This window comes from Ruegeria sp., assembly GCF_028066395.1.
GTDB lineage: Bacteria > Pseudomonadota > Alphaproteobacteria > Rhodobacterales > Rhodobacteraceae > Ruegeria.
In genome coordinates, this window is the sequence record NZ_JALCBM010000016.1 from 12,433 (window position 1) to 61,647 (window position 49,215).

The window sequence follows — 49,215 nt, forward strand, 5'->3', positions numbered from 1 at the left end:
TCGAACCGGTCCAGCGGCTCCCCACCCGAGAGGATCAGGGCCGGGACGCGAAACTGGCCCAGATCCTCAAGGGTTTCCATGGCTTGCTGATGGCTCAGCTCACCCGGGAACGCCACATCCGCCGAGACGGTATAGCAATGGCGGCATTTCAGGTTGCAGCGCCGCGTCAGGTTCCAGATCACCACCGGCTTCACTGGCCCGGGGCGGCGTTTGCGGACTGGGGTCGGGTTAACCAGCTGATGCATGTATTCGGTCAGGCGGAACATATCTCAGCCTTTCGCTTTCAGGCGCAGCCCGGTCTTTTTCAGGATGCGCGTGGAATAGAGGATGTCTCTGGCCCGGCAGGCATCGCCCAGAATGCCGGCGATCTGGGTGCGTTTCGCCTCGACCTCGTCCCGATCCGCGCCATGGACCATGGCAAACAGGTTATAGGGCCAGTCGGGCAGGGCGCGCGGGCGTTCATAGCTATGGGTGACAAAGGGCAAAGCGCCGATCTGTGCGCCCAGTTCGGTGATACGATCATCGATCACATCCCAGACGGTCATTCCGTTCGACGTCATGCCCAGCTTGTAGTGGTTCGGCGCGGCGGCGATGCGGCGGATCACACCGCGCGATTTCAGCTCGGCCAGACGGTACAATAACGCGTCCTGATCCATACCAAGGGTTTCGGCGACCCGAGCATAGGGCGCGGGCACCAGCGGCAGGCCGCCTTGCAGCGCCTCGATGATCTCTCTGTCTTTTGCGTCGATCATGCCGCCACCCGGAAGCCGATGAAAAATTCCTGCAATTTGGGGAAACGGAGAACCTTGATCCCCGTTTCCCGTTCGATCGCATCGGCGGTGGCCTTGATCCCCTCGGGCGTTTCAGTGGCCAGCACGAACCACATGTTCAGCCGGTGCGTGCGTTCATAATTATGGGCGACCTCCGGGTGCGCATTGACTTTGGTCAGGACGGTTTCGAAATCCTCGGGCTGCACAGACATGGCACACAGGCAAAAGGCCCCACCCATGGCGGCGGCGTCGAAGAAAGGGCCAAAACGGGTGATCACGCGGTCATCCTTCATGCGCGACAGGCGGGTCAGAAGATCATGTTCCGACAGGCGCAGTTCTTCGGCCACGGCGGCATAGGGCTGCGCGGTCAAAGGCAGATCGTCCTGCATCCGGTTCAGAATGGCGCGGTCGGTGGCGTCCAATGTCATGCGGCAACCTCCCTGGCGTGGATCAGCGCGCCGGTCTGTTTGAAACAGCGGGTCGAAAACAGCACCTTGTGCTGCGCGCCCGCCAGTTCGGGCAGGGCGCGGGCCCCGTCCAGAACCGCCAGCGCTTCGCTGCGCGAACGGGCGTGGATCATGGAATAGAGGCGATAGGGCCAAAGGTCCTCGACCGGGTTGCGCTCGTAACACAAGGTTACGCCAGGGTGGGCTGCTAGCGCCGGTCCGGCGCGGTTGACCTGTTCGGGGGGCATGTCCCAGACCACCATCGCATTGGCCGACCAGCCCAGCGCCCGGTGGCGCACAATGACCCCGAGGCGCGAGATGATGCCCGCAGCCTGCAGCGCCTCGATCCGCGCCGTCACTTCGTCCGGTGCGCGGTCGAGACCCCGCGCCAGCAGGGTATAGGGATCGGCCACCAGCGGCAGGCCGGAACTGAGCACCTGCAACAGCGCCCGGTCGCCGTCCTGCAGGGCGCTTGGATCGGGCAGGCGTGGTGCGGGGATGTTGTGGCCGCTGCCGGTCATGCGAAAACCCAGATCGACATTGAACGGGCGCAGCAGCCGCAGGTCCAGCACCCGCAACCCGGTGCGGCGGCTGATGCGGGCGAGGGTGGCGTTCACATGTGCGCGGTCGGGACCGGTGGCGACGAACCACAGGTTCCACATATCCTCGCGCTGGTAATTATGGTTCACGCCGGGTTCGGCATCGATCAGGGCGGCAACTTCTTCCAGACGCTCCTCGGGCGCGGCAACCGCCGCCAGCGTGCTGGCCGAGACCGCCCCCGGCGCAATCGTGGCCCCCACCCGGGTGATCCGCCCGGTTGCCCGCATGCGGGTCAGCCGATCAAGCACCTCGGCCTCGTCCAGACCCAGTGCGCGGGCCAGCACCTGAAAGGGCCGTTCGGTGATGGGAAAGTCGCGCTGAAATTCGTCCAGCAGGCGGCGGTCGATTGGGTCGGTGACATGTTGCATGGCTTACAACCCCGTTTTGTGCGCACGAGCGGTGAAGAAGATGCCCGAGGGGCTTTCGGCCTCGATCTCGCGCAGCTTTTCGAAGGTCTGCGTGTCGTAAACCATGACCTTGCCCGCGTCGCGGACGCTGATCCAGACCTCGTGCCCGCGCGGGGTAAACTCCATATGCAGCACCGCCGGGCCGGGTTTGAATTCGTGGATGATGTCCTTGGTCACTGAATCGATCACCTGAATCGTGTCGTTCAGCGGATGGGCGAAATTCACCCAGACCTGTCGCCCGTCTGGCCGCGCCATGGCAAAGACCGGCTGACCGTGGGTCTTGGTGCGCCCCGTTTCGGTCAGGGTGTCCGCGTCGATCCACAGCACCTCGTGATGACCGACGGCGGGCAGGACAAACTCGCGCCCTGTCAGCGCCCAACCTTCCAGATGGGGCATCTTGTAGACCGGCATTTCCTCTTGCCCGCGCCCATAGTCTGGGAGCACCCGGATCGGTTCCGGAGTGTCAGACCACAGGTCCAGCGCGGTCAACCCGTCCTCGCCAAACAGGCCGGTGATATAGGTGCGGCCATTGGCGGTGATCAGCGCGTCATAGGGGTTTTTGCCCATGTCGGGGATCTTGGTGATCTCGGGCGCATCCGCTGCGAAATCGGCGATCCAGGTCTCGCCCGTGTCCCACATGGTAAAGACGAACCGCCGCCCCGGCGCGTCGACAAGGCCAATGGTCTTGCTGCCGGTAGGGATGTCGGCGACCATCTCAAACGTGTCGGCATCAAACACCCGCACGCCGCCCGGTTCATAGTTCGAAACGGCGACCAGTTTCCCGTCATCCGAGATTGCGCCGCCAATGGCATTCCCGGCCTGCACGACACGGTTCGCGATGGTCCGCGTGACGATATCGACCTTTGTCAGTCCGCCGTCGCGGCCAAAGACATAGGCAAAGCGTTCATCGGGCGAATAGACCAGCGAGGCGTGGGACAGATCGCCCAAGCCCTCGATCCGCGCCAGCGCGGCCCGTTCGGACTGGTCGACCAGAAGGACCGAGCCGGTGGCCCGTTCAATCACCAGCCCCAGGTCTCCGGTCGCTGTGGGTTCGGCCTGCGCGGTGGTCATCAGCAGGGTGGCGGCAAGGGTGAGGGCAAGATGCTTCATGGGGCCTCCGGTTCCAGCAGGTAACGGGCGATCCATTCAGCCTCTTCCACGCTGATCAGGGGTCGCCACGGGGGCATGGCTGTGTCGGGGATGCCGTCGAGGATGACGCTGGTCAGAACCTCGGCCTCGTAGTGCTCCAACGTCTCGGACCGCAGATCGGGGCCGAGGCCGCCTTTGAGCGACAGACCGTGGCACGAGCCGCAATCCTGATGGACAAGGCGTTTCAGCGCGTTTGTGTCGAGCGTGTCGGCGGCGAAGGCGGTGGTGGTCACAAGTGCGGCCGTCAACAGGACAGCGCGGGCTGTCCAGCCGGATGGCCGGGCGGCAACGCCGGTCCGCGCGCCGGGGAGTGCTTCCCGGCCACCCAGGGTCGGGCGCGGCCCTGATTTCCTGCATCCAAGCTTAGCCATGTGCCTGCCCCAACAGCTCGGCGACGGGCCGTTCCGCATAGAGCGTGACGACCTTGCCAATGATGAACAGCGTCGGGGCCTCCAGCCCGGCCTCGCGCACATCCGCCGCCAGACGATCCAGCCGGGACACCATGCGGCGTTCCTCTTGCGTGGTGGCTTTGCCGACCGCCAGAACCGGGGTGGCGCCGGGCAGGTTTTCGGTCATCAGACCCATGGCGATCTGGCCGATATTGGCCACGCCCATATAAACCACCAGCGTCGAATCCGGGTCGGCCAGACGCTTCCAATCCAGATCCAGCACCTTGTCGGCCTGCCGGTGCCCGGTGACATACTGGACCGAGGTCGCCAGCCCGCGATGGGTCAGCGGCACGCCGGTTGAACTGGACGCGCCTTGGGCCGCGGTGATGCCCGGCGCGTATTCAACCTCGATCCCATGGGACATCAGAAAGGCGGCCTCTTCCGAGCCGCGGCCAAAGATCATCGGATCGCCGCCCTTCAGGCGCGCGACGATGTGCCCGGCGCGGGCCTCCTCCAGCAGAATCTCGTTGATGCGGTCCTGCGGCACGGTATGGCATTTCGGGGCCTTGCCGACCGGGATCAACCGCGCGCCGCCGGCGTGCAGGGCAAGTATCTCATCCGAGACCAGACGGTCATAGACCACCACATCGGCCTCTTGCAGCTTGCGCAGCGCCCGCAGGGTCATCAGTTCAGGATCACCCGGTCCGGCGCCGATCAGAAAAACCTTACCGCTCATGTGCAATCTCGCTTGATCTGAATGTCTTCGGAACCCGGAGATCCTGCGCGATCAGAGGACGTTGCTGGGTAAACCGGGCGTGTCATGGGCCAAGGGTGCCGTATTCCCGGCGCGGCTTCCTTGACTAAAGTTAAGGAGCCCGGGATTTGCGCCCGCGCCCCTTGATCCTGCCTGTATCTGCTGCCTCGGCTCAGGGTTCGACGGTGATCATCCCGATCATGTCCTGCGTTTCCCAATGGGGGCCGCACAGATAGTCCTGCGGGCCGGGGGTGAGGAAGGTCAGATCAACCGTTTCCTCGGGGAACAGCCGGTCGCTTTCCGGTGCGCTGCCATCTTTCAGCAGAACCGAATGGCTGGTGCGTTTGTCCACATTGACCCAACGCACCGTGGTGCCCGCCTTGACCGTCAGTTGGGCAGGGCAAAACCTGTATTTATACATCAGCACCACCTCGGCATCTTCGACCGTGGTCGAGGGCTGACCGAACAGTTCGACATAGCGCTCTTCGGCCTCGGCGCAGATGTCCGCGGCCTCATCCGCCCAGGCGGGTGCGGCCAGGATCAGCAATGCGGGAAGAAGGCGGTGGGGTTTCATGGTCCATGTCTCCTGTCCGAAAAGGGCAGGGGCCGGATTGCCCGGCCCCCATCCGTTAGTGTTTCACCACGTTGATATTGGCCGCATCGTCATCCAGCGCGAGGCTGGTGTTCAGCGTCACATGGTGGAACCGCGCGGCGGCGTAATCGTCATGAATGGCAAAGCCGACCGTGTAGGTCTTGCCAGCCTCCAGCGGTATGTCACCGGGCGCGCCCGAGTTCAGCGGACGGGTGAAGACCACGGTCCAGACCCCACCCGAGAGGGTGGCCGAGGCGGCGATTTCACCCTCGTTGACCACGCGCTGTTCCAGCAGATAGCCGTTGGTGGCGCTGCCATCGGCATAGACGCGCATCAGGTCCAGATAGGTGCCGTCGGCCAGATACTGCTGGATCTGCTCTTCGGCTTCCAGCTTGTCCCAGCCCCCCAGCGCCTTGCCGCGACGGCCTTTGACCTCGACCTCGGTGCGGCTTTCGCTGATGTATTTGGTCACCGTGTCCTGCGCGGTCATGCGGCTGGTGAAATCGCCATTGGCGGCAATCGCATCGCCTTCGGGCGCGAAGGGCATATAGGTGTTGTCGGCGTGGCACGAGGCCCAGCAGCCCACCTGTTCACCCAGCTCGATCCCGGTGCCGGTGATCATCATGGCAACCTTGATCTGGTTGTCCGGGTCCATCTTGCCGCCATCGACAAAAGGCGCAGGGTTGTGGCCCGCATCCGGCCATTGCATGCGGATATACAGGTTCTCATCATCATGGGCCGCCTGCACGGTCGCGTCGATGACGCCGCGCTTGCCGGGGATCGGGGTCGGTTCCAATTCACCGCCTGCCACGATCTTGTTGCCGATCGCATCCAGTTCCTTGGCGTGACAGGTCGAGCACTGATCGCCGCCCTTGGTCAGCGGACGGGCGCCGCCGTGGAATTTGCCGTTCTGCACCCATTCAAACGAAGCCTGACCGGGATAGAACAGTTTCAGATCGGCGCTGGCAACGGCGGTCCAGTCGATAGTGCCACCGACATCGCTGCCGCCACCTCCTGCCGCAGGGGCTTCGCCTGCGGCTTTGGCGCGTTCCTCGGCCACCGCCGCATCAACGGCGGCTGCGATCTGCGCCTGCACGGCCTCTTGCTGGGCGGCGCGGGCGGCTTTTTCAGCCTCGGCCTCGGCGGCCTCTTTGGCTTCGATCCGCTTTAGGCTGGCCAGATATTCCGCCGGGATCGGACGGATGAAGGCGGGGTTTGGCGCTTCCAGCTCTTCCAGATATTCCTCGGTCGCGCGGTCGCGGATGTTCGAATGCGCGATCCCCTTGTGACAGTCGATACAGGTCTGACCGATCTCCATCGCGTTCAGGTGCTGCTGACGGGCGCGGGGTTTCTGGAACTCGGGCATCATCGATTCGAAATCGTGGCAATTCCGGCATTCGACCGAGTCGGTGGCCTTCATCCGCTCCCACTCGTTCATCGCCAGATGGATGCGCTTGGCTTCGAATTTCTCGGGCGTGTTGATGCTGCCGACGATCTTGCCATACAGTTCCCTGGACGCCTTGATCTTGCGGATCATCTTGTGGGTCCAGTCCTTGGGCACGTGGCAGTCGGAACACACGGCGCCCACGCCGGAGCGGTTCACGTCATGGATCGTGCCCTTGTATTCCTCATAGACGAAATCGCGCATCTCGTGGCACGAGACGCAGAATTCCTTGGTGTTGGTTGCTTCCATGACGGTGTTGAAACCGCCCCAGAAAACGATACCGGCGGTAAAGGCCGCGGCGACCCCGGCCACGGGCATTCCCCACAGGAAATACCGGCGCCAGATCGGTTTTTTCTTATCCGGTTCGGACTGGGTCATATCCAGGCTCCGTTTGGCTGTCTTGTCTGGCCCTGGGTGTCAGGCCGGTGGAAATGGCTGGTCGGGTCCGGCGGCAAGGGGCCGCGGATCACAAGGAAAGGGCGGGCGAGGGGCCCGCCCTTTCGGTCATTGGCAGCGAACCCGTCAGGTGACGTGGTTCGAGCGGTTGTAGACGTTGAACTTGCCGGTTGGCGCATAGAGCCCGTCGATGCGGCCGATCTCTTCCAGCGTTTTGGCGTCGAAGATCACGATCTGGCCGTTCGGCTCTTTCGAATCCGACAGGTTCCATTTGGAAACCCAGACCTCGGTGCCGTCAGCGTTGAACTCGAAGTGGACGGCAGCGCTGCCTTCGTCTTCGGTGATCTGGATGGTTTTCACGATCTCGCCGGTCTCTTTCGAGATGACCTGAACGGACTGCTGCACTTCCGGTTCGGGGTGCTTGGTCTGGTCAGCCCAGATGTAGTCCGAGTTTGGGTGGGTGCGGACAAACAGGCCGGGGCCGTCGGTTTCCACCTCATAGCAGACCTTCCAGGCATCATCCGGACGGTTCTCGGGGTCATTGCCCCAGACCGTGACGGTGCCGACGCCAAGGTGGGTCGTGCCAGCGACCGGACCGCAATTCGGATCGACCCAGTTGGCGCCCGGGCCGGGGTGTGGCAGGGCGGCTGTGTCGATCATCGCTTCCAGCTTGTGGGTTTCGGTATCGACGACCACCATCTTGTTCGACGCGTTTGCGGCGATCTGGAAGTACCGGCCTGTCGGGTCGAAGAACCCGTCATGCAGGAACTTGGCGCTGTCGATCTTGTCGATCCGCAGATTGTCCAGATCGGTATAATCGACCTGCCACAACTGCCCCAGTTCCTTCACGGCAACGATCCAGGTGGGTTCGTTCGGGGTGGTGTAGATCGCGGCCACGCGGGCCTCTTCCACATAATCCCCGTCGACGTTCACGCCGCGCGTCGAAACCACCTTGACCGGTTCCATCGTCTGCGCGTCAACGATTGCGAAATGCGGTGGCCAATAGCCCCCGCCGATGACGTATTTACCATCACCAGAGACCGCAACGTCGCGCGCGTCATAGGCAATCTTGACCTCGGACACCAACATCTTGTCGGGGGTCTGCCACAGGTCGATCTTGGTCATCTTGCCGTCGCGGCCCATAGTGTACCAGAAACGGCCGGGCTGTTCGGGTTCCTCCAGAGCATGGTGTTCCGACGCCTTGAGAACGTGCACCGCATAGCCGGTGGGGATGTGGGTCAGCACCTCTTTGGTGTCGCCGTCGATCACCGCCACCTTGCCCACGTCACGTTCGATGACGACAAAGAAGTTTTCCCAGTTGCGGCCATGCAGCGGCTCGGTCGGGTAATCGGCTTCTTCGACATAGACCTTGCGGGTGGCCTTCATCTGTTCCAGCGACATTTCAGGCGGCTTGGGGGCGTCCATCATGATGTAGGTCGCCATGTCCTTGATTTCCTGCTCGGTCATGATGTCCGAGAAGTTGTTCATGCCGCCCTCGGTGCCCCAGGCAATGATCTTTTCCAGACGATCCTGCCCAAGTTGCAGCGTGCCGCCTTCGGTCACGGTGCCGTCGGCTGCGGTTTTCTTCCAGTGCGGTTCAAGGTTCTTACCAGTCGCCCCTTTGCGCAAAACGCCGTGACAGCCGGCGCATTGTTCAAAGTAAAGCTGTTTGGAGGCCTCGAACGCCTCGTCGCTCAGGGTTGGCTCTTGGGCAAGGGCTGGGGCGGCGACGCTGCCCAGCAACATTGCCAGACCGACCCCAAAGGCGCGGCCGGTTCTCGTGTAGCTGTGTGCAAGTGACATGATCACTCTCCGATTGCTGGTGAGGCAAGTCCAAGGATGAGACATCGTGCCGGGTTGCTCCTTGACCAAAGTCAACGGGGGGCCTGCAAAATGGGGGGCAGGGGGCGGTTTCGGGGGGAAAGCAGGTGCGGAAAAACCTGTGTTTCGGGGTCATATTTTCCGGTCGTCTTGATATTTGTTAAGGGCGGCGGCGCGCGGCGCGGCTACATCTTGGGTCAACAAATTCGCGACCAAGGAGAGCAGGCATGTCGGCAATGATCACGCGCGTCATGGGCGAAGGGTTCCGGGTGTTTTTCCTGTCGGCGGGCCTTTACGGCCTGTTTGCGGGCGGCGCCTGGGGGGTGTGGCTGCTGACCCAGACCGGGGCGGTGCCTCATGCCGCGCCAAGCTATGCCATGACGCCACCCATGTGGCATGCGCATGAGATGATCTTTGGCTATGCCACCGCCGCATTGGGCGGATTTTTCCTGACTGCGGTTCCGAACTGGACCGGTGCTGCCGAGGCGCGGGCGCGCTTTATTGCCCTGACCGCGTTCTTGTGGCTGGCGGGGCGGCTGGCGATGTGGTTTTCCGGCGCGATCCCGGCGGGGCTGGTGGCGGCCTTTGATCTGGCCTTTGTTCCGATACTGGCGGCCAAGATCGCAACACAGCTGATCCGCCGCCCCAAGCCGCAGAACATGATCTTTCTGCTGCTGCTCAGCTATATCTGGATCGCCAATCTAATGACGCATCTGCAATGGATGGGCGTGACAGTGAACACGCTGGACACCGGCCTGCGTGCCGGGCTGCTGTCGCTGTGCTGCATGATCGCCATCCTTGGCGGGCGTATCACCCCGGCCTTTACCCGCAACGCGATGAAGCGGGCCGGGGCGCCCGAGGGGACATGGCCGGTGTCGATCGCGGCACTGGACAAGGCGGGCATGGTGACGGCGCTGCTGGTGCCGCTGGTCATGCTGGCTCTGGGGGCGGGGCCTGTGGTGGCGGTGCTGGCATTGGTTCTGGGCGGGTTGCAGATTTTGCGCATGGCCCGTTGGCGGGCGTGCTGGGCACTGCGGCAACCGATCCTGATCGCGCTGCATCTGGGCCTTGGCATGCTGGCGCTGGGTCTGATCCTGTGGGGTCTTGCGGTGCTGGGCAATGGCAATGAGATCGCCGCCCTGCATGTTCTGGGCATCGGCTGCGTCGGGGGCATGACCCTGGCGGTGATGAGCCGCGCCGCACTGGGTCATTCGGGCCGCGATCTGGTGGCCCCGCCCGCGATGGCGCTGGCCTATGGGCTGATGGCGGTTGCAGCGATCCTGCGGTGGCTGGGCACGGGGCTGGATACGGGCTATCTGACCGCGATGCTGGTGGCTGACGGGCTGTGGATCGGTGCCATCGCGCTTTATCTGATTGCCATGTGGCCCGCCCTGACCGGGCCGCGTCTTCGCACCGCCTAGATATGCTCGATCAAAGAGCGGCTGTTCTTGATGTGACGCTGGATCATGCTGCGCACCTGATGGCCCTTGACCGGAATGGGTCGTGCCGAGGCCGGGACATGTCCGGGCGTTGCCAGAGACGGAAACATCTCGAATATCTCGGCCCGCGCTGCCGGGCTGATGCCTTTCAGCGCCTCGGGTCCGGTAAACAGGCTTTCCGAGGGCGCCTGTTCGGCAAAGATGATCTCATGCTGGTCGAACAGCATGTGGTAATAGGTGACCTGATCGCAGCTGTCATCGACCGAGACACCGGGCACGCCCACCAGTTTATGCGCGGGCACCAGAACCTCTTTGGTGTCGAACATGCGGATCGCAATGGCCGAGCGGACCAGCATCCGGTGCTGCGGCGACACGCGCAGATCGCGCCGGGGCAGGCCGCAGCCCAGGGCCCCGGCCTTGATCAGGATCGGACGCAGCCGGGTTTTGGCGGCCAGTTCCGCGCGGCCCAGCTGTCTGCAGCCGATCCAGCGAATGCGCTGGGGGCCATTGTCCAGCGTAAGGACCTCATCCCCGGCCGACAACATCTCAATCGCCTTGTCGCCCGATGGGGTTTGAACCATGGTGCCCTGCGCGAAACAGGGTACGTCCACGATGGTGGTGGGATCAGCAGTATCCGGCGCGTTTGTCGGCGTGACGTTCGAGGCCTGAAACGTATAGGTCGTACCCGGCACCAGAGGCTCTGACGTGACATAGCCGACAAGGGTGCCGTCCACCTCGACCCGGAAGACATCGATGGTGCCGCCGCTGGGGTTGGTCAGCGAATAGGATTCCTCAAGATAAATATTGCCGCTGGCAAATGTGGTCGTGCCGTCAAGATCGGTCACGACACCGGTCTGCGTCAGGTCATCGCCGGTTTCGTTGTTGAACCGGTCGCCGTTGAAAACGGTTCCGGTGTCGGGTAGTCCCGCCCCGCCGTCAAGGATCAGCCCGCCGGCATCATCAGTGACATCGAAAATGCGCCGATCCGTATTGGGATCAAAGTTCGCATCCAGCGTGATGAAATCCGGGCCGAAATTGAAATCGACCGTGATGACGCCAGGGGCGTAGCCGATAAAGGAATAATTCGCCATCTTAACCTACCACTCGTTCTGGTGTGCGCTGCGCGGTGCCTTGAGCGTTCAAGTAAACATTTGCGGGTTACTATTCCGCTTATCAAGGCCGTATAACGGCATTTTTGGGGGTTTGTGGTTAAATCACCGGCATATTTTCCGGTAACAGGTGTCACCCTCCCGCATCGCGACCCCCTCCTAAAAGCTTACTTCACAAAGTCTTGACTTTGGTTAAGGCGCACCTAAGCGCCCGCCGCCATTCTTGCCCCACTAGCAAAGCGGCGCAAAGGAGAGCGCAATGCGCGAAGTCATGACCAAGAGCATGGCCCGCAACATATTCTATGGCGGTTCCCTGTTCTTTATCCTCATCTTCCTGGCCCTGTCGGCCCATTCCCACCTGTATATCGTGAACTCCGAAAACTCGGCGAAACTGGATGACAGCGTGGTGCGGGGCAAGCATGTCTGGGAAAAACATGCCTGCATCAACTGTCATTCGATCCTTGGGGAAGGGGCCTACTTCGCCCCCGAAGTCGGCAACGTGATGACCCGCTGGGACGTTCTGGACGACCCGGATTCGGCCTTTGAGGCCCTCAAGGGCTGGATGGAGGCGCAGCCCACCGGCATTCCCGGTCGTCGGCAGATGCCCAATTTCAACCTCAGCGACGAAGAGATCCGCGACCTGACCAACTTTCTGATCTGGACGGACAATATCGACGCGCAGGGCTGGCCGCCCAACGACGCGGGCTGAGAAAGGGAACGGAGCAATGAAATACGAATCCCAAAAAATCGCCTACGCCTACTTTGCAGTAGCCATGGGCCTGTTCGCGATCCAGGTGCTGGGCGGTCTGCTGGCAGGCTGGATCTATGTATCCCCCAACTTTGTCAGCGAGCTTTTGCCGTTCAACATCGTGCGGATGCTGCACACCAACGCGCTGATTGTCTGGCTGATCCTGGGCTTCTTTGGTGCCGCCTATTTCCTGATCCCGGAAGAGGCCGAGCGTGAAATCCATTCACCCAAGCTGGCCTATCTGCAACTGCTGATCCTTGTGGTCGGCACGTTGGGTGTGGTGCTGACCTATGTCTTCAACCTGTTCGAAGGCAACTGGCTGCTGGGCAAAGAAGGGCGCGAGTTCCTTGAGCAGCCCAAATGGGTCAAGGCGGGTATCGTCGTGGCCGCGCTGATCTTCCTTTACAACGTGTCGATGACCGTTCTGAAGGGCAAGAAGACCGCCATTACCAACATCCTTCTGTTGGGCCTGTGGGGTCTGGCGCTGCTGTTCCTGTTTGCCTTCTACAACCCGGGCAACCTCTCCTTGGACAAGCAATACTGGTGGTATGTGGTCCACCTGTGGGTCGAAGGCGTGTGGGAGCTGATCATGGCCTCGATCCTGGCCTACCTGATGCTGAAGCTGACCGGTGTTGACCGTGAGGTGGTCGAGAAGTGGCTTTATGTCATCGTTGCTGCCGCGCTGTTCTCGGGTATCCTCGGCACCGGCCACCATTATTACTGGATCGGGACACCGGGGTATTGGCAGTGGATCGGGTCGATCTTTTCCAGCCTCGAAGTCATTCCGTTCTTCGCGATGATGGCCTTTGCCTTCGTCATGGTCTGGAAAGGCCGCCGGGACCACCCCAACAAGGCCGCGCTGCTGTGGTCGCTGGGCTGTGCCACGCTTGCCTTCTTCGGGGCCGGGGTCTGGGGCTTCCTGCACACGCTGCACGGGGTGAACTTCTATACCCACGGCACGCAGATCACCGCAGCGCACGGCCACCTGGCCTTCTACGGTGCCTATGTCTGCCTCAACCTGGCGATCTTCACCTATGCGATGCCGATCCTGAAAAACCGCGATCCGTATAATCAGGTGCTGAACATGGGCAGTTTCTGGCTTATGAGCAGTGGCATGGTCTTCATGACCTTCGTGCTGACCTTCGCCGGAACCGTGCAGACACACATGCAGCGGGTGGTCGGAGACTATTTCATGGACGTACAGGATCAGGTCGCGATCTTCTACTGGATGCGCTTTGGCTCTGGTCTGGTCGTGGTCATCGGTGCGCTGCTGTTCATCTACGCGATCTGGGTCCCCCGGAAAGAGATCATCGAACCCGGTGCAGCTGAAACCCCTGCGGAGTGATGGATATGGAAGGCTCCTTCAAACTTGGAACGGGGGCGGCTGACGCCCCCTTCTACCTGCCGCAGGGCGACGAATGCGATGTGTTTGCGGCCGCCTATACCAACAACCTGCCGGTGCTGCTGAAAGGCCCGACCGGCTGCGGCAAGACCCGGTTCGTGGCCCATATGGCAGCCAGCCTCGGACGCCCGCTTTATACCGTGGCCTGCCATGACGATCTGGCCGCCGCCGACCTGATCGGGCGCTATTTGCTGAAAGGAGGCGAAACCGTCTGGGTCGATGGTCCGCTGACCCGCGCGGTGCGCGAGGGCGCGATCTGTTACCTTGACGAGGTGGTCGAGGCCCGCAAGGACGTGACCGTTGTGCTGCACCCGTTGACCGATGACCGGCGCATCCTGCCCATCGACCGCACCGGTGAAGAGCTTGAGGCCGCCCCCGGCTTCATGCTGGTGGCATCCTACAACCCGGGCTACCAGAACATCCTGAAAACCCTGAAACCCTCGACCCGGCAACGGTTCATCTCGATGGAGTTCGACTTTCCGTCGCCGCAGATGGAGGCCGAAGTTGTCGCGCAGGAAAGCGGCCTGCCGCTGGAACGCTGCAAACCGCTGGTGCGCCTTGCGGGCAAACTGCGCGGGCTCAAGGGTCAGGACCTTGAGGAGGGCGTTTCCACCCGTCTGGTCGTCTATGCCGCGACGCTGATCGCACAGGGCATGTCCACCGACCGCGCCATCCTTGCCGCCATGATCGAACCTCTGACTGATGACGAGGACATCAAACGCGGGCTCCTCGATCTTGTCACGGCTGTCTTTGGGTGAGGCCGGCCGATGGTCAAGATCGATTTTGAGCCATGGGAACCCGAAGAAACGATCGGGAAACTGTGGCACACCCTGGCCAGCCGCCTCGATGCACCTTTGGTGCACGAAGGAGCCGCGGTCGACCTCTCGCAGGTCGCGGGGCGGCTGGCCGTCCTCTTTCGGGGGCTTGGGGGCAGCCCGGGCGTGGAATTGCGCCCGGTCTCGCCCGAGATTTCGCATCACCGGCTCAGTTGGCGCCGCCGTCTGGGCACCGAAGCTGAACTGATGCCGCGCGCCTCGTTCGATGGCGAGGTGCTGCGCCTGCCGGACCGGCTGTCCGTCTACCCCTCGCGCGAGGCCAATGGCGCGCTCTATGTCTGGCTGGCGGCCGCCGCCGCCCATGCCGGAACCCGGATCGACGAAGACGACCCCCTGCGCGCCGATCTGCGCGCGCTGAGCGCCGCGCAGACGATGGTCGCGGCCACGCTGGACAACGCCCCCGGTCTGCGCCCGCTTTACACCGAACTTTGCAAGGGGCTGCTGCAACAGCGCGACGTGCCCGACTTGCCGCCGGATGAGGCCGCGGTCGAGGAACTGGTTTGCCATATGCTGGGCCACCCGGCGGCATTATCTGCCAGGGCGGAACAGCTTCAATCGCTGGACGAGGCCCTTGCTGCCCCGCGTGGCTACCAGCCCTTCCGCCCGGTTCCGCTCTGGCCGGAAATGCGCGCCGTCGGGTTTTCGGAACATCATGAGGTTGAAAACCCCGATACCGATGGTCCGCTCGAAGAATCGAGCGAGAAAACCCACCGCGCCCGTCGCCGCAAATCCGATCAGGCCGAGCGCAACGACAGCTTCATCCTGCATAAGTTCGAAGCGATCCTCAGCTGGGCCGAGTTCCTGAACCTCAACCGTCGCGTCGATGATGACGATCCCGACAATGCCAAAAAGGCCGCCGACGATCAGGAGGAGATCGGGCTGGGCCAGATCTCCAAAGCCCCGCCGACGCGGCTGAAACTGCATCTGGACCTCGCGCCCGAGGATGTGGATCGCGAACGTCTGTCGGGCCGTGTCCTCTATCCGGAATGGGATGTGCGCACGGGCCAGTATCTGCCCGATCACGTCAACGTTCTGACCTCGGATGCTGATATCCGCGCCGACGCCGCTGAATTCGGCAAAGATCCCGCCACCGCCCGCCGCATCCGCGCCATCAAACGCCAGTTCGAGGCGCTGCGCCCGGGCCGTGTCATGACACGCGGCCATCTGGATGGCGACCAACTGGATATCGAGGCCGCCGTGCGCGCTGAAACCGACCGCCACGCCAGCGGCGAAGGCAATGAACGCATCTGGCTGCAGTCTCGGCCTGAGGCGCGTGATCTGGCAGTCTCGATTCTGCTGGATGTCAGCCGCTCAACCGAAAGCGCCGTCACGGGACGCGCGGTGATTGACATCGAACGCGAGGCGCTGGCCGCGCTGGCCTGGGGTCTGAACGCCTGCGGCGACGATTTCGCCATCCACGCCTTCAGTTCGCTGAAACGGCAGCGTGTCTATGTCCAGCGGTGCAAACGCTTTGATGAGCCGATGGGCACAGCGGTCGAACAGCGTATCGCCTCGCTGCGCCCGGGCCATTACACGCGGCTAGGGGCTGCCATTCGCCATTGCTCGGCTGATCTGGCCGGACAATCGCGCAAGCGCCGCTTACTGCTGGTGATCACCGACGGCAAACCCAACGATCTGGACCATTACGAGGGCCGCCACGGTATCGAAGATTCTGCCATGGCGGTGCGCGAGGCCCGCCGCGCAGGGCAATCCGTGTTCGGAGTCACCATCGACAAAACCGGCAAAAGCTGGTTCCCGCGCATGTTCGGGCAGGGCGGGTTCGCCGTCATCCCCGACCCGCACCGCCTGACCATGGCCCTGCCACAGATCTACCGCCAACTGGTCGGCGCATGAGCGACCGCAGCGCCCAGCCGGGCGGCCTGATCGACGAGTTGCCCGGAGAACTGCTGATGTGTGTGCTGATCATCAGCGAATTGCTGGTCTTCGGCGCGGGCCTGATTGCCTTCATGGGCGTCCGCCTGACCGACCCGGCAGGCTTTGCCGAGGCGCAATCGCATCTCTACCGCACCGGCGCTGTCTTCAACACGGGCGTACTGGTCACCTCGGGCTACCTTGCTGCACAGGCATTGTGGTGGCGCCACGCGCAACGAACTGCGGCACGGCTGGCGCTGATTGGCGCGGCGATGCTGGGCATCCTGTTCCTGATCATCAAGGGCGCGGAGTATGCAGGCAAGGCGGCACAAGGCATCACCTTTGAAACGCACCCGTTTTTCCTGTTCTACTACCTGCTCACCGGGTTCCACGCCGCCCATGTGTTGGCCGGTGTCGGCCTCCTGCTGCTGGTCGCCTGGCGGGACGCCCCACGCAATATAGAGGCCGGAGCCCAGTTCTGGCACATGGTCGATCTGGTCTGGATCATGCTCTTCCCCGTGATCTACCTGCTGGGATAAAAGCGATGTCCGCAACTTCATCTTTTCCCAAATACTCCCGCCGGAGGCTCCCGAACTCACCCACACGCGCCTGGCTCTGGCTTTTGGCACTCAGCCTCGGCTCAACTCTGCTGACCCTTCTGCCTATTCCCGGTGCCGTATTGGCAGGCGGTATCCTGATCCTCGCCCTGATCAAGGCGCGGCTGATTCTGGCGTGTTACCTCGACCTTGCGCAAAGCACGCCCTGGCTGCGGGGCTTCACCCTGGTGCTGACCGGCTTTGCGGCGCTGGTCTACGGTCTCTACCTGATCTGAGCCCAAAAAAGAGCCGCCCCGAAAAAGGGGCGGCAGGTGACAAAGCAAAGGGGGCTTTGAATTACTGTGCGGCCATCGGCATCCGCGCGATCTGACAGCGTTGCCACAGGGCCGAGAGCGCACCAATCAGGTGGTCGATATCCGCATCCGTATGCACCGGCGATGGCGTGATCCGCAGACGCTCGGTGCCTTTGGGCACGGTGGGATAGTTGATCGGCTGGATGTAGATGCCGAACTCTTCCAGCAGCGTGTCCGAGATGAATTTGCATTTCACCGGATCGCCCACCATCACCGGGATGATGTGGCTGGGATTGGGCAGATGTGGAATGCCCTCGGCATCCAGCCGGGCGCGCACCTGCGCCACGCGGGCTTTTTGCAGGTCACGTTCCGCACCCGACTGTTTCAGATGCCGGATCGAGGCGGCAGCGCCTGCGGCAATCGCCGGGGGCAGGGCGGTGGTAAAGATGAACCCGCTGGCGAAACTGCGCACGAAATCGCACAGCGCCGCCGAGGCCGCGATGTAACCGCCGACGACTCCGAACGCCTTGCCCAAAGTGCCCTCGATCACCGTCAGACGGTGCATCAGCCCTTCGCGCTCGGCAATGCCACCGCCGCGGGGCCCGTACAGGCCAACGGCGTGAACCTCGTCCAGATAGGTCATCGCGCCGTATTTGTCGGCCAGATCGCAAATCTCCTTGATGGGGGCGATGTCGCCATCCATGGAATAGACCGATTCAAAGGCAATCATCTTCGGCGCGTCCGGGTCGGCGGCGGCAAGACGGGCCTCAAGATCGGCCAGATCATTATGTTTCCAGATCACTTTCTGCACCCGCGAATGGCGGATGCCCTCGATCATCGACGCATGGTTCAGCGCATCGGAAAATACGATCAGACCGGGGATTTTCGCTGCCAGTGTTCCCAGCGCCGCCCAGTTTGACACATAGCCCGAGGTGAACAGCAACGCGGCCTCTTTCCCATGCAGATCGGCCAGTTCCGCCTCAAGCAGTACATGGTCATGGGTGGTGCCCGAGATGTTGCGCGTGCCACCCGCGCCCGCGCCGCAGCGGTCCAGCGCGTCATGCATGGCCGCGATCACCGAAGGGTGCTGCCCCATGCCCAGATAGTCGTTGGAACACCAGATGCGCACATCGCGCTGTACCTGCCCATCGGTCTGACGCGCGTTCGGGAACGCGCCGCAGCGGCGTTGCAGGTCGATGAAAACGCGATAGTTGCCCTCATCCCGCAAATTATCCAGACTCTGGGTGAAAAATCGCTCGTAGTCCATTTCGGTTGCTCCCCGGGATACTGGCTTTGGCCCAAGATTATGCCCGACGCGAGGGCCACGACATGACAATAGTCAAGTTCATGCAAGGAAAGACATGTTGTAGCTGGCTGGGGTTTGGCATAGCCCTTTGGGCAGGGGCATGAAGAAAAGGACCCGTCATGGCGCATGAAGCACAAAAGGCCATCGCGCGGCAGTCGCTGCTGCTCAAAAGCCTGCCCGAGCAACATGTCGACACCTTGCTGAGCCACGCGATCTGGCGGCGCTATGACCGGGGTGAGACGATCTTTCTGCAGGAAGAAGAGGCCAAGGCGGTGCATGTGGTGCTGGCCGGATGGGTCAAGCTGTTCCGCATGTCACCCACCGGGTCCGAGGCCGTGGTCAGCGTCTTTACCCGTGGCGAAAGCTTTGGCGAGGCCGTGGCCCTGCGCAACGTGCCCTATCCGGTCTCGGCCGAGGCGGTGTCCCCCTGCGAGGTGATGCACATCCCCAGCCCCCTGCTGCTGTCGCTGATGCGCGAGGATCCCGAGATCGGCGTGTCGATCCTGGCCGCGACCTTCAGCCATCTGCATGCTCTGGTGGCGCAGTTGGAGCAGTTGAAGGCGCAGACCGGGGCGCAGCGGGTGGCCGAATTCCTGCTGAACCTTTGCGTCAATGACAAAGGCGGATGCGAGGTGGAACTGCCCTATGACAAGATGCTGATCGCCGGGCGTCTGGGGATGAAACCCGAAAGCCTGAGCCGCGCCTTTTCGCGCCTGAAAACCGTGGGCGTGCGGATCAACCGCAATCATGCGGTGATTTCGGATGTGGTGGGGTTGCGTGATTATGCCGAAAGCGATCCGTCCGAGAAATAGGGGCGGCGCCGCATGGGCGAGACATAACAACGCTTAAAAGTTAACAAAACTGTCATTTTGATATATGCTCGCAGTGTTATCGCCAATAACACTTCGGTTTTTGTTGTGAGTCAGACCATTTACGAGAAATACGGCGGGTTCAAAACCATCAGCCGCATCGTGATGTCATTCTATGAGATGGCATTGGAATCCGAACAGATCGGCGATCATTTCGATGATATCGACATGCCGCGCCTGATCGATCATCAGACCAAATTCGTGTCTTCTCTGGTCGGTGGCCCGGCCTCGTTCAGCGATGACCGGATCGAGGCGGTGCATCGCCATCTGAACATCTCGCATGATGATTTCGATGAGATGAGCGCCCTGTTGCGCGAGGCGCTGGAGATGCACGGGATGGCTGATGGGGATATAGATATCGCGCTTGAAGCGATCGAATCCAAACGCGCCATCATCGTGGCCCGGACCGCCGCATGAGCATTCTTGCCATCAATGAGCATCTGCTGCGGGCGATCGGGGTGGGGGTCGCGGTGCTGCGGGCCTCGGACCTGACCTTTGTGTTCCACAACGGCCCCTTTGCCGAATGGTTCGGCACGCCCGAACCGGGCCAGACCCTGCTGGACATCCTGCCCGATCTTGATCTGAAAGAGCTGGAGGATGTGAAGCAGTCCGGTCTACGCTATTCGGTTGAGTTGCAGATCAAACCCAAGCGCCGCACGCTGATCTTTGCCACAGCCATCTCGCTGGCCAATGGGCTGGAAGAACAGGTGCTGGTGGTCGAATGCCAGAACATCACCCGCATCCGCGAGTTGGAGAGCATGATCGACAGCTATTCGACCATGGTGGAACGCAATACGCGTGAGTTGGAGCGCGAGAAGGAACGGGTCGAGCGCCTGCTGCTGAACCTGATGCCGCGCGCGGTCTATGAAGAATTCAAGACCTTCGGCGTGGTGACGCCGCAGCTTTATGATAAGGTGTCGGTGGTCATGCTGGATTTCGTGGGCTTCACCGATTTTGCCGCCAAGACCGACCCGACCGTAACGCTGAGCGAGTTGAACGACATTTTCACCGCCTTCGACCGGATCGTGGAACAATTCGGGTGTGAGCGGATCAAGACAATTGGTGACGCCTATCTGGCGGTCTCGGGCATGCCCGATGCCACGCCGGATCATGCCACGGCGGTGGCCCATTGCGCGGTGCGTTTCCTGCGTTATCTGGAGCGGCGCAATGAAAGCCATCCGCATAAATGGCAGGCCCGTATCGGGCTTGGCATGGGCGCGGCGGTTGGTTCGGTCGTTGGTATCCAGAAATATGTCTATGACGTGTTCGGCCCGGCGGTGAACATCGCCTCGCGCCTGCAGGTCTTTGCCAATCCGATGAATATCGTCGCCCCGGAAGAGATGAAGTATGCCCTGATCGACGAGTTTCAGATCACCGATCTGGGGCCGAGCGACATCAAGGGGATGGGGCGGATGGAACTGATCAACGTGACCTCGCGGCTGGGAACGCCGCAGAAAACCCGGATGTTCTAGGCCCTAGTCATCCTGCGGTAACAGGCCCAATCCGCGCAGATAGATGCCGATCCCGGATTCCAGCAATTCCTCGGGCGGGAAAGGGGATGTCGCGCCGGTGTTGCGGGCGAACAACTCGACCACACCGTGGCTCATGGCCCAGATATGGGCCGAGAACATTGAGGCGGGCGGGCGTTTTTCCGGCGGGATATGCTGCGATAGATCAGCGGCGGCCTTTTCCAGAACGGTTCGGGCGCGGTTGGCAGCAAGGGCCAGTTCCGGCGTGCGGTTGACCGAGATGCCGCTTTCAAACATCGCGATGTAATGGCCGGGATGCTTGCGGGCAAAGGCCAGATAGGCGCGGCCCGTGGCCTCGAACGCGGCCAGGGCCGAGGGCTGGCCCTTGTCATAGGCGAACTGCATCAGGTCGGCGAACATCTCGAACCCCTGACGGGCGGCTTCGGCGATCAGGTCCTCGCGGCCTTCGTAATGGCGATAGACGGCGGCGGGGGTGACGCCTGCGGTTTTGGCGGCCTCGGACAGGGTGAAACCGGTCGGGCCTTTGGCCTCGATCAGGGACAGCGCCGCCTCGATCAGCGCTTGTTTGAGGTTTCCGTGGTGATAACCGCGCTTTGTCATTCCGGCCCCGGCCGCTGTGGTTTGTTTTTCTGCTCTGGTTTCAACACATAGCCCAAGCGCCGGGGCGCGTCCAACCGATCCTAGGCGTCCCAGATGTCTGGCCCGCCGCAGATATCCGGGTCGGGCAGGCCCACCGCTTCGGCGTTTTTCTCGTCATACTCCAGCGCGCCCAAAACGGTCTGAATTGCGGCCAGCCGCGCGCGTTTCTTGTCGTCGGATCGGATGATGGTCCAGGGGCAATGTTCGGAATGCGACCGGGTCAGGGTTTCGGCAATCGACGCGGTGTATTCATCCCACTTGCCCAGCCCGGCAATATCGATAGGGCTGAGTTTCCATTGCTTTAGCGGGTCGGTTTCACGTGCCAGAAAGCGGTTCAACTGCTCGGCACGACCGACATTCAGCCAGAACTTGAACAGGTGGATGCCGTCATTGACGAAGCCATGTTCCAGCGGCATCACCTGACGAAAGAACCGTTCGCGCTGTTCGGGGGTGCAGAAGCCAAAGACGTTTTCCACCACGCCGCGATTGTACCAGCTGCGGTCGAAGAAAACGATTTCCCCAGCCGAGGGCAGATGTGGGATGTAGCGCTGGAAATACCACTGGCTGCGTTCCGCGTCCGAGGGTTTGCTGAGCGCCACGTTCCGCGCCCCGCGCGGGTTCAGGTTCTCGCGAAATCGCTTGATCGTGCCGCCTTTGCCTGCCGCATCACGGCCTTCGAACACGATAGCGACGCGTTGGCCGGTGGATTTGACCCAGGCCTGCAACTTGACCAGCTCGATCTGCAGCGCATCCATCTGACGGTTGTAATCCTTGCCCTTCATCCGTTCGGAATAGGGGTAGGTGGGGTTCAGGATGTCGCCCTTCTTGGCATCCTTGATGGCCTTGCGAATGTCATCCGGGGCGTTCTTGCGGAAATAGTCTTCAATCGAGCCTGTTTCAGAACCGGTCATGCGCGCCTCGTGATAAAATCCATACCTGACTATGGATTACGCCGAGGGTTAACGCAAACCCGCCCGCTGCGTGGCGCGGTCGATGGCGGCGGCAACCTCGGGCGCGGCGACGACTTGTGGCATGTGGCCGATACCTTCCAGTTCGATCAGTTCCGCACCGGGAATCTGTTCGATCAGGCGGGGAGCATGCCAGTCGAGAAAGACGGTCGTATCCGCCGTGCCATGCACGATCTCGGTGGGTACGGAAATCTCACTATATCGCGGCTGCAATTCGGTGACCTCGGCCAGCAGATTGGCGCGTTGTTTGGCATTTGCATGCATCGAGGACCGGCGCATGCTGAGGCCGGTGCCGAAATGGTCGGCATAGCCTTCGGGCGCCGTCTGGGGCGCGAACACCTTGTTCAGTGCCTCGTCCACATACCAGTCCGGCACATAGGCCGTGATCAGCGGCAGGACCAACGCGTTACCCGCCGAGGTCGCGCCAATCGTGTTGAACGCGTCCAGAGGCGTCTCCCACGGGATTGCGGCAGGGGCGATCAGCACCAGACCCGAGATATTCTCGGGCCGTGTTACCGCCCAGGCCAGCGCGACCGACCCACCATAGCTTTGTCCCGCTACGATGGGCTTGTTCGCGCCCAGTTGTGCGGCAGCCCGTTGCAGGATTTCCGCTTGTTCCACAATGGTTTCGCCATCGGGGTTAAAGCTGTCAGAATAGCCCAATCCGGGGCGATCAAATGCGATGACGCGATAGTTCTCGGCCAGAATGGGGGCCAGAGCAAAGGTCATGTCGCGGGTATTGCCGCTGGAGCCGTGGATCAGCACCACATCCGGCCCGTCACCCATGACCACGGCGTGAACGGCGATGCCATCAACCTCGACAATCTGACCTTCGACGGGGAAATTTGCCTCCGCCATACTCTCGCGCTGACTGACGCGCCATGCCGTTGCTGCGGTAAGGACCAACAGCAGAAGGCAAAGGGATATCAGAAGCTTAGTGGCCAATCTTACTCATGTCGAACGGGGTTGTCTGGTATATCTCGTTGATCCAGTTGCCATAAAGCAGATGCGCATGGCTGCGCCAACGGTTCTGCGGTGTCTGGCTGGGATCGTCGTCGGGATAGTAGTTGATCGGTACGTTGATCGGCGTGCCATTGGCCACGTCGCGATCATATTCCTGTTTCAGCGTGTCGCTGTCATATTCGAAATGATTGAAGATATAGAGCGCACGGTGATCCGGGTCCTCAACCAGACAGGGGCCCACATCATCACTGCCCAGCAGGGTTCTCAAGCCGGATGCAGCATCGATCTCGGCCTGTTTCATCTCGGTCCAGCGGCTGACGGGAATCACGCAATCGTCTGAAAACCCGCGCAAAAACGGCGAGGATTCATCAAGATTGCGATGCCGAAAACAGCCAAATGCCTTGGCGTCCAGCATGTGTTTACGCACGTCATGAAAGTGGTTGATCATCGCCATCCCGCCCCAGCAAACGCCAAAAGTGGAATGCACGTTGGTCTGCGTCCAATCAAACACCTCACTGATTTCATCCCAGTACGTGACATCGGTGAAATCGAGATGCTCGATGGGCGCGCCGGTGATGATCAACCCGTCGAACTTCTGGTCCTTAACCTCCTGAAAAGGATGGTAGAACTCAGCCATATGTTCGGCAGCAGTGTTCTTGGTCTGATGCTCGGTCATGCGGATCAGCGACAGCTCGATCTGCAGCGGCGTGGCCCCGATCAGACGCGCGAACTGGTTTTCGGTCTGGATCTTCTTGGGCATCAGATTCAACAACCCGATCCGCAGGGGGCGGATGTCCTGACGTGCGGCCTGATCGTCGGCCATGACCATCACGCCCTCATCGGTGAGGACGTCAAAGGCAGGCAGGTCGGATGGGATCTTGATCGGCATGGGTCACGTTGTTGAAGCTGTGAATGAAATCTGGAACTTAGGGCCGGTTGGGCCGGGTCTCAAGGGTGTGTTCGATCAACTCGTCGAAATCGCCGGCGTCACGCACTTTGGCGATGTCATCGGCGGTGACGGTGATGCCCCAATTGTTGGCCATAGCCTCGTATCTCGGCTGACGATGGGCCAGCGCGCGGGCATAGGTCCAGCGGATGAACGCGTCGGGATCGACCTCGTCCGCCGCGCAGCCCTGTTGAGCCAGATATTCGTCCCAGACCTGCGTCAGGAATTCGGCCTGATAGGACATTGGCTTGGGGGCTTTGTCGAAACGGCGGATCAACTCGTTGGTATGCGCCTCACCCCCCTTGATCCAGACCATCAGCGTATGGCGGGACAGTTCGGACAGGACCTGATCCTTGGGATCGTTCGGATCGACCCATTCGCAGATCGACCCACCCGTGTCGCAGATGAAGTGTGGGTAATGGTACAGTTTCCGCGCCCGGTCGATGAAGTATTTCGTATCCAGCAGGGCGTGGATTTCGGCCAGGCGGAACTGTTCCTGCCGGCGGCGGTATTCGGCGATCTCAAGCCCGCCCAGGGCCGGATTGCCCGGTTTGCCCAGATAGGCCGAGACGGGGGTCAGATTCTCGAACGAGATGTTCGAGCCGATATAGATCGAATCCGACAGCAAAAGCTCGCGCAGAAAGGGGACCTTCATCGCTTCGGCTTTGGCGTTGTCGGCGATGTATTCGCCCATATAACGCGTGCCGATGCGGTAATCGATCGAGTAGTGGAACCAGTCGCCCGCATCCCGCAAACGGTTCGAGACGAAGGATTTCCCAAGCCCCGACATGCCGAAAAACAGCACTTTTTTGCGCGCCGCGTCGCGCCATTCCCGAGCTGAGGCGTAGATCATGATCCGCTGTCCCTTGTTTCGCCCTAGCTAATTCGGGTGGATGGCAAGGTCAATCACGTCTGCCGGATCGGCTGAGGATTATCAGCCCTGCGGCCAGAACGGCAAAGCCCAGATAGGCGTTCGAAGGCAGGGATTCGTCGCGCACCAGCGCGCCCAGAACAATGGCGATGGGCGGGATGATCAGCGTCACCAGCATCAGATTGCCGCTGCCCGCCTGCGCCAGCACCCGGTAATAGAGCAGATAGGCCCCGGCGGTGGCGACGACCGAGTAATAGGCGATGGACACCCAAGTCTGCCACGGTTGGCTCAGCGATGGCATCCCATCCACGATCAGCATCAGGGGCAGCATCATCACCGTCGCGCCGGTCAGCATTCCGGCGGCGGCGATTTGCGGGGGCAGGTGACCCAGTCGGAACCGCGCCCAGACGGAGGCCAATGCGTAAGACAGCGTGCCGCCCAGAATGGCCAGTTGCGCCAGATTGCCCAGGCTGAACTGCAGGAGGTTCCCAAGCCCGATGGTGATCGACACGCCCAGAAAGCCCAATGTGACGCCGATCAGTTTCGGCCTGCTGAGTCTTTCGTCACGAAAGAACGCGGCAGCCAGCAGCACGCCGAAGATGGCGGTGGCGGCGTTCAGGATCGAGGTCAGGCCGGTTTCGACATAAAGCTGCCCCCAGGCCATCAGCGAAAAAGGCAACACGTTGTTGAGAAACCCCATGACCAGAAACGCGCCCCAGATGCGCGGGTCTTTTGGGATCGGCAGTTTTTGAACGGCGATCACGGCCCACAGGACCAGCGTGGCCCAGAACACCCGGTGAAACACGGTGGTGACAAAGGGAACCGTATCCAGCGCGATGCGGATGGACAGGAAGGAAACGCCCCAGATCACGCCGAGCAAAACAAGTTCGGCAAACGCGCGGGCAGAGAAGGATTTCTGAGGTGCCACGCCTTGTTCTGTCATCTATGACCCGGCGCGGCGACCCGTTTCCTGCGAAAAAACCCCGCCGGTTCGGGCGGGGCTTTGGAATGGTTATGATATGCGCATCAGTTCAGAGCGTATGTGATCTGGAACCCGACACTCCAGGCGCTGTTGCCGGTGAAGTTGGCCCTAACTCCCCCCGCGCCATCTGCCGTTGCATCTCCGATGTCAGTGTAGCGTACCCCACCCGAAATCTTAGCCTTCTCCAGAGAGTAAGTTCCACCTAGGCCAATGCTCCAGAAACCGTCCGTTGGCCCTAGATTCGATACGATATCACCTTGAGAGCTTTCATAGCCCAGTGTTACCGCACCCGAAAATTCTTCGGAAAACTGATACCCTAGACCAAGTGAGTAGGTGAAGGTAGCACTTTCGTAGTCAACCAGGTTAAGGCCACCGGTTGCTGCGGTGTAAACTGGCGGTGCGTATACCAATTGGGGCCAATCGACCCAGCGAACTGAACCAAACAGCAGAGTCTTCGGCGCAACGCCCGTCTGGAAATCCAAGTTAACCGATTGCGGTGTTACGACTTCGCTTGTGGTGGTGGTAGAACCACGACCAGCTGGGGTGGTGATGGTTTCAATTTGTGAGACGTCGTGGGTGATCTTCGAATTGTAGGTTAACGCTACCCGCGCGGCAATTTCGGGTTTTTCCCAGGCAACACCGATAACATATCCCAAGTCAGTTGTGTCATTCGTGTCAATTTCGTAACTGCCGACAATTGGGACGGAGACATTTGCCGACACGCGCTGAACCCTCAGACCGCCAATCGCGCTGAACCCGCCATTTAGTTTGTACCGCAGTAGGGCAGTGACGGCGTCGGTGTCGGCGGTGGCGCGCAATACGTCGGTGCCGCCCCCGGTATTGATCGACAGGGGGTAATTTGCAGCATATGCGATATCAGCACCGAATGGCTGGTCGTACATTATTGCAAAATCTAGCTTTTCGGTAAGTGCGGTTTTGTATCCGAAATGCGGAGTGAAGAAGCTGTTCGCGACATTACCTGAATCAACGGGCTGACCAGTTGTCAGGCTAGGCATTGTACCGCTGACGCTGGGATCGGTATATCCCAGGCGAAGTTGCACCACTGTGCCTTCTTCGAAAATCAGGTTTATGCCCTGACCACTGCGGTCCAGACCGCCTGCTTGTGCGGTCGTTGCGCCGACGCATAGTGCGCATGCTGATAGCAGCGTCTTGTTCATTATATCCTCCCTACACTGTCCATTTGTCTGCCTGATACGCTCCCTCAACGCATTCCGGCGGGTGTTACCGGTCTCTACATTCTTACACGTTAAGAAATCGTCAATCGGTGACCGAACGTTACTTGGCCGCAGACACACGCTGGGGTGTTGCGGAATTGTTACGATTCTCGGACCAGACGTTCAGGAAAATTCCGGTAAAGATCACAGCTGCGCCGAGCAGGGTCCAGAAATCCAGCGGCTCGTGATAGAGCAGCATTCCGACAACGGCGATGGTCGGAAGCCGGGCGAAGTCGAAGGGGACGACAACGGTGGCCGGGGCAATGGCCAGCGCGTTGGTGATGCAGAAATGCGCCAGCAGGCCGGCCAGCCCGATCAGCAACAGGAAAGGGGCGGTTTGCCATGAGGGCAAGACCATCTGCCCATCAATCCCCGCCGCTGCCAACCCCAGGACACCCTGCATCAAAGTCAGCCAGAACATGATGCAGCCGATGCTGGCGGTACGGGTGAGGGTTTTGGTGGAAATATTTGTCAACGCAAAGAAAATTGCCGATGCGGCGGCGCAGGCAACGCCGAGGTTCAGCGGGGCCGTGCCGGGCCGCGCCACGATCAGGATGCCCGCAAAACCGATCAGAGCGGCGATCAGGCGCAGGGCGGTCAGGCGTTCCCCAAGAAACAACGGCGACAGCAGGATGACCCAGATCGGGTTGGTGAACTCCAGCGCAAAGACCTGTGCCAGAGGGATGACACCCACCGCGTAGAACCACAGGTTCTGGCCGGTGAAATGCATGACATTGCGCACCCCGTGCAGGCCCAGCCTTTTGGTTGTGACCTGAGGCCATGCGCCGCTGAAGGTCAGGACGGCTGCAACCACACACAGGCCCACGACGCTGCGGTAGAACATGATCTCGAACGTGTCATGGGTGACGCTCAGCTCGCGCCCAGCCACGGCCATGGACGAGAACGCGGCAATCGCCCCGGTCATCCACAGGGCGGCCTTGCCGATCTGGGGTTTGCTGCTGTCCAAAATCACCCTGGCCCGTTTACAGGTTAAGCTTTGGGATCAATAACGTCTTGGCAGGGTTTGGGAAATGAAAAAGCCGGGACAGGGCCCGGCTTTCGTTCATTCCCACTCGATGGTGCCGGGAGGTTTTGAGGTGATGTCGTAGGTACAGCGGTTGATGCCCTTGACTTCATTGATGATCCGCGTGGCGGTTTCGCCCAGAAATTCGTGGGTGAAGGGGTAGTAATCCGCCGTCATCCCGTCGACCGAGGTCACCGCGCGCAGGGCGCAGGCGTAGTCATAGGTGCGCCCGTCACCCATCACGCCGACGGTGCGGACGGGCAGGATGGCCACGAAGGCCTGCCAGATTTCGTCATAGAGCCCATGCTTGCGGATCTGGTCGATATAGACCGCATCCGCCTCGCGCAGGATGTCCAGCTTTTCGCGGGTGATCTCGCCGGGGCAGCGGATGGCCAGACCGGGGCCGGGGAAGGGGTGGCGACCGATGAAGCTGTCGGGCAGGCCCAGCTCGCGGCCAAGTGCGCGGACCTCGTCCTTGAACAGCTCCCGCAGGGGTTCGACCAGTTTCAGGCCCATCTTTTCGGGCAGGCCGCCTACGTTGTGGTGCGATTTGATGGTGACCGACGGACCGCCCGAGAAGGAAACGGATTCGATTACATCCGGGTAGAGCGTGCCTTGGGCAAGGAACTCGGCCCCGTCGATGGTATCGGCATGTTTCTGGAACACATCAATGAACAGCTTGCCGATGATCTTGCGTTTGGTCTCGGGGTCGGACTGGCCTTCGAGTTCACCCAGAAACAGTTCACTTTCATCGGCATGGATCAGCTGAATATTATAATTGTCGCGGAACATGCCCACGACCTCTTGCGCCTCGTTCTTACGCAGCAGCCCGTGATCGACAAAGACGCAGGTCAGCTGATCACCGATGGCTTCATGAATCAGGATCGCTGCGACAGAGCTGTCGACACCGCCGGACAAGCCGCAAATTACCTTTTTATCCCCGACCTGTTCACGGATCTTTTCGATCATCTGTTCGCGATAGGCTCCCATGGTCCAGTCGCCCTTGAACCCGGCCAGTTTCACGAAATTCTCATAGAGTTTCGCGCCTTTGGGGGTGTGATGCACTTCGGGGTGGAACTGCACCGCATAGAAATGACGGCTTGCATCGGCAGTGATCGCATAAGGCGCGTTGGGTGAGGTGCCGTAGACCTCAAACCCAGGTGCGATCTGGCTGACATGGTCACCATGGCTCATCCAGACCTGCTCGTCACCTTCGGCGAACCAGCCATCAAGGATATCCAACCGGCTTTCCGGCGTGACAAAGGCACGGCCGAACTCGGCGGTGCCGTGGCCGCTTTCGACCTTGCCGCCCAGTTGGTGCATCATCACCTGCTGGCCGTAACAGATGCCCAGGATCGGCACGCCATAGTCGAAAATCTCTTGCGGGGCGCGGGGCGAGCCCTCGCGCGTGACGCTGTCCGGCCCGCCCGAGAAGATCACGGCACGCGGCGCCATCTGGCGCACGAAATCCATCGTGACATTCTGATAGGGGTGAATCTCGCAATAAACATTCAGTTCGCGCAGGCGGCGTGCGATCAGCTGCGTTACCTGGCTGCCGAAGTCGATGATCAGAAGGCGGTCATGGGTGTCTTGGGTCATGCTTGGCTATTAGGTCGCAAGCCTTGCATGTGCAAGCGCTATGACGTCAATTGAGCGCAGGGAGAGCGCGCGACATGGCACAAATGACAATGCGGGCCGCCACAGGGGCGGATGCAGAGGCAATCCGGGCCTGTATCGCGGCGGCTTATGACAGCGCCCGGCGCGAGATTCCCGATCTGCCGGATGTGACCGAAGGTATTGCCGCCGATATCGAAACTCGGTCGGTTTTTGTTGCCGAAGGTCGCGGACAGGTCATGGGTGTCATTATCTTCGCTGCGCAGGATGATGCCATCCTGATCAATAACCTTGCGGTCAGCCCGCAGGCGCAGGGGCAGGGCATCGCCCGCCATTTGCTGGAACAAGCCGAATCTGCGGCGCGCGCGGCGGGGCTGAGCCGCCTTCACCTGCGGACCCATCGGCTGATGCAGGGCACCCGGGCGATGTACCACCATCTGGGCTGGGCCGAGGTGGATGTTCAGGGCAACACCGTTCGGATGGAGAAGCCCGTCACCTGACACCTGATGCAACATGTCGCTTTTCCCCCGATAGCGCCGTAAAAAACCTGCGGCGATCCCGGCGGTTCCTGTAACAAACGGATCAAACGAAGCAGACAGACCGGATTTACGCATGTCAGAGGCTAACACCCGGCGCAGAACTCGGGGCGGTGGTGGTGCCGCCCGTCGGGCCGAGCGCACAGCGGTTGTCATCGAAACCGCGAAATACATCGAACGCAATATTCCGAATTTCGAGGTCCTCAACGAAGAGGCGCTGGAAATCATCGAATATAACGCGGATACCATTCTGGAAGAGGTTGGCGTCAACTTCGTCGACAACCCCGAGGCGCTGCAGCGCTGGCGTGATGCGGGTGCGGATGTCACCGGCGAACGGGTGCGCATTCCGCGCGGGCTGGCGCGTGAGCTGATCAAGACCGCCCCCAGCGAGTTCACCCAACATGCCCGCAACCCGGAAAAATCCGTGGTCGTGGGTGGCCGCAACATGGTTCTGGCCCCGGTCTACGGCCCTCCCTTCGTGCGCGATGTGCAGGGTGGCCGTCGTTATGCCACCATGGACGATTTCAACAAGTTCGTGAAACTGGCCTATATGTCCAAATGGCTGCACCATTCGGGCGGCACGGTGTGCGAACCGACCGATATCCCGGTGAACAAGCGCCATCTGGACATGCTGATGTCGCATATCACCCTGTCGGACAAGCCGTTCATGGGCTCGGTCACCGATCCCAGCCGTGCGCAGGATTCGGTTGAGATGTGCGAGATTCTGTTCGGCAAAGAGTTCGTGCAGAACAACACGGTGATGACCTCGCTGACCAACATCAACTCGCCGATGACCTTCGACGACGTGATGATGGGCTCGCTTGAGGTTTATGCGCGCAACAATCAGGCCTGCATCATCTCGCCCTTTATTGTGGGCGGTGCGATGGCGCCGGTTTCGGTTGCGGGTACGTTGACACAGGTTCTGGCCGAGGTTCTGGCGGGCGTGGCCTATAGCCAGATCATCCGCCCGGGCGCGCCTGCGATCTTTGGCGCCTTTGTGTCCTCGATCGACATGAATTCCGGCGCGCCGACCTTTGGTACGCCCGAGGCGTCGCATGTCACCTATGGCGCGGGTCAGCTGGCCCGGCGTCTGGGGCTGCCGTATCGTTCGGCGGGGTCGTTCTGCGGCTCGAAATTGCCCGATGCGCAGGCGGCGTATGAGACGGCGAACTCGTTGAACATGGGTCTGTTGGCTGGCGTGAACTTCATGCTGCATTCCTGCGGCTGGCTCGAAGGCGGGCTGGTCGCGGACTTCGAGAAGTTCGTTATGGATGCCGATCAGTTGGGCGTACTGCACGGGCTGGCCAAGGGCATCGCCTATGACGAGAACGCGCAGGCCATGGATGCGATCCGCGAGGTTGGTCCGGGCGGGCACTATCTGGGGTGCGCCCACACGCAGGCCAACTTCAAGGAAGCGTTCTGGAAAACCGAAGTGCTGGACTACAAGCCCTTCGAGACCTGGGAAGAGGAAGGCGCCCGCGATACGCGGACGCTGGCCAGTGCGCGGGTCGAACATCTGCTGGCCAACTACCAGCAGCCGCAACTGGACCCGGGCGTCAAAGAGGCGCTGGACACTTATGTGGCCCGGAAAAAAGAGTCGATGCCCGACGCGTTCACCTGATCACACATAACGTGTGGCGCGGCTGGCCTGGTACAGCTGCGCCTCACCGATCAGGGCAATCATCAGGTCCAGATGCCGGACCAGAGAATAGGCCGCGTCGTCCTCTTGCCGCTGGGTGTTGACGTCCCGCTCCATCTCCATCAGGCGCATCAGCGCGGCACCCGGACCGGGCAGCGCGCCATATCCCAATATCCTTTGCAGGTGCCGGTCGCGGTCATAGTCCTGCGCCCCGATCTTGGCCGCCCGGGTCAACAGACGGGGGCGGCGGAGTGTGGTGATCATGCTCATCAGGTCCTGCACGGGAGTAATCCTTTCATTGCTTTTGTCTGCAGGAGTTGTGGCACAACCCTAGCGGGTGTTGCCTTGCAGGCCCTCGTGCCGAACTATGGTTTCACGACTGTTTATCTTTTTGAATCAATTCTAGCTGATGTCGTCTGTGATTAACGAACGAGTAACGAAAGCGACTCTAGTTAGAATTGGTTAACTAAGAATCCGACGACGAACATTGGCAGTTTGATTTGTCGACGAGGGCGAAAAACTATGGAAAACAGCATGGCTTTAACCGTTCCCGCATGGGTTCCCGAAGGGGCGCAACGATATCTTGCCCATACGGAATCAGGACGGTCGATACGGGAAATTGCACGGTCTGCGGGGTGCCATGCTTCGACAATCCTGCGGCAGATTCGCCGGATCGAAACGCGCCGGGACGACCCGCTGGTGGATGCGGCACTGCAATCTCTGGCCGAGGCACATTTTGCGGAGCGTGACGTGTTCCCTGCGGCGCGGTTTGACGAGGTGCCGAACCCGCTGGCGGCACAGGATCAGGAGTTCGATCAGGAAGCGTTGCGTGTGCTGCGCCGCCTGTGTGAGACCGGTGCGGTTCTGGCCGTGGCCGAGGATATGGACAAGGCCGTGGTCGTCCGCGATAACGGCGACAACGGCACCACGAAAACCGCTGTGGTCGAATGCAAGATCGCCCAGGCGCTGGCCCTGAAAGACTGGATTTCCTGCGACAATCCCGGGCGCATCTCGCGTTATCGGATTTCATCTGCGGGCCGGTCGGCGCTGAGCCATCTGATCGCCGAGGCGGAAAACCGCGCCCGCGCACAGAATGAGTTCGGGATGGCCGAAGCACAGGCCCCGTTTCAGGGGTTTGGCGGTCATCAGCCCTGCGAGGTGACCCAACCCAAGCGCGGCGCGCGGGCGCGGTACAGCGCGGCGGAAAGCCCGCTGATCGCCCTGTCGCGGCGGCGGGACAGGGACGGGAACCCGTTTCTGGACGAATCCCTTGTGGGCGCGGGCGAACGCCTGCGCGAGGATTTCGAACTGGCCCAGATCGGGCCGCAGGTCGCGCAGAACTGGGACCGTTTTCTGACCGGTGGCGGCCGCGGTGGGTTCGACTCCTCGACCCCTATGGCCAGCGGTTCCTCGGGCGCGCGGGATCGGGTGGCAAAGGCGCTGGCGGATCTGGGGCCGGGCCTCAGCGATGTGGCGCTGCGGTGCTGTTGCTACCTAGAGGGGCTGGAGCTGGCGGAAAAGCGCATGGGCTGGTCGGCGCGCTCCGGCAAGATCGTGCTGCGGATCGCCCTGCAACGGCTGAAGCGCCATTATGAGGATCAGGCCGAGCGTGACCGTCTGATCGGCTAGCCATTTGCATGTCTTGCGATTTGGCGCGCAAGTGATAGTCAGAGGTTATGAATTTCACCCTCAGACAATTGCAATATTTCCGCGCGGTGGCCGAGAAACGTAATTTCGGCCGCGCCGCGCAATCCTGCCATGTCTCGCAACCGGCGCTGTCGGTGCAGATCAAGGCGCTGGAAGAGGTGATGGGCGGCCCGCTGTTCGAACGGCAGGCACGGGATATTCTGCTGACGCCGCTGGGGCGCGATGTTCTGGACCGGGCCTATCAGGTGCTGGACTCTGCCGACCGGCTGGACCGGTTTGCCCGCGATCATTCGGGCGGGCACCGGTCCCTGTCGATTGGCATCATTCCAACCGTCGCGCCCTATCTGCTCCCCGGGGTTCTGGCCGGTCTGCGCACCGGAGATGTCTCACTGCGGGTGCAGATTCGCGAATCCAGAACCGAACATCTGCTGTCGATGCTGCGCACGGGTGAGATCGACGCTGCCGTTCTGGCCTTACCTGTTGCCGGAGAAGGGCTGATAGAGGAACCCTTGTTTCAGGACCACTTCCTGCTGGCGGGCAGTCAGACCCGGTTGAACCGCCTGACGGTCAGCCCCGAGGCCCTGCGCCCCGTCGATCTTAAAACCGCGCATCTGATGTTGTTGGAGGATGGCCATTGCCTGACCGATCAGGCGCTGGAGGTCTGTGGGCAAAATCGCGGCAGCAGCCAGATCAACATGGGCGCGTCCTCGCTGGCGACCCTGTCGCGTCTGGTGGCCGAAGGGTTCGGCCTGACCCTGATGCCGGAACTCGCCGCCCGGGCCGAGACCGAGGCCGTGCCCGGCCTGCATCTGCTGCGGTTCAGCGCACCGGAACCTGCGCGCAGTATCGGCCTTGTGCGCCGCGCCTCGTCTCAGCCCGAGGATTGGTTCGAGAAACTGGCGCAGGTGATGCGGCAGGTGGGGGAAGAGATCGTGGCCGAGACCCGCGCATGAAAAAGGCCCGCCAATTGGCGGGCCCAAATCTACAGGGACCTGTCGGATCAGGCCAGCGCGGGCTCGCGCGCCTCGTCCAGATGTTTCATCAGGTTTTCGGGGGATGACACGCCATAGGGGTCCTCGGGGCAGTTATCCATCAGGCCGGGCTCTTCGAACCATGCCTCGACCACGCCGTCATTGACGATGGCTGCATAGCGCCACGAGCGCATGCCAAAGCCCAGATTGTCCTTGTCGACCAGCATGCCCATCTTGCGGGTGAACTCACCCGACCCATCGGGGATCACCTTGACGTTTTCCAGACCCTGATCCTTGGCCCATTTGTTCATGACAAAGCTGTCATTGACGGACATGCAATAGATGTCATCGATTCCCTTGGCGGTGAAATCGCCAAAGCCTTTTTCAAAGCCGGGCAGTTGATAGGTCGAGCATGTGGGCGTGAATGCGCCGGGCAGCGAGAACAGGATCACGCGCTTGCCAGCAAAGTAATCGGCGGTTGTCTTGTCTTCCCAACGGAACGGGTTCGGCCCCTCGATGGCCGCGTCACGGACGCGGGTGTGAAAGGTCACGTGGGGCAGTTTGGCTCCGGATTTCATGATCAACCTCTTGTGAATCGATGTGTTTCTGCCGTGATCTATAAGGATTCTAAATTCGCTTCAACGCCGGATATTCTGCGAATGCGAATATTTCTATACAGCGGAAATAAAAGGGTAAAATACATCTTTTGACAGGCGATTCTGCGCTTGCGAACTAGCGGCGCATAGCGGCCATGCGCCGCTGGTATAGAGATATCGGGCGGTCTATGTTAGGGACAAAGCGATATGACCCACAGTCAGGAAAGCCGCCCGTGCGTGATCTGAAAATTCCCGAGCAACGTCATCCTGAAAAGGCACACCGCCCCGACAACGCGCAGCCGAAGAAGCCGAAATGGATTCGTGTCAAGGCGCCCGGCGGCAAGGGCTATGCCGACACGCACAAGATCATGCGCGAAAACAATCTGGTCACCGTCTGCGAAGAGGCCGGATGCCCCAATGTCGGCGAATGCTGGAGCCAGGGCCACGCCACCATGATGATCATGGGTGAGATTTGTACCCGTGGCTGCACCTTCTGCAATATCGCCACCGGCCGCCCCGACACACTGGATGCGTTTGAACCCGGTCGTGTGGCGCATGCGGTTGAAAAACTGGGGCTGAACCATGTGGTGATCACCTCGGTCGACCGCGATGATCTGACCGATGGCGGGGCCGAGCATTTTGCCCAGACCATCCGCGCGGTGCGGCATCGCTCTCCCAAGACCACCATCGAGATTCTGACGCCCGATTTCCTGAAATGCGACTCGTCGGTGCTTGAGGTCGTGGTCGAGGCGAAACCGGATGTGTTCAACCACAATCTGGAAACCGTGCCGGGGCTTTACCCGCAGGTCCGACCCGGCGCGCGTTATTTTCATTCGCTGCGGTTGCTGCAACGGGTGAAGGAAATGGACCCGTCCATGTTTACCAAATCCGGCATCATGGTGGGTCTGGGTGAGGATGAGCAGCAGGTCCGGCAGGTCATGGACGACATGCGCGCCGCCGATATCGATTTCCTGACCATCGGCCAGTACCTGCAGCCGACGCCCAAACATCACGGCGTGGACCGTTTCGTGACGCCCGAGGAATTCGCGGCCTATGAAAAGGCCGCCTTCGGTAAGGGCTTCCTGATGGTCTCGGCAACACCGCTGACCCGATCCTCGTACCATGCGGGCGATGATTTCGCGCGGCTGCGCGCTGCCCGTCAGCAGAAACTGAGCCAGGGGTGAACTCCGAACTTCAGGACTGGCTGACCGGGATTCGCCACGAGTTGCATGAGGTGCCCGAGGTTTCGGGGCAGGAGCGTGGCACAGCGGCCAGTATCGCCAATCTGCTGCAGGCCTGCACCCCGGATCAGGTTCTGACCGGCATCGGTGGACATGGCGTTGCGGCGGTCTATGACAGCGGCCAGCCGGGACCGACCGTTGCCATCCGGTGTGAGCTGGACGGGCTGCCGATACAGGAAATCTCGGACCTGCCTTATGCCTCGCGCTATCCCGGCACCGGGCATCTATGCGGCCATGATGGCCATATGGCGATGGTGCTGGGCGTGGCCTTCCGCCTTGGACAGGCGCGGCCTGCGACGGGGCGTGTGGTGCTGATCTATCAACCGGCCGAGGAAACCGGGCAGGGCGCTGCCGCCTTCCGCGTCGATCTTCAATTCGCGCAGATCGCACCGGATTACGTGTTCTCGCTGCACAACCTGCCGGGCTTGGAACTGGGCAAGGTTGAACTGTGCGAGGGGCCCGCGAATTGCGCCTCACGCGGGATGCGGATTGTGTTGACGGGTAAGACCTCACACGCCGCTGCTCCGCAGGACGGGGTCTCGCCGGCGGGCGCGTTGTCGGCACTGATCCCGGGACTAACCGCGCTGGGGTCGGGGGGCAATCTGGACGCGGCCTTTGCGCTGACCACGGTGACCCATGCAACTTTGGGCGCGGCAACTTTCGGCGTGGCCCCGGGTGAGGCCGAGCTGTGGGTGACCCTGCGCACCGTCTCGGATCAGCGCATGGCCGATCTGGTGGCCGAGGCTGAGGCACTGGTTCATCAGGTCGCGGCAGATGAAGGACTGTCGGTAACCATTTCGTATCATGATGTTTTTGAGGCTTGCGTAAACAACGCCGAAGCCGTTCAGATCCTGCAAGACGCCTGCCTTGCGCAAGGCGTTCCTCTGCGGTTCACGGCGTCGCCGCAAAGGTTCTCCGAAGATTTCGGCCAGTTCGGCAAAGGTGCGAAATCGGCGATGTTCTGGCTGGGATCGGGAGAGGACCATCCGCAATTACATAACCCGGACTATGACTTCCCCGATGCGCTGATTCCCATCGGCAGCGGCATTTTTCTGGCCGTCATCGACCGAGTACTGGGGCTTGGAGGCTAACGGTCACCCCTCGACAAACCGCACCTTGCCGATGAAGGGCAGGTTGCGGTTGCGTTGTGCATAGTCGATGCCATAGCCCACGACAAATTCATCCGGAATCTCGAACCCGATCCAGTTGGATCGGAAATCAACCTCGCGTCGGCTGGGTTTGTCCAGCAGGGCGATGGATTTCAACCGCCCCGGCTTGCGGCTTTGCAGCAGCTTGGTGACATGGTTCAGCGTGTGGCCGGTGTCGACGATATCCTCGACCACCAGCACGTCGCGCCCTTCAATTGCACCGCGCAAGTCTTTGAGAATGCGTACTTCCCGGCTGCTCTCCATCGAATCGCCATAGGAGGACGCCTCAAGGAAATCGACCTCGATCGGCAGGTCCAGCTCGCGCACCAGATCGGCGATGAATACGAAACTGCCGCGCAGCAGGCCAACGACCACCAGCTTGTCGGTGCCGCCAAATTCAGCGGTAATCTCGCGACACAATTCCTCGATCCGCGCGGCAATGGCCTTGGCCGAGATCATCTCATCTATCACATATGCGCGGTCGCTCATCACTGCCCCCTTGATCTTTGGCGCGCAACATACGACATGACGCGCCATTGTCACCAGTTAATGCCCGGATGCCATGCCAACCCATTCTGAGACCCGTCCGCTGCCCTATACCGCCCAGCAGATGTACGATCTGGTTGGTGACGTGGCGAAATACCCCGAGTTTCTGCCCTGGTGTTCTGCCGCCCGCATCCGCCGGACTTTTGACAGGGGCGAGGCCAAGGTGATGGAGGCCGATCTGGTGATCTCGTTCAAGGTGTTCCGCGAACGGTTCGGCAGCCGGGTGACGCTATTTGATGCACAGAAACGGATCGATACCGAATATCTGGACGGCCCGTTCAAATACATGCGCTCGGATTGGCAGTTCGAGGATACCGATCAGGGCTGCAACGTGTCCTTCCACGTGGATTTCGAGTTCAAGAACGCGGTGTTGCAGGGCATCATTGGTGTTGTTTTCAACGAGGCCATGCACCGCATCGTCCGCGCCTTTGAACAGCGCGCCGCGCAGCTTTACGGCTGAGGCTTGCCGCCAAGGCCGCGCGCGCTAGACTGCGCCGTATGGCTGATCTGACATCTTCACTCGCCGCGTTTGCCGCAGGCCCCATATCGACCACATCGCAGGCACGGATTGTAACATCCCTGTCCGCGCTCGACTGGCTGGCCGTAGGTCGCGCCGGGGCGGATGAGCCTGTCTCGCGCATCATCCGCGACATGGTTCTGGCCGAGGGCGGCGCGGCGCAGGCAAAGCTGTTCGGCGGCGGGGCCGCGCCCTTGCGGGCGGCAGCTTTGGTCAACGGCACGATCTCGCACGCGCTGGACTATGACGACACCCATTTCGCTCATATCGGCCACCCCTCGGTCGCCGTCTTTCCCGCCGCGCTGGCGATTGCCGAGTTCGAGGACAAACCAATTGTCGACCTGCTTGAGGCCGCGCTGATCGGGATGGAACTGTCGATTCGTATTGGGTTGTGGCTGGGGCGCGGCCATTATCAGGCCGGGTTTCACCAGACCGCCACCGCTGGTGCCTTTGGCGCGGCCGTCGCTGTGGGCCGCGTGATGGGATTCGACGCAGATCAGATGCAGGCGGTTCTGGGTCTAGTCGCCACCCGCGCGGCCGGGCAAAAGGCGCAGTTCGGCACCATGGGCAAGCCCTACAACGCGGGCCAAGCCGCCGCGAACGGGATTGAGGCCGCCATGCTGATCCGCAGCGGGTTTGAGCCAAACGCAGGTGCCATCGAAGGCCCTCATGGCTTTGGAGCGACCCATCTTGGGGCCGATGACACGGCCACTGCGCTCGCGGGGCTGGGGGATGAGTGGCTGTTCGAATCGGTCAGCCACAAATTCCACGCCTGTTGCCACGGGCTGCACGCAGCACTTGAGGCCGCGCGCGATCTGGACATTGCCGAACCGGAAGTGGCCGAAATCAGGATCAAGACCCATCCGCGCTGGATGAGCGTCTGCAATCAACTGTCGCCGACCACCGGGCTGGGGGCAAAATTCTCGTATCGCACGGTGATTGCAATGCAGGCGCTGGGGTATGATACGGCGCTGCCCGACAGCTACTCTGACGATGTCTGCACCGATCCGCGCCTGCGGTCCCTGCGCGACCGGATCACGGTTGAGGCCGATGACAGCCTCTCGGAAACACAGGCAAACCTGTCCCTGCTGCGTCGTGACGGCGCACGGCGCGAGGCCACCCATGATCTGCTGACGCCGATGTCCCTGTCAGATCGCGAGGATCGCGTGCGCCAGAAGGCGGCAAAACTGATCGGCGGGGATGAGGCCGACGCGATCTGGTCAATGCTGCGCACCGGTGGGCGCGCAGCGGAATTGTCTGACAGGCTGGGCGGTTAGACCACCCGCCAGTGCAGCGGAAAGCCCGGATCGAACACCGTAACCGGCCCGTCGCCCGAGTCGATCTTGGCCGGATACTCTACCGGATCACCCTTGGTCAGGGTGATGGTGTCTTCATTCACCGGCAGGCCGTAGAAACCCGGGCCGTTCAGCGATACAAAGCCTTCCAGCTTGTCCAGCGCATCCACACGATCAAACATCTCGGCCACCAGCGACATGGTGTTCGTCGCCGTAAAGCAACCGGCGCAACCACAGGCCATTTCCTTGTTCGCATCCGTATGCGGCGCGCTGTCGGTGCCCAGAAAATACCGCGCATCGCCCGAGGTCGCGGCGGCCAGCAGCGCCAGCCGGTGCTCCTCGCGCTTGGCGACGGGCAGGCAGTAGTAATGCGGCTTGATCCCGCCGACCAGAATATGGTTGCGGTTTATGATCAGATGGTGCGCAGTGATGGTCGCGCCCAGATCACGTTCATTGGCTTTGACGTAATCCACCCCGTTTGCGGTGGTGATATGCTCCATCACCACCCGAAGACCGGGCGTCGCCTTGCGAATGGGGTCCAGAACGCGGTCGATGAACACCGCCTCACGATCAAAGATATCGATCTCGGCATCGGTGACCTCGCCATGCACACACATGGGCAGGCCGATCTCGGCCATCCGCTCCAACACCGGGCGCACCTTGTCGAAATCGCGCACGCCCGAGGCCGAGTTGGTTGTGGCCCCCGCCGGATACAGCTTGACCGCCTTGACCAGCCCGCTGGCATGGGCAGCGGCAACATCATCGGCATCGGTATCCTCGGTCAGATACAAGGTCATCAGCGGCTCGAATATCATGCCAGCGGGCAGGGCGGCCAGAATGCGGTCGCGATAGGCGGCGGCCTGATCGCCACGCACCACGGGCGGCACCAGGTTCGGCATGATGATCGCGCGGGCGAAATGGCGCGCGGTTTCGGGCAGGACGGCCTGCAACATCGCGCCATCGCGCAGATGCAGATGCCAGTCGTCGGGGCGGCGGATTGTGAGGGTATCGGTCATGTCGCCCCGGCTAGCACACAGGCTGCCCGCGCGAAAGACCTTGTCAACGCGCCGGATCGCCGTAAGTCACCCAAAAGACCCGGTCTTGACGTGCACCCGCCGCCGTGACCTGTTGTCCCGAGGGAGATTTTGAACATGACGCAACCCAATTCCATCGACGCGGTACAGCAGATGCTGGGGGCGCAGGGCTATGTCTGCGGCCGGGCACTGGCCACGGTGGTGTTCCTGTCGCTGAAACTGGGACGGCCGCTGTTTCTGGAAGGCGAGGCTGGCGTCGGCAAGACCGAGATCGCCAAGGCGCTGGCCACCGGTCTGAACCGCCGCCTGATCCGGCTGCAATGCTATGAAGGGCTGGATGCGTCCTCAGCCGTTTATGAATGGAACTTCCCCGCGCAGATGGTCGCCATCCGCACGGCGGAGGCCGCAGGCGGCTCGGATCGCGGCGCGTTGCAGTCCGAACTGTTCTCGGACGACTACCTGATCGAACGCCCTTTGCTGCAAGCGATGCGCCCCGATGAACAGGGCGCACCGGTGCTGCTGATTGACGAGTTGGACCGCACCGATGAACCGTTCGAAGCCTTCCTGCTCGAAGCGCTCAGCGATTTTCAGGTCACCATCCCTGAACTCGGCACCATCGCCGCGCCACAGCCACCCATCGTCATCGTCACCTCCAACCGCACGCGCGAGGTGCACGACGCCCTCAAACGCCGCTGCCTCTACCATTGGGTCGACTACCCCGATTTCGACCGCGAGATCGAAATCCTGCACGCCCGCGCCCCCGAAGCCGCTGAGGCGCTCAGCCGCGAAGTGGTGGCCTTCGTCCAGCGCCTGCGCACCGAGGACCTGTTCAAGAAACCCGGCGTCGCCGAAACCATCGACTGGGCCAAGTGCCTGCTGGCGCTCGACGTGATCAACCTCAGCCCCGAGGTGATCGGCGACACGCTGGGCGCGATCTTGAAGTACCAGGACGATATCCAGAAACTGCAGGGGTCCGAGGCCAAACGCATCCTCGATCAAGCCAAAGCCGACCTCGAACCGGCCTGATGCTTCATCTTTTCCCAAATACTCCGGGGGTATGGGGGCAGCGCCCCCATGAACAGTAATGGCCGAGCAACTCCCTCTGGATATCCCCGCCAACCCGAAACTGGCGCAAAACATCACCCATTTTGCCCGCGCCCTGCGCAAGGCCGGGCTGCCGATCGGCACGGGCCGGGTGATCGACGCCATCCGCGCAGTAGAAGCGGCGGGGTTTACCGAGAAACGGGATTTCTACTGGACCCTGCATGCCTGTTTCGTCAACCGACCTGAACATCGCACGGTCTTTGCGCAGGTCTTCCGCCTCTACTGGCGCGACCCGCGCTATCTGGAACATATGATGGCGATGATGCTGCCCGCCATCCGCGGCATGCAAGAGGAACGCCAGGCCGACGCCGCCGAAAAACGCGCGGCTGAGGCGTTGCTGGATGGCGTAGAACGCGACGCCCCCGAGGCTGCGCCGCAAGAAGAGGAAACCGAGATCGAGATTGACGCCACCCAGACCGCCTCCTCCGAGGAACGGCTGCGCAATCTCGATTTCGAACAGATGAGCACCGCGGAAATCGCTGAAGCCAAACGGATGTTGGCGCGTCTGACTCTCCCGGTCAAACCCTTCAAATCCCGTCGCGGGCAGGCTAGCGCCTTGGGCCACCGTATCGACCGCGCCCGCACCCTGCGCGCCGCCATGCGTCAGGGCGGAGAGCTGCGCGATATTGCCCGCCAACAACCGCGCCCCCGCTGGCCCAATCTGGTGGCGCTCTGCGATATCTCTGGCTCGATGAGCCAGTACAGCCGGATCATCCTGCACTTCCTGCACACGGTCTCGAACGCCAAAGGGGCGGGATGGGCGAAGGTCCACGCCTTCACATTTGGCACAAGGCTGACCAATATCACCCGCCACCTGCATCAGCGCGACGTTGACGCCGCCCTAGCCGCTGCCGGAGCCGAGGCGCAGGATTGGGAGGGCGGCACCCGCATCGGCGACTGTCTGCATCAGTTCAACCGCGACTGGTCGCGCCGGGTTCTGGGGCAGGGGGCGGTGTTGCTGCTGATCACCGATGGGCTGGAACGGGGTGATCCTGAATTGCTGGAGAAAGAGATCGAACGCCTGCACCTGTCGGCCCGGCGCCTGATCTGGCTCAACCCGCTGCTGCGCTGGGACGGGTTCGCTCCACGGGCGCAGGGGATCGCCACCATGCTGCCGCATGTGGACAGCTTTCGCGCCGGTCATTCGATTGCCTCGCTAGAGGATCTGGCCACCGTAATCTCGCAACCCGATGACCAAGGGCAGAAAGCGCGGCTGTTGACCGCGCTTTCGGAATAGCCGTTACGAGAGCTGTTCCTCGTTGCATTTGCGGGCCATTTCCATGGCCTTGTAGGTGCCGGTCAGATCGACGGTAAAGGCAAATTCCTTTTCCGGGAACACGACCATGACCTTCTGCTTGGCCAGATCATCGGCAAATTGCGGATCGTCCGACAGTACATAGCCGCCCGAATAGCCCTTGGTGATGTTGCCCTTCATCCCCGTCGCCTCTCCAAGATAGATATTATCCCCCAGCAAAATCGCCACGGCTTCCTTCTCGCCCCGCTTGATATCAGTCTTGGCCTTGGTGAAGACCCCCACATAGCCAACGCCGCGATCTTCGGTCAGGCCCATCTGCACGACGTTCTCGGAATCGTCGACCGCCTCGATCAGGCAGGATTTCTTGTCCTGGTCTATAAAGACCTTCCAGCCTTCGACCTCACCATATCTCAGAAATGTATCGGCCCAGCCCGCGCTTGCCGTCAGCAGGCCCAGGGCGGTTCCCAGTGTAAGAATGCGTTTCAACTCTTTGTCTCCGCGTTAAATTTTTTGAGATGCTTCGGGGCAAACCCCAACCGCACCTGCACGCTAGAACCAGAAAGCGGCACATTCAATCAAAAGTGAATATGACCGCGAAATCGGCTTGTTAGCGCCGGAAGGCGTGTGCGCGGGACGCTTTTCATTGCGTCAAAGCAGCCTATGTTGGCACCAAACAGGCCGGAGGTCTTCATGGAACGATTCGACAATAGCCCGGAAACCGCCCTGCGCTGGTATCGCGCGGGCAAAGGTGCGGCACTTGCCACGGTTGTCGAAACCTGGGGCAGCGCCCCGCGCCGCGTGGGCGCGCAGCTGGTGATTGCCGGGGACGGGCGGATCGAAGGCTCGGTCTCGGGCGGGTGCGTCGAAGGCGCGGTGATTGTCGAGGCGTTGGAAGCGATTGAAGAGGGCGAGGCGCGCCTGCTGGAATTCGGCGTCAGCGACGAGGATGCCTTTGCCGTGGGGCTGGCCTGCGGCGGCACGATCCGGGTTCTGGTGGAACCGGTGGGCGCGGTCCTGCCCGAGGCGATGCTGTCCGATCTTGTCGCCGCCCGCGCCCGGCGCGAGCCGCTGGCCTATGAGGTCAATGTCGAAACCGGTCACCGCGCCCTGCGCCGAAACGCCTATGCCGAGCGGCTGCGGATGGATCGATCCGGGTTCGAGGCGGACGGGCAGACCTTTGTCGCCGTACACAATCCGCCCTTGCGGTTGATCGTGGTGGGCGCGGTTCATATCGCGCAGGCTCTGGTCCCGATGGCACGGATTGCTGGCTACGACCCGGCAATTATCGATCCGCGTGAAGCTTTTGCCTCAAGCGCCCGGTTTCCCGGCGAAAAGATCCTGACCGATTGGCCGAATGAGGCCGTGGCCAGGCTGGGTCTGGACAGCCGCACGGCGCTGGTGCTGCTGACCCACGATCCGAAACTGGATGATCCAGCCTTGCAAGCCGCATTGCAGGCCGGGGTGTTCTATATCGGCGCTTTGGGCTCGACCCGAACCCACGCGAAGCGGGTGGACCGTATGGAGCAGGCCGGGTTCACGTCCGACCAGATCGAGCAGATCCATGGCCCGGTCGGGCTGGATATCGGCGCGGCAGACCCATCCGAGATTGCGGTGGCCATTCTGGCGCAGATGACCGCAGTTCTGCGGGGCAAGGCGTGAAGTTCGGCCCGGTTCCACTGGCTCAGGCCGAAGGCGCTATTCTGGCCCATTCGGCGCAGACCGGGGACCGAAAGCTGCGCAAAGGGATCATCCTGACGGTGGAGCATATCGCTCTCTTGCAGGCTGCAGGCCAGACCGAGGTCACCGTCGCCCGCCTGGACCCCGGCGATTGTCATGAGGATGAGGCCGCCCGGATGCTCGCCGCCGCGCTGGCGCCGGACCCGAAACAGGCAAACCTGCGCGTGACCGAGGCGTTCACGGGCCGTGTCAACCTGCTGGCCGATGGCCCGGGGGTTGCTGTGCTGGACCTCGATGCGTTGCGGCGGTTCAATCTGGTCAACCCGATGATCACGGTGGCGACCGTGCCGCAATATCAACAGATGAGCGCGGGCGGGATGGTGGCGACGATCAAGGTCATCTCTTACGCGGTGCCCGGGGCCGATGTTCTGCATGCGGCCCGGCTGGCGCAGGGTGCGGTCCGTCTGGCCGCCCCCGTGCACGAATCCGCCGGTCTGATCGTGACGGATATTCCGGGTGGTCCCGGCAACGAAAAGGGCATCGCCGCGATCCGGGGCCGGGTTGAGGCGCTGGGGATGGAACTGACCGACCTGAAAATCGTACCGCACCAGCAGCAGGCGCTGGCGAATGCGCTTGGCGATCTGGACGGGGATATCGCGATGATCCTGACCGGCTCTGCCACGTCCGATGAAAACGATGTGGCCCCCGGCGCAGTGCGCGCCGCTGGTGGACAGGTGGACCGGTTCGGCATGCCCGTCGATCCGGGTAACCTGTTGTTTCTGGGTGATTTGGATGCGCGCCCGGTCATTGGCCTGCCGGGTTGTGCCCGGTCCCCGGCCTTGAACGGGGCCGATTGGGTTCTGTCCCGCATCGCCTGCGGGATTGAAACCACTGGCGCCGATATTGCTGCAATGGGGGTTGGCGGGTTGCTCAAGGAAATCCCGACCCGACCGCAACCACGGGCCGCCAAGGGCAAGTGACGTAACGGCATTTTTGCCCTTTGCGCCCTGTGCCTCATCTTCAGAAGATCAGGCGGCGAAGCTGCGGAAAAACCGGGGAAAAATTTTTGTTCTCAAACAAAAATTCCCGTGTTTAACTCGGTCGCAAGGGAGAAATCAAAATTGGGAGGATCTCATGGCACAGGTCTCAATGACCGTGAACGGACAATCCGTGAGCGGTGATATCGAGGGCCGGACACTGCTGTCCAGCTTTCTGCGCGATCACCTGTCACTGACCGGCACCCATGTAGGCTGCGATACCGCGCAATGCGGGGCCTGCGTGGTGCATGTGAATGGCGAAGCGGTCAAATCCTGCAACATGCTGGCGCTGGAGGCTGACGGGGCCGATGTGGGCACGATCGAAGGGCAGGCGGATGACGACGGCACGCTGAACGTAATTCAGCAGGCGTTTCAGGATCATCATGGGCTGCAATGCGGGTTCTGCACACCCGGCATGGTGATGAGCGCAGCGGCTTTGCTGAAAGAGAACCCGCGCCCGACGGAAGCGGAGGTGCGCAAGTATCTTGAAGGCAATCTGTGCCGTTGCACGGGCTACCACAACATCGTCAAGGCGATCATGGCCGCATCCGGTCAGGACGTCAGCAGCATCGCCGCCGAATAACGCGGCGGACAAGAATTTTCGACGAAAATTCTTTTCCAGGGAGGAGAACAAGCAATGCCCAAAGATAGTGGCATCGGAGCCAGTTCCAAGCGACGCGAAGACGTGCGCTTTCTGACCGGAGCGGGTAATTACACCGACGACATCAACGTACATGGTCAGGCCTATGTCTATTTCCTGCGATCCGATATCGCACATGGCCGGATCAGGAATATCGACACTTCGGCAGCGGCGGGCATGCCCGGCGTGGTCAAGGTTTTCACCGGCAAGGATTTCGAAGGCGTGGGCGGCATGCCCTGCGGTTGGGAGGTGACCGACAAGCACGGCGCACCGATGCAGGAACCGCCGCACCCCATCCTTGCGCAAGGCAAGGTGCGTCATGTGGGTGATCCCATTGCCGCCGTTGTGGCCGACAGTCTGGAACAGGCCCGCGACGCGGCTGAGGCGATTGATCTGGATATCGAAGAACTGCCCGCCGTTCTGGACATGAAAGCCGCCGCACAGGATGGTGCGACGCTGATCCATGACGATCTCAAGAACAACATCTGTTACGACTGGCAATTGGGCGAGGCGGATGACGCCAAGGTCAATGAGGTCTTTGCGGGCGCGGCCCATGTGACCACTCTGGATCTGGTCAACAACCGTTTGGTCGCCAACCCGATGGAACCGCGCGTGGCCGTGGCCGAATACAATCGGGCGACCGAGGATTACACGCTCTACACCACCTCGCAGAACCCGCATGTGATCCGGCTGCTGATGTGCGCCTTTGTGCTGGGCCTGCCCGAGCACAAGGTCCGCGTGGTGGCCCCGGATGTGGGCGGTGGTTTTGGCACCAAGATCTTCCACTACGCGGAAGAGGCCTTCTGTACCTTCGCCGCCAAGGCCTGTGGTCGCCCGGTCAAATGGACCGCCAGCCGGTCCGAGGCGTTCATGTCGGACGCACAAGGGCGGGATCATGTCAGCACCATCGAGCTGGCGCTGGATGCGGACAATAACTTTGTTGGTCTGCGCACCAATACCTATGCCAATCTGGGCGCGTATCTGTCGACCTTTTCCAGCTCAATCCCGACCTGGTTGCATGGGACACTGATGGCGGGCAATTACAAGACGCCGGTCATTCAGGTGAATGTGAAAGCGATGTTCACCAATACGGTGCCGGTGGATGCCTATCGCGGTGCCGGCCGGCCCGAGGCGACCTATCAGTTGGAACGCGTCGTGGACAAGGCTGCGCGTGAATTGGGGGTCGATCCGATTGCCCTGCGCCGTCAGAACTTTATCACTCAGTTCCCCTATGACACGCCGGTGGCGCTGACCTATGACACCGGGGATTACAACGGGACGATGGACAAGCTTGAGGCCGCCGCCGATCTGGCAGGCTTTGCCGCGCGCCGTTCGGCCAGCGAGGCCAAGGGCAAGCTGCGCGGTCTTGGTATCAACTGCTATATCGAGGCCTGCGGGATTGCTCCGTCGAATATCGTTGGCATGCTGGGGGCCCGGGCAGGCCTTTATGATGCGGCGACCGTGCGGGTGAATGCCACCGGCTCGATCAGCGTCATGGTTGGCGCACACAGTCACGGGCAGGGGCATGAGACCGCCTTTCCGCAGGTTGTGGCCGATATGATCGGTATTGATGAATCGATGGTCGAGATCGTGCATGGCGATACCTCGAAAATCCCGTTTGGGATGGGCACCTATGGCTCGCGTTCGCTGGCGGTTTGTGGCTCGGCCATGGTCAAGGCGACCGAGAAGGTGATCGAGAAGGCCAAGAAGATCGCGGCGCATCTGTTGGAGGCGTCCGAGGCCGATATCGAGCTGAAGGACGGTCAGTTCAGCGTTGCGGGCACCGACAAGTCGGTAGCCTGGGGCGATGTGACCCTGACCGCCTATGTGCCGCACAACTATCCGCTGGAAGTGGAGCCGGGGCTGGAGGAGACGGCGTTTTACGACCCGGCCAACTTTACCTTCCCCTCGGGCGCTTATGCCTGTGAGGTCGAGGTTGATCCCGAGACCGGTCAGGTCAGCATCGAGGCCTTCACGGCGGCGGATGACTTTGGCAATATCGTCAACCCGATGATCGTCGATGGTCAGGTCCATGGCGGGATTGGGCAAGGCATTGGTCAGGCGCTGTTGGAGAACTGCGCCTATGATGAAAACGGCCAGTTGTTGAGCGCGTCCTTCATGGATTACGCGATGCCGCGGGCCGATGATGTGCCGTTTTATGCCGTGGACCATTCCAGTCAGACGCCCTGTACGCATAATCCATTGGGCGTGAAGGGCTGTGGTGAGGCGGGGGCCATCGGTTCACCTCCGGCTGTGGTCAATGCTGTGCTGGACGCGCTGAATTCGGGCGGCAAGGCTGTTGATCACATCGATATGCCGGTGAGCCCGTCGCGCGTTTGGGCCGCGATGAACGGATGAGTTGAGAGGGCGGGTGCGAGGGGCCAGCCCCTCGCGCTCCCCG

Annotated in this window: 50 protein-coding genes; 24 read left to right on the forward strand and 26 right to left on the reverse strand. The window is 61.4% G+C overall.

The window, feature by feature from the left end; all coding sequences use genetic code 11:
• The 10 genes from MPJ51_RS07305 to MPJ51_RS07350 all read right to left on the reverse strand — a co-directional run.
• Nucleotides 1-266 (reverse strand): radical SAM protein (locus MPJ51_RS07305; protein ID WP_298383942.1); only part of this gene is annotated, 266 nt, incomplete at its 3' end.
• A 3-nt stretch (nucleotides 267-269) separates the two neighbouring features.
• Nucleotides 270-752, reverse strand: a complete 483-nt coding sequence (locus MPJ51_RS07310) for an AsnC family transcriptional regulator (protein ID WP_298383945.1) — start codon at nucleotides 750-752, stop codon at nucleotides 270-272.
• Nucleotides 749-1,198, reverse strand: coding sequence for an AsnC family transcriptional regulator (locus MPJ51_RS07315; protein ID WP_298383948.1), 450 nt, complete (start codon nucleotides 1,196-1,198; stop codon nucleotides 749-751). Before MPJ51_RS07315 ends, MPJ51_RS07310 begins: the two co-directional genes overlap by 4 nt.
• Nucleotides 1,195-2,184 carry an AsnC family transcriptional regulator gene (locus MPJ51_RS07320; RefSeq protein ID WP_298383951.1) on the reverse strand — a complete coding sequence of 330 codons (990 nt, stop codon included), beginning with the start codon at nucleotides 2,182-2,184 and terminating at the stop codon, nucleotides 1,195-1,197. The genes MPJ51_RS07315 and MPJ51_RS07320 overlap by 4 nt, the downstream gene beginning before the upstream one ends.
• A gap of 3 nt (nucleotides 2,185-2,187) precedes the next feature.
• Complete coding sequence (locus MPJ51_RS07325) at nucleotides 2,188-3,333, reverse strand: cytochrome D1 domain-containing protein (protein WP_298383954.1); 1,146 nt, start codon at nucleotides 3,331-3,333, stop codon at nucleotides 2,188-2,190.
• Nucleotides 3,330-3,743, reverse strand: coding sequence for a cytochrome c (locus MPJ51_RS07330; RefSeq protein WP_337959809.1), 414 nt, complete (start codon nucleotides 3,741-3,743; stop codon nucleotides 3,330-3,332). The genes MPJ51_RS07325 and MPJ51_RS07330 overlap by 4 nt, the downstream gene beginning before the upstream one ends.
• Nucleotides 3,736-4,497 (reverse strand): uroporphyrinogen-III C-methyltransferase, encoded by a 762-nt coding sequence (gene cobA, locus MPJ51_RS07335; RefSeq protein WP_298383957.1) that lies wholly within the window; start codon nucleotides 4,495-4,497, stop codon nucleotides 3,736-3,738. The genes MPJ51_RS07330 and cobA overlap by 8 nt, the downstream gene beginning before the upstream one ends.
• Nucleotides 4,498-4,687: 190 nt before the next feature.
• Nucleotides 4,688-5,089 (reverse strand): plastocyanin/azurin family copper-binding protein, encoded by a 402-nt coding sequence (locus MPJ51_RS07340; protein ID WP_298383959.1) that lies wholly within the window; start codon nucleotides 5,087-5,089, stop codon nucleotides 4,688-4,690.
• A gap of 55 nt (nucleotides 5,090-5,144) precedes the next feature.
• Nucleotides 5,145-6,929 (reverse strand): NapC/NirT family cytochrome c, encoded by a 1,785-nt coding sequence (locus MPJ51_RS07345; RefSeq protein ID WP_298383962.1) that lies wholly within the window; start codon nucleotides 6,927-6,929, stop codon nucleotides 5,145-5,147.
• 144 nt (nucleotides 6,930-7,073) lie between these two features.
• Nucleotides 7,074-8,750, reverse strand: coding sequence for a cytochrome D1 domain-containing protein (locus tag MPJ51_RS07350; RefSeq protein WP_298383965.1), 1,677 nt, complete (start codon nucleotides 8,748-8,750; stop codon nucleotides 7,074-7,076).
• A 245-nt stretch (nucleotides 8,751-8,995) separates the two neighbouring features.
• Here MPJ51_RS07350 and MPJ51_RS07355 point away from each other — a divergent pair, with 245 nt between their 5' ends.
• Nucleotides 8,996-10,189, forward strand: a complete 1,194-nt coding sequence (locus MPJ51_RS07355; RefSeq protein WP_298383967.1) for an NnrS family protein — start codon at nucleotides 8,996-8,998, stop codon at nucleotides 10,187-10,189.
• Here MPJ51_RS07355 and MPJ51_RS07360 read toward each other — a convergent pair.
• Complete coding sequence (locus MPJ51_RS07360) at nucleotides 10,186-11,298, reverse strand: Hint domain-containing protein (protein ID WP_298383970.1); 1,113 nt, start codon at nucleotides 11,296-11,298, stop codon at nucleotides 10,186-10,188. The genes MPJ51_RS07355 and MPJ51_RS07360 overlap by 4 nt on opposite strands.
• Before the next feature lie 277 nt (nucleotides 11,299-11,575).
• Between MPJ51_RS07360 and MPJ51_RS07365 the strand changes: the two genes are divergently transcribed.
• From MPJ51_RS07365 to MPJ51_RS07390, 6 genes are read left to right on the forward strand one after another with little or no spacing between them, the layout of a single operon-like run.
• On the forward strand, nucleotides 11,576-12,025 hold the full coding sequence (locus MPJ51_RS07365; protein ID WP_298383974.1) for a cytochrome c: 450 nt from the start codon (nucleotides 11,576-11,578) through the stop codon (nucleotides 12,023-12,025).
• Nucleotides 12,026-12,041: 16 nt separating this feature from the next.
• Complete coding sequence (locus MPJ51_RS07370; RefSeq protein WP_298383979.1) at nucleotides 12,042-13,409, forward strand: cbb3-type cytochrome c oxidase subunit I; 1,368 nt, start codon at nucleotides 12,042-12,044, stop codon at nucleotides 13,407-13,409.
• 5 nt (nucleotides 13,410-13,414) lie between these two features.
• Nucleotides 13,415-14,224, forward strand: a complete 810-nt coding sequence (locus tag MPJ51_RS07375) for a CbbQ/NirQ/NorQ/GpvN family protein (protein WP_298383982.1) — start codon at nucleotides 13,415-13,417, stop codon at nucleotides 14,222-14,224.
• 9 nt (nucleotides 14,225-14,233) lie between these two features.
• Nucleotides 14,234-16,156, forward strand: coding sequence for a VWA domain-containing protein (locus MPJ51_RS07380; RefSeq protein WP_298383985.1), 1,923 nt, complete (start codon nucleotides 14,234-14,236; stop codon nucleotides 16,154-16,156).
• A complete protein-coding gene (locus tag MPJ51_RS07385) occupies nucleotides 16,153-16,713 on the forward strand; it encodes a cytochrome c oxidase subunit 3 (RefSeq protein WP_298383988.1) in 561 nt (186 codons plus the stop codon). The genes MPJ51_RS07380 and MPJ51_RS07385 overlap by 4 nt, the downstream gene beginning before the upstream one ends.
• A 5-nt stretch (nucleotides 16,714-16,718) precedes the next feature.
• On the forward strand, nucleotides 16,719-17,006 hold the full coding sequence (locus tag MPJ51_RS07390; protein WP_298383991.1) for a cytochrome C oxidase subunit IV family protein: 288 nt from the start codon (nucleotides 16,719-16,721) through the stop codon (nucleotides 17,004-17,006).
• A gap of 61 nt (nucleotides 17,007-17,067) precedes the next feature.
• On the opposite strand, the gene hemA is transcribed toward MPJ51_RS07390, so the two are convergent.
• Nucleotides 17,068-18,291: a 5-aminolevulinate synthase gene (hemA, locus tag MPJ51_RS07395; RefSeq protein ID WP_298383994.1), complete on the reverse strand. Its 1,224-nt coding sequence runs from the start codon at nucleotides 18,289-18,291 to the stop codon at nucleotides 17,068-17,070.
• Between the two features lie 158 nt (nucleotides 18,292-18,449).
• Here hemA and MPJ51_RS07400 point away from each other — a divergent pair, with 158 nt between their 5' ends.
• From MPJ51_RS07400 to MPJ51_RS07410, 3 genes are all read left to right on the forward strand, one after another.
• On the forward strand, nucleotides 18,450-19,142 hold the full coding sequence (locus MPJ51_RS07400; RefSeq protein WP_298383997.1) for a Crp/Fnr family transcriptional regulator: 693 nt from the start codon (nucleotides 18,450-18,452) through the stop codon (nucleotides 19,140-19,142).
• A 105-nt stretch (nucleotides 19,143-19,247) separates the two neighbouring features.
• Complete coding sequence (locus MPJ51_RS07405; RefSeq protein ID WP_298384000.1) at nucleotides 19,248-19,616, forward strand: group 1 truncated hemoglobin; 369 nt, start codon at nucleotides 19,248-19,250, stop codon at nucleotides 19,614-19,616.
• On the forward strand, nucleotides 19,613-20,671 hold the full coding sequence (locus tag MPJ51_RS07410; RefSeq protein ID WP_298384004.1) for an adenylate/guanylate cyclase domain-containing protein: 1,059 nt from the start codon (nucleotides 19,613-19,615) through the stop codon (nucleotides 20,669-20,671). Before MPJ51_RS07405 ends, MPJ51_RS07410 begins: the two co-directional genes overlap by 4 nt.
• A gap of 3 nt (nucleotides 20,672-20,674) precedes the next feature.
• Here MPJ51_RS07410 and MPJ51_RS07415 read toward each other — a convergent pair whose 3' ends face one another.
• From MPJ51_RS07415 to guaA, 9 genes are all read right to left on the reverse strand, one after another.
• Nucleotides 20,675-21,289: a TetR/AcrR family transcriptional regulator gene (locus MPJ51_RS07415; RefSeq protein ID WP_298384007.1), complete on the reverse strand. Its 615-nt coding sequence runs from the start codon at nucleotides 21,287-21,289 to the stop codon at nucleotides 20,675-20,677.
• 80 nt (nucleotides 21,290-21,369) lie between these two features.
• Complete coding sequence (ppk2, locus tag MPJ51_RS07420) at nucleotides 21,370-22,239, reverse strand: polyphosphate kinase 2 (protein ID WP_298384010.1); 870 nt, start codon at nucleotides 22,237-22,239, stop codon at nucleotides 21,370-21,372.
• A gap of 48 nt (nucleotides 22,240-22,287) precedes the next feature.
• Nucleotides 22,288-23,154 carry an alpha/beta hydrolase gene (locus MPJ51_RS07425; protein WP_298384013.1) on the reverse strand — a complete coding sequence of 289 codons (867 nt, stop codon included), beginning with the start codon at nucleotides 23,152-23,154 and terminating at the stop codon, nucleotides 22,288-22,290.
• A 76-nt stretch (nucleotides 23,155-23,230) separates the two neighbouring features.
• Nucleotides 23,231-24,148, reverse strand: coding sequence for a homoserine O-succinyltransferase (gene metA, locus MPJ51_RS07430; protein WP_298384017.1), 918 nt, complete (start codon nucleotides 24,146-24,148; stop codon nucleotides 23,231-23,233).
• A 37-nt stretch (nucleotides 24,149-24,185) separates the two neighbouring features.
• Nucleotides 24,186-25,058 (reverse strand): ATPase, encoded by an 873-nt coding sequence (locus tag MPJ51_RS07435; protein WP_298384020.1) that lies wholly within the window; start codon nucleotides 25,056-25,058, stop codon nucleotides 24,186-24,188.
• Between the two features lie 49 nt (nucleotides 25,059-25,107).
• Nucleotides 25,108-26,019 (reverse strand): DMT family transporter, encoded by a 912-nt coding sequence (locus tag MPJ51_RS07440; protein ID WP_298384022.1) that lies wholly within the window; start codon nucleotides 26,017-26,019, stop codon nucleotides 25,108-25,110.
• Nucleotides 26,020-26,102: 83 nt separating this feature from the next.
• Nucleotides 26,103-27,236 carry an outer membrane protein transport protein gene (locus MPJ51_RS07445; protein WP_298384023.1) on the reverse strand — a complete coding sequence of 378 codons (1,134 nt, stop codon included), beginning with the start codon at nucleotides 27,234-27,236 and terminating at the stop codon, nucleotides 26,103-26,105.
• Between the two features lie 118 nt (nucleotides 27,237-27,354).
• The gene (locus MPJ51_RS07450; RefSeq protein ID WP_298384025.1) at nucleotides 27,355-28,260 is read right to left on the reverse strand and encodes a DMT family transporter; all 906 of its coding nucleotides are present in this window, start codon (nucleotides 28,258-28,260) and stop codon (nucleotides 27,355-27,357) included.
• Between the two features lie 96 nt (nucleotides 28,261-28,356).
• The gene (guaA, locus tag MPJ51_RS07455) at nucleotides 28,357-29,916 is read right to left on the reverse strand and encodes a glutamine-hydrolyzing GMP synthase (RefSeq protein ID WP_298384028.1); all 1,560 of its coding nucleotides are present in this window, start codon (nucleotides 29,914-29,916) and stop codon (nucleotides 28,357-28,359) included.
• A gap of 74 nt (nucleotides 29,917-29,990) precedes the next feature.
• On the opposite strand from guaA, the gene MPJ51_RS07460 reads away from it, so the two are divergent.
• Together MPJ51_RS07460 and MPJ51_RS07465 are read left to right on the forward strand one after the other, a co-directional pair.
• The gene (locus MPJ51_RS07460) at nucleotides 29,991-30,431 is read left to right on the forward strand and encodes a GNAT family N-acetyltransferase (protein ID WP_298384031.1); all 441 of its coding nucleotides are present in this window, start codon (nucleotides 29,991-29,993) and stop codon (nucleotides 30,429-30,431) included.
• A 112-nt stretch (nucleotides 30,432-30,543) separates the two neighbouring features.
• Nucleotides 30,544-32,088 carry a trimethylamine methyltransferase family protein gene (locus tag MPJ51_RS07465; RefSeq protein ID WP_298384034.1) on the forward strand — a complete coding sequence of 515 codons (1,545 nt, stop codon included), beginning with the start codon at nucleotides 30,544-30,546 and terminating at the stop codon, nucleotides 32,086-32,088.
• Here MPJ51_RS07465 and MPJ51_RS07470 read toward each other — a convergent pair whose 3' ends face one another.
• Entirely contained in the window at nucleotides 32,089-32,388 is a 300-nt protein-coding gene (locus tag MPJ51_RS07470; protein WP_298384037.1) for a DUF6477 family protein, read from the reverse strand.
• A 240-nt stretch (nucleotides 32,389-32,628) separates the two neighbouring features.
• Between MPJ51_RS07470 and MPJ51_RS07475 the strand changes: the two genes are divergently transcribed.
• Together MPJ51_RS07475 and MPJ51_RS07480 are read left to right on the forward strand one after the other, a co-directional pair.
• Nucleotides 32,629-33,735, forward strand: a complete 1,107-nt coding sequence (locus tag MPJ51_RS07475) for a DUF6456 domain-containing protein (protein WP_298384040.1) — start codon at nucleotides 32,629-32,631, stop codon at nucleotides 33,733-33,735.
• Between the two features lie 47 nt (nucleotides 33,736-33,782).
• A complete protein-coding gene (locus tag MPJ51_RS07480) occupies nucleotides 33,783-34,706 on the forward strand; it encodes a hydrogen peroxide-inducible genes activator (protein ID WP_298384043.1) in 924 nt (307 codons plus the stop codon).
• 47 nt (nucleotides 34,707-34,753) lie between these two features.
• On the opposite strand, the gene MPJ51_RS07485 is transcribed toward MPJ51_RS07480, so the two are convergent.
• Entirely contained in the window at nucleotides 34,754-35,302 is a 549-nt protein-coding gene (locus MPJ51_RS07485) for a peroxiredoxin (protein ID WP_298384046.1), read from the reverse strand.
• A gap of 251 nt (nucleotides 35,303-35,553) precedes the next feature.
• Here MPJ51_RS07485 and lipA point away from each other — a divergent pair, with 251 nt between their 5' ends.
• Together lipA and MPJ51_RS07495 are read left to right on the forward strand one after the other, a co-directional pair.
• Nucleotides 35,554-36,504, forward strand: coding sequence for a lipoyl synthase (gene lipA, locus MPJ51_RS07490; RefSeq protein ID WP_298384049.1), 951 nt, complete (start codon nucleotides 35,554-35,556; stop codon nucleotides 36,502-36,504).
• Nucleotides 36,501-37,652: an amidohydrolase gene (locus MPJ51_RS07495; RefSeq protein ID WP_298384051.1), complete on the forward strand. Its 1,152-nt coding sequence runs from the start codon at nucleotides 36,501-36,503 to the stop codon at nucleotides 37,650-37,652. Before lipA ends, MPJ51_RS07495 begins: the two co-directional genes overlap by 4 nt.
• Nucleotides 37,653-37,655: 3 nt before the next feature.
• On the opposite strand, the gene hpt is transcribed toward MPJ51_RS07495, so the two are convergent.
• The gene (hpt, locus tag MPJ51_RS07500; RefSeq protein WP_298384054.1) at nucleotides 37,656-38,198 is read right to left on the reverse strand and encodes a hypoxanthine phosphoribosyltransferase; all 543 of its coding nucleotides are present in this window, start codon (nucleotides 38,196-38,198) and stop codon (nucleotides 37,656-37,658) included.
• 73 nt (nucleotides 38,199-38,271) lie between these two features.
• On the opposite strand from hpt, the gene MPJ51_RS07505 reads away from it, so the two are divergent.
• Together MPJ51_RS07505 and MPJ51_RS07510 are read left to right on the forward strand one after the other, a co-directional pair.
• Entirely contained in the window at nucleotides 38,272-38,715 is a 444-nt protein-coding gene (locus tag MPJ51_RS07505; RefSeq protein ID WP_298384056.1) for a type II toxin-antitoxin system RatA family toxin, read from the forward strand.
• A 38-nt stretch (nucleotides 38,716-38,753) separates the two neighbouring features.
• A complete protein-coding gene (locus tag MPJ51_RS07510) occupies nucleotides 38,754-40,049 on the forward strand; it encodes an MmgE/PrpD family protein (RefSeq protein WP_298384058.1) in 1,296 nt (431 codons plus the stop codon).
• Here MPJ51_RS07510 and pyrC read toward each other — a convergent pair.
• Nucleotides 40,046-41,083: a dihydroorotase gene (gene pyrC, locus MPJ51_RS07515; protein ID WP_298384061.1), complete on the reverse strand. Its 1,038-nt coding sequence runs from the start codon at nucleotides 41,081-41,083 to the stop codon at nucleotides 40,046-40,048. The two genes, MPJ51_RS07510 and pyrC, sit on opposite strands and share 4 nt — an antisense overlap.
• Nucleotides 41,084-41,218: 135 nt before the next feature.
• Between pyrC and MPJ51_RS07520 the strand changes: the two genes are divergently transcribed.
• Both MPJ51_RS07520 and MPJ51_RS07525 read left to right on the forward strand, forming a co-directional pair.
• Nucleotides 41,219-42,127 carry a MoxR family ATPase gene (locus tag MPJ51_RS07520; protein ID WP_298384064.1) on the forward strand — a complete coding sequence of 303 codons (909 nt, stop codon included), beginning with the start codon at nucleotides 41,219-41,221 and terminating at the stop codon, nucleotides 42,125-42,127.
• A gap of 58 nt (nucleotides 42,128-42,185) precedes the next feature.
• Nucleotides 42,186-43,442, forward strand: a complete 1,257-nt coding sequence (locus MPJ51_RS07525) for a VWA domain-containing protein (RefSeq protein ID WP_298384066.1) — start codon at nucleotides 42,186-42,188, stop codon at nucleotides 43,440-43,442.
• A 3-nt stretch (nucleotides 43,443-43,445) separates the two neighbouring features.
• On the opposite strand, the gene MPJ51_RS07530 is transcribed toward MPJ51_RS07525, so the two are convergent.
• Entirely contained in the window at nucleotides 43,446-43,946 is a 501-nt protein-coding gene (locus tag MPJ51_RS07530; protein WP_298384068.1) for a hypothetical protein, read from the reverse strand.
• A 204-nt stretch (nucleotides 43,947-44,150) separates the two neighbouring features.
• Here MPJ51_RS07530 and MPJ51_RS07535 point away from each other — a divergent pair, with 204 nt between their 5' ends.
• The 4 genes from MPJ51_RS07535 to MPJ51_RS07550 all read left to right on the forward strand — a co-directional run bounded on the left by MPJ51_RS07535 (nucleotide 44,151) and on the right by MPJ51_RS07550 (nucleotide 49,172).
• On the forward strand, nucleotides 44,151-45,119 hold the full coding sequence (locus tag MPJ51_RS07535) for an XdhC family protein (RefSeq protein WP_298384071.1): 969 nt from the start codon (nucleotides 44,151-44,153) through the stop codon (nucleotides 45,117-45,119).
• Nucleotides 45,116-46,117 carry a molybdopterin-binding protein gene (locus tag MPJ51_RS07540; RefSeq protein WP_298384074.1) on the forward strand — a complete coding sequence of 334 codons (1,002 nt, stop codon included), beginning with the start codon at nucleotides 45,116-45,118 and terminating at the stop codon, nucleotides 46,115-46,117. Before MPJ51_RS07535 ends, MPJ51_RS07540 begins: the two co-directional genes overlap by 4 nt.
• 154 nt (nucleotides 46,118-46,271) lie before the next feature.
• Nucleotides 46,272-46,757 (forward strand): (2Fe-2S)-binding protein, encoded by a 486-nt coding sequence (locus tag MPJ51_RS07545; protein WP_298384077.1) that lies wholly within the window; start codon nucleotides 46,272-46,274, stop codon nucleotides 46,755-46,757.
• A 54-nt stretch (nucleotides 46,758-46,811) separates the two neighbouring features.
• Nucleotides 46,812-49,172: a xanthine dehydrogenase family protein molybdopterin-binding subunit gene (locus MPJ51_RS07550; RefSeq protein WP_298384080.1), complete on the forward strand. Its 2,361-nt coding sequence runs from the start codon at nucleotides 46,812-46,814 to the stop codon at nucleotides 49,170-49,172.
• The last annotated feature ends 43 nt before the right edge of the window (nucleotides 49,173-49,215 follow it).

What these genes read in the sequence shown, in the direction of transcription:
- MPJ51_RS07310 (WP_298383945.1), bottom strand. Translation starts at nt 752, where the DNA reads ATGATCGACGCAAAAGACAGAGAGATCATCGAGGCGCTGCAAGGCGGC.
- MPJ51_RS07315 (WP_298383948.1), bottom strand. Translation starts at nt 1,198, where the DNA reads ATGACATTGGACGCCACCGACCGCGCCATTCTGAACCGGATGCAGGAC.
- MPJ51_RS07320 (WP_298383951.1), bottom strand. Translation starts at nt 2,184, where the DNA reads ATGCAACATGTCACCGACCCAATCGACCGCCGCCTGCTGGACGAATTT.
- MPJ51_RS07325 (WP_298383954.1), bottom strand. Translation starts at nt 3,333, where the DNA reads ATGAAGCATCTTGCCCTCACCCTTGCCGCCACCCTGCTGATGACCACC.
- MPJ51_RS07330 (WP_337959809.1), bottom strand. Translation starts at nt 3,743, where the DNA reads ATGGCTAAGCTTGGATGCAGGAAATCAGGGCCGCGCCCGACCCTGGGT.
- cobA (WP_298383957.1), bottom strand. Translation starts at nt 4,497, where the DNA reads ATGAGCGGTAAGGTTTTTCTGATCGGCGCCGGACCGGGTGATCCTGAA.
- MPJ51_RS07340 (WP_298383959.1), bottom strand. Translation starts at nt 5,089, where the DNA reads ATGAAACCCCACCGCCTTCTTCCCGCATTGCTGATCCTGGCCGCACCC.
- MPJ51_RS07345 (WP_298383962.1), bottom strand. Translation starts at nt 6,929, where the DNA reads ATGACCCAGTCCGAACCGGATAAGAAAAAACCGATCTGGCGCCGGTAT.
- MPJ51_RS07350 (WP_298383965.1), bottom strand. Translation starts at nt 8,750, where the DNA reads ATGTCACTTGCACACAGCTACACGAGAACCGGCCGCGCCTTTGGGGTC.
- MPJ51_RS07355 (WP_298383967.1), top strand. Translation starts at nt 8,996, where the DNA reads ATGTCGGCAATGATCACGCGCGTCATGGGCGAAGGGTTCCGGGTGTTT.
- MPJ51_RS07360 (WP_298383970.1), bottom strand. Translation starts at nt 11,298, where the DNA reads ATGGCGAATTATTCCTTTATCGGCTACGCCCCTGGCGTCATCACGGTC.
- MPJ51_RS07365 (WP_298383974.1), top strand. Translation starts at nt 11,576, where the DNA reads ATGCGCGAAGTCATGACCAAGAGCATGGCCCGCAACATATTCTATGGC.
- MPJ51_RS07370 (WP_298383979.1), top strand. Translation starts at nt 12,042, where the DNA reads ATGAAATACGAATCCCAAAAAATCGCCTACGCCTACTTTGCAGTAGCC.
- MPJ51_RS07375 (WP_298383982.1), top strand. Translation starts at nt 13,415, where the DNA reads ATGGAAGGCTCCTTCAAACTTGGAACGGGGGCGGCTGACGCCCCCTTC.
- MPJ51_RS07380 (WP_298383985.1), top strand. Translation starts at nt 14,234, where the DNA reads ATGGTCAAGATCGATTTTGAGCCATGGGAACCCGAAGAAACGATCGGG.
- MPJ51_RS07385 (WP_298383988.1), top strand. Translation starts at nt 16,153, where the DNA reads ATGAGCGACCGCAGCGCCCAGCCGGGCGGCCTGATCGACGAGTTGCCC.
- MPJ51_RS07390 (WP_298383991.1), top strand. Translation starts at nt 16,719, where the DNA reads ATGTCCGCAACTTCATCTTTTCCCAAATACTCCCGCCGGAGGCTCCCG.
- hemA (WP_298383994.1), bottom strand. Translation starts at nt 18,291, where the DNA reads ATGGACTACGAGCGATTTTTCACCCAGAGTCTGGATAATTTGCGGGAT.
- MPJ51_RS07400 (WP_298383997.1), top strand. Translation starts at nt 18,450, where the DNA reads ATGGCGCATGAAGCACAAAAGGCCATCGCGCGGCAGTCGCTGCTGCTC.
- MPJ51_RS07410 (WP_298384004.1), top strand. Translation starts at nt 19,613, where the DNA reads ATGAGCATTCTTGCCATCAATGAGCATCTGCTGCGGGCGATCGGGGTG.
- MPJ51_RS07415 (WP_298384007.1), bottom strand. Translation starts at nt 21,289, where the DNA reads ATGACAAAGCGCGGTTATCACCACGGAAACCTCAAACAAGCGCTGATC.
- ppk2 (WP_298384010.1), bottom strand. Translation starts at nt 22,239, where the DNA reads ATGACCGGTTCTGAAACAGGCTCGATTGAAGACTATTTCCGCAAGAAC.
- MPJ51_RS07425 (WP_298384013.1), bottom strand. Translation starts at nt 23,154, where the DNA reads ATGGCGGAGGCAAATTTCCCCGTCGAAGGTCAGATTGTCGAGGTTGAT.
- metA (WP_298384017.1), bottom strand. Translation starts at nt 24,148, where the DNA reads ATGCCGATCAAGATCCCATCCGACCTGCCTGCCTTTGACGTCCTCACC.
- MPJ51_RS07435 (WP_298384020.1), bottom strand. Translation starts at nt 25,058, where the DNA reads ATGATCTACGCCTCAGCTCGGGAATGGCGCGACGCGGCGCGCAAAAAA.
- MPJ51_RS07440 (WP_298384022.1), bottom strand. Translation starts at nt 26,019, where the DNA reads ATGACAGAACAAGGCGTGGCACCTCAGAAATCCTTCTCTGCCCGCGCG.
- MPJ51_RS07445 (WP_298384023.1), bottom strand. Translation starts at nt 27,236, where the DNA reads ATGAACAAGACGCTGCTATCAGCATGCGCACTATGCGTCGGCGCAACG.
- guaA (WP_298384028.1), bottom strand. Translation starts at nt 29,916, where the DNA reads ATGACCCAAGACACCCATGACCGCCTTCTGATCATCGACTTCGGCAGC.
- MPJ51_RS07460 (WP_298384031.1), top strand. Translation starts at nt 29,991, where the DNA reads ATGGCACAAATGACAATGCGGGCCGCCACAGGGGCGGATGCAGAGGCA.
- MPJ51_RS07465 (WP_298384034.1), top strand. Translation starts at nt 30,544, where the DNA reads ATGTCAGAGGCTAACACCCGGCGCAGAACTCGGGGCGGTGGTGGTGCC.
- MPJ51_RS07475 (WP_298384040.1), top strand. Translation starts at nt 32,629, where the DNA reads ATGGAAAACAGCATGGCTTTAACCGTTCCCGCATGGGTTCCCGAAGGG.
- MPJ51_RS07480 (WP_298384043.1), top strand. Translation starts at nt 33,783, where the DNA reads ATGAATTTCACCCTCAGACAATTGCAATATTTCCGCGCGGTGGCCGAG.
- MPJ51_RS07485 (WP_298384046.1), bottom strand. Translation starts at nt 35,302, where the DNA reads ATGAAATCCGGAGCCAAACTGCCCCACGTGACCTTTCACACCCGCGTC.
- hpt (WP_298384054.1), bottom strand. Translation starts at nt 38,198, where the DNA reads ATGAGCGACCGCGCATATGTGATAGATGAGATGATCTCGGCCAAGGCC.
- MPJ51_RS07505 (WP_298384056.1), top strand. Translation starts at nt 38,272, where the DNA reads ATGCCAACCCATTCTGAGACCCGTCCGCTGCCCTATACCGCCCAGCAG.
- MPJ51_RS07510 (WP_298384058.1), top strand. Translation starts at nt 38,754, where the DNA reads ATGGCTGATCTGACATCTTCACTCGCCGCGTTTGCCGCAGGCCCCATA.
- pyrC (WP_298384061.1), bottom strand. Translation starts at nt 41,083, where the DNA reads ATGACCGATACCCTCACAATCCGCCGCCCCGACGACTGGCATCTGCAT.
- MPJ51_RS07520 (WP_298384064.1), top strand. Translation starts at nt 41,219, where the DNA reads ATGACGCAACCCAATTCCATCGACGCGGTACAGCAGATGCTGGGGGCG.
- MPJ51_RS07525 (WP_298384066.1), top strand. Translation starts at nt 42,186, where the DNA reads ATGGCCGAGCAACTCCCTCTGGATATCCCCGCCAACCCGAAACTGGCG.
- MPJ51_RS07535 (WP_298384071.1), top strand. Translation starts at nt 44,151, where the DNA reads ATGGAACGATTCGACAATAGCCCGGAAACCGCCCTGCGCTGGTATCGC.
- MPJ51_RS07545 (WP_298384077.1), top strand. Translation starts at nt 46,272, where the DNA reads ATGGCACAGGTCTCAATGACCGTGAACGGACAATCCGTGAGCGGTGAT.
- MPJ51_RS07550 (WP_298384080.1), top strand. Translation starts at nt 46,812, where the DNA reads ATGCCCAAAGATAGTGGCATCGGAGCCAGTTCCAAGCGACGCGAAGAC.